Annotated in this window: 58 protein-coding genes and 1 pseudogene (1 of these 59 running past the window's edge); 48 read left to right on the forward strand and 11 right to left on the reverse strand. The window is 70.3% G+C overall.

The features are described from left to right. Together AEQ27_RS17455 and AEQ27_RS17460 are read left to right on the forward strand one after the other, a co-directional pair. Positions 1-618, forward strand: a pseudogene (locus AEQ27_RS17455) (hypothetical protein); the annotation flags it as partial. Then, complete coding sequence (locus AEQ27_RS17460; RefSeq protein ID WP_152970388.1) at positions 618-839, forward strand: hypothetical protein; 222 nt, start codon at positions 618-620, stop codon at positions 837-839. The pseudogene AEQ27_RS17455 and the gene AEQ27_RS17460, both read left to right, overlap by 1 nt. Positions 840-885: 46 nt before the next feature. Here AEQ27_RS17460 and AEQ27_RS13960 read toward each other — a convergent pair whose 3' ends face one another. Genes AEQ27_RS13960 through AEQ27_RS13970 form a run of 3 tightly spaced genes read right to left on the reverse strand, consistent with a single transcriptional unit; the run spans position 886 to position 2911 of the window. Continuing rightward, entirely contained in the window at positions 886-1515 is a 630-nt protein-coding gene (locus AEQ27_RS13960; RefSeq protein WP_054147219.1) for a hypothetical protein, read from the reverse strand. Beyond that, positions 1512-1817: a protealysin inhibitor emfourin gene (locus AEQ27_RS13965; protein ID WP_054147220.1), complete on the reverse strand. Its 306-nt coding sequence runs from the start codon at positions 1815-1817 to the stop codon at positions 1512-1514. Before AEQ27_RS13965 ends, AEQ27_RS13960 begins: the two co-directional genes overlap by 4 nt. Before the next feature lie 56 nt (positions 1818-1873). Further along, complete coding sequence (locus AEQ27_RS13970) at positions 1874-2911, reverse strand: M4 family metallopeptidase (RefSeq protein WP_054147221.1); 1038 nt, start codon at positions 2909-2911, stop codon at positions 1874-1876. 140 nt (positions 2912-3051) lie between these two features. On the opposite strand from AEQ27_RS13970, the gene AEQ27_RS13975 reads away from it, so the two are divergent. After that, on the forward strand, positions 3052-3591 hold the full coding sequence (locus AEQ27_RS13975) for an adenine phosphoribosyltransferase (RefSeq protein WP_054147222.1): 540 nt from the start codon (positions 3052-3054) through the stop codon (positions 3589-3591). A 75-nt stretch (positions 3592-3666) separates the two neighbouring features. Here AEQ27_RS13975 and AEQ27_RS13980 read toward each other — a convergent pair whose 3' ends face one another. Then, a complete protein-coding gene (locus AEQ27_RS13980) occupies positions 3667-4401 on the reverse strand; it encodes a M50 family metallopeptidase (protein ID WP_054147223.1) in 735 nt (244 codons plus the stop codon). Between the two features lie 147 nt (positions 4402-4548). Here AEQ27_RS13980 and AEQ27_RS13985 point away from each other — a divergent pair, with 147 nt between their 5' ends. Together AEQ27_RS13985 and rpsO are read left to right on the forward strand one after the other, a co-directional pair. Further along, positions 4549-5004, forward strand: coding sequence for a VanZ family protein (locus AEQ27_RS13985; protein WP_054147224.1), 456 nt, complete (start codon positions 4549-4551; stop codon positions 5002-5004). A 93-nt stretch (positions 5005-5097) separates the two neighbouring features. After that, positions 5098-5367 (forward strand): 30S ribosomal protein S15, encoded by a 270-nt coding sequence (gene rpsO / locus AEQ27_RS13990; protein ID WP_043596660.1) that lies wholly within the window; start codon positions 5098-5100, stop codon positions 5365-5367. 124 nt (positions 5368-5491) lie between these two features. Here rpsO and AEQ27_RS17890 read toward each other — a convergent pair whose 3' ends face one another. Beyond that, positions 5492-6742 carry a hypothetical protein gene (locus AEQ27_RS17890; protein WP_161805558.1) on the reverse strand — a complete coding sequence of 417 codons (1251 nt, stop codon included), beginning with the start codon at positions 6740-6742 and terminating at the stop codon, positions 5492-5494. Positions 6743-7081: 339 nt separating this feature from the next. Here AEQ27_RS17890 and AEQ27_RS14000 point away from each other — a divergent pair, with 339 nt between their 5' ends. Both AEQ27_RS14000 and AEQ27_RS14005 read left to right on the forward strand, forming a co-directional pair. Next, positions 7082-9355: a polyribonucleotide nucleotidyltransferase gene (locus AEQ27_RS14000; protein WP_043596663.1), complete on the forward strand. Its 2274-nt coding sequence runs from the start codon at positions 7082-7084 to the stop codon at positions 9353-9355. Between the two features lie 249 nt (positions 9356-9604). After that, a complete protein-coding gene (locus AEQ27_RS14005; protein ID WP_082383597.1) occupies positions 9605-10654 on the forward strand; it encodes an aldo/keto reductase in 1050 nt (349 codons plus the stop codon). Positions 10655-10745: 91 nt separating this feature from the next. Here AEQ27_RS14005 and AEQ27_RS14010 read toward each other — a convergent pair whose 3' ends face one another. After that, on the reverse strand, positions 10746-11360 hold the full coding sequence (locus AEQ27_RS14010; protein ID WP_054147226.1) for a TetR/AcrR family transcriptional regulator: 615 nt from the start codon (positions 11358-11360) through the stop codon (positions 10746-10748). A gap of 252 nt (positions 11361-11612) precedes the next feature. Here AEQ27_RS14010 and AEQ27_RS14015 point away from each other — a divergent pair, with 252 nt between their 5' ends. Further along, complete coding sequence (locus tag AEQ27_RS14015) at positions 11613-12971, forward strand: pitrilysin family protein (protein WP_054147227.1); 1359 nt, start codon at positions 11613-11615, stop codon at positions 12969-12971. 14 nt (positions 12972-12985) lie between these two features. Beyond that, on the forward strand, positions 12986-13588 hold the full coding sequence (locus AEQ27_RS14020; protein ID WP_054147267.1) for a histidine phosphatase family protein: 603 nt from the start codon (positions 12986-12988) through the stop codon (positions 13586-13588). A gap of 27 nt (positions 13589-13615) precedes the next feature. Here the strand turns inward: AEQ27_RS14020 and AEQ27_RS14025 are convergent, their stop codons facing one another. Next, entirely contained in the window at positions 13616-14143 is a 528-nt protein-coding gene (locus tag AEQ27_RS14025) for a GNAT family N-acetyltransferase (RefSeq protein WP_054147268.1), read from the reverse strand. A gap of 64 nt (positions 14144-14207) precedes the next feature. On the opposite strand from AEQ27_RS14025, the gene dapB reads away from it, so the two are divergent. Both dapB and AEQ27_RS14035 read left to right on the forward strand, forming a co-directional pair. Further along, entirely contained in the window at positions 14208-14942 is a 735-nt protein-coding gene (gene dapB / locus AEQ27_RS14030; protein WP_054147228.1) for a 4-hydroxy-tetrahydrodipicolinate reductase, read from the forward strand. Then, a complete protein-coding gene (locus AEQ27_RS14035) occupies positions 14939-15385 on the forward strand; it encodes a hypothetical protein (RefSeq protein ID WP_369813664.1) in 447 nt (148 codons plus the stop codon). Before dapB ends, AEQ27_RS14035 begins: the two co-directional genes overlap by 4 nt. A gap of 27 nt (positions 15386-15412) precedes the next feature. Here AEQ27_RS14035 and AEQ27_RS14040 read toward each other — a convergent pair whose 3' ends face one another. Then, positions 15413-16318, reverse strand: coding sequence for a TIGR01777 family oxidoreductase (locus AEQ27_RS14040; protein ID WP_054147230.1), 906 nt, complete (start codon positions 16316-16318; stop codon positions 15413-15415). Positions 16319-16409: 91 nt separating this feature from the next. On the opposite strand from AEQ27_RS14040, the gene thyX reads away from it, so the two are divergent. From thyX to dapF, 16 genes are all read left to right on the forward strand, one after another. Then, positions 16410-17177 carry an FAD-dependent thymidylate synthase gene (gene thyX / locus AEQ27_RS14045; protein WP_235451103.1) on the forward strand — a complete coding sequence of 256 codons (768 nt, stop codon included), beginning with the start codon at positions 16410-16412 and terminating at the stop codon, positions 17175-17177. A 95-nt stretch (positions 17178-17272) separates the two neighbouring features. After that, complete coding sequence (dapA, locus tag AEQ27_RS14050) at positions 17273-18250, forward strand: 4-hydroxy-tetrahydrodipicolinate synthase (RefSeq protein WP_054147231.1); 978 nt, start codon at positions 17273-17275, stop codon at positions 18248-18250. A gap of 83 nt (positions 18251-18333) precedes the next feature. Further along, the gene (locus AEQ27_RS14055; protein ID WP_054147232.1) at positions 18334-20010 is read left to right on the forward strand and encodes a ribonuclease J; all 1677 of its coding nucleotides are present in this window, start codon (positions 18334-18336) and stop codon (positions 20008-20010) included. Positions 20011-20201: 191 nt separating this feature from the next. Beyond that, complete coding sequence (locus tag AEQ27_RS14060) at positions 20202-21224, forward strand: hypothetical protein (protein WP_054147233.1); 1023 nt, start codon at positions 20202-20204, stop codon at positions 21222-21224. Continuing rightward, entirely contained in the window at positions 21224-21985 is a 762-nt protein-coding gene (locus tag AEQ27_RS14065) for an ABC transporter ATP-binding protein (RefSeq protein WP_054147234.1), read from the forward strand. The genes AEQ27_RS14060 and AEQ27_RS14065 overlap by 1 nt, the downstream gene beginning before the upstream one ends. Continuing rightward, positions 21982-23199, forward strand: a complete 1218-nt coding sequence (locus tag AEQ27_RS14070) for an ABC transporter permease (protein ID WP_054147235.1) — start codon at positions 21982-21984, stop codon at positions 23197-23199. The genes AEQ27_RS14065 and AEQ27_RS14070 overlap by 4 nt, the downstream gene beginning before the upstream one ends. A gap of 54 nt (positions 23200-23253) precedes the next feature. Further along, positions 23254-26109: a DNA translocase FtsK gene (locus tag AEQ27_RS14075; RefSeq protein ID WP_054147236.1), complete on the forward strand. Its 2856-nt coding sequence runs from the start codon at positions 23254-23256 to the stop codon at positions 26107-26109. A 3-nt stretch (positions 26110-26112) separates the two neighbouring features. Then, positions 26113-26760, forward strand: coding sequence for a CDP-diacylglycerol--glycerol-3-phosphate 3-phosphatidyltransferase (gene pgsA / locus AEQ27_RS14080; RefSeq protein ID WP_054147237.1), 648 nt, complete (start codon positions 26113-26115; stop codon positions 26758-26760). Continuing rightward, positions 26757-27248 carry a CinA family protein gene (locus AEQ27_RS14085; protein ID WP_054147238.1) on the forward strand — a complete coding sequence of 164 codons (492 nt, stop codon included), beginning with the start codon at positions 26757-26759 and terminating at the stop codon, positions 27246-27248. Before pgsA ends, AEQ27_RS14085 begins: the two co-directional genes overlap by 4 nt. A 150-nt stretch (positions 27249-27398) precedes the next feature. After that, positions 27399-27707 carry a helix-turn-helix domain-containing protein gene (locus AEQ27_RS14090; RefSeq protein WP_043596680.1) on the forward strand — a complete coding sequence of 103 codons (309 nt, stop codon included), beginning with the start codon at positions 27399-27401 and terminating at the stop codon, positions 27705-27707. A 70-nt stretch (positions 27708-27777) separates the two neighbouring features. Then, a complete protein-coding gene (locus tag AEQ27_RS14095) occupies positions 27778-28002 on the forward strand; it encodes a DUF3046 domain-containing protein (protein ID WP_054147239.1) in 225 nt (74 codons plus the stop codon). Positions 28003-28296: 294 nt separating this feature from the next. Further along, complete coding sequence (gene recA / locus AEQ27_RS14100; RefSeq protein WP_043596683.1) at positions 28297-29358, forward strand: recombinase RecA; 1062 nt, start codon at positions 28297-28299, stop codon at positions 29356-29358. Continuing rightward, a complete protein-coding gene (locus AEQ27_RS14105) occupies positions 29355-30176 on the forward strand; it encodes a regulatory protein RecX (RefSeq protein WP_054147240.1) in 822 nt (273 codons plus the stop codon). The genes recA and AEQ27_RS14105 overlap by 4 nt, the downstream gene beginning before the upstream one ends. 37 nt (positions 30177-30213) lie before the next feature. Next, positions 30214-31791 (forward strand): tRNA (N6-isopentenyl adenosine(37)-C2)-methylthiotransferase MiaB, encoded by a 1578-nt coding sequence (miaB, locus tag AEQ27_RS14110; protein WP_054147241.1) that lies wholly within the window; start codon positions 30214-30216, stop codon positions 31789-31791. A gap of 1 nt (position 31792) precedes the next feature. Further along, positions 31793-32704 (forward strand): tRNA (adenosine(37)-N6)-dimethylallyltransferase MiaA, encoded by a 912-nt coding sequence (gene miaA, locus AEQ27_RS14115; protein WP_054147242.1) that lies wholly within the window; start codon positions 31793-31795, stop codon positions 32702-32704. Further along, a complete protein-coding gene (gene dapF / locus AEQ27_RS14120; protein ID WP_054147243.1) occupies positions 32701-33579 on the forward strand; it encodes a diaminopimelate epimerase in 879 nt (292 codons plus the stop codon). Before miaA ends, dapF begins: the two co-directional genes overlap by 4 nt. 41 nt (positions 33580-33620) lie before the next feature. Here dapF and AEQ27_RS14125 read toward each other — a convergent pair whose 3' ends face one another. Continuing rightward, positions 33621-34241 (reverse strand): class I SAM-dependent methyltransferase, encoded by a 621-nt coding sequence (locus AEQ27_RS14125; RefSeq protein ID WP_054147244.1) that lies wholly within the window; start codon positions 34239-34241, stop codon positions 33621-33623. A 76-nt stretch (positions 34242-34317) separates the two neighbouring features. Here AEQ27_RS14125 and hflX point away from each other — a divergent pair, with 76 nt between their 5' ends. Beyond that, a complete protein-coding gene (gene hflX / locus AEQ27_RS14130; protein ID WP_054147245.1) occupies positions 34318-35865 on the forward strand; it encodes a GTPase HflX in 1548 nt (515 codons plus the stop codon). Between the two features lie 99 nt (positions 35866-35964). Here the strand turns inward: hflX and lexA are convergent, their stop codons facing one another. Then, the gene (gene lexA / locus AEQ27_RS14135) at positions 35965-36678 is read right to left on the reverse strand and encodes a transcriptional repressor LexA (protein WP_054147246.1); all 714 of its coding nucleotides are present in this window, start codon (positions 36676-36678) and stop codon (positions 35965-35967) included. A gap of 272 nt (positions 36679-36950) precedes the next feature. Between lexA and AEQ27_RS14140 the strand changes: the two genes are divergently transcribed. The 6 genes from AEQ27_RS14140 to AEQ27_RS14165 all read left to right on the forward strand — a co-directional run bounded on the left by AEQ27_RS14140 (position 36951) and on the right by AEQ27_RS14165 (position 41384). Beyond that, positions 36951-37319, forward strand: coding sequence for a LysM peptidoglycan-binding domain-containing protein (locus AEQ27_RS14140; RefSeq protein ID WP_054147247.1), 369 nt, complete (start codon positions 36951-36953; stop codon positions 37317-37319). A gap of 104 nt (positions 37320-37423) precedes the next feature. After that, a complete protein-coding gene (locus AEQ27_RS14145) occupies positions 37424-38509 on the forward strand; it encodes a histidinol-phosphate transaminase (protein WP_054147248.1) in 1086 nt (361 codons plus the stop codon). Positions 38510-38514: 5 nt separating this feature from the next. Beyond that, on the forward strand, positions 38515-39132 hold the full coding sequence (gene hisB, locus AEQ27_RS14150) for an imidazoleglycerol-phosphate dehydratase HisB (protein ID WP_054147270.1): 618 nt from the start codon (positions 38515-38517) through the stop codon (positions 39130-39132). Then, positions 39129-39767, forward strand: coding sequence for an imidazole glycerol phosphate synthase subunit HisH (gene hisH, locus AEQ27_RS14155; RefSeq protein WP_054147249.1), 639 nt, complete (start codon positions 39129-39131; stop codon positions 39765-39767). Before hisB ends, hisH begins: the two co-directional genes overlap by 4 nt. Before the next feature lie 67 nt (positions 39768-39834). Beyond that, entirely contained in the window at positions 39835-40581 is a 747-nt protein-coding gene (gene priA / locus AEQ27_RS14160) for a bifunctional 1-(5-phosphoribosyl)-5-((5-phosphoribosylamino)methylideneamino)imidazole-4-carboxamide isomerase/phosphoribosylanthranilate isomerase PriA (protein ID WP_054147250.1), read from the forward strand. After that, on the forward strand, positions 40581-41384 hold the full coding sequence (locus AEQ27_RS14165) for an SseB family protein (RefSeq protein ID WP_054147251.1): 804 nt from the start codon (positions 40581-40583) through the stop codon (positions 41382-41384). The genes priA and AEQ27_RS14165 overlap by 1 nt, the downstream gene beginning before the upstream one ends. Before the next feature lie 96 nt (positions 41385-41480). Here AEQ27_RS14165 and AEQ27_RS14170 read toward each other — a convergent pair whose 3' ends face one another. Continuing rightward, positions 41481-41813 carry a DUF1844 domain-containing protein gene (locus AEQ27_RS14170; RefSeq protein WP_054147271.1) on the reverse strand — a complete coding sequence of 111 codons (333 nt, stop codon included), beginning with the start codon at positions 41811-41813 and terminating at the stop codon, positions 41481-41483. A 399-nt stretch (positions 41814-42212) separates the two neighbouring features. Here AEQ27_RS14170 and infC point away from each other — a divergent pair, with 399 nt between their 5' ends. The 14 genes from infC to AEQ27_RS14240 form a co-directional block, all read left to right on the forward strand. Further along, positions 42213-42842 (forward strand): translation initiation factor IF-3, encoded by a 630-nt coding sequence (infC, locus tag AEQ27_RS14175; protein WP_082383600.1) that lies wholly within the window; start codon positions 42213-42215, stop codon positions 42840-42842. Positions 42843-42845: 3 nt separating this feature from the next. Next, positions 42846-43040 carry a 50S ribosomal protein L35 gene (rpmI, locus tag AEQ27_RS14180; protein ID WP_043596704.1) on the forward strand — a complete coding sequence of 65 codons (195 nt, stop codon included), beginning with the start codon at positions 42846-42848 and terminating at the stop codon, positions 43038-43040. A 30-nt stretch (positions 43041-43070) separates the two neighbouring features. Beyond that, entirely contained in the window at positions 43071-43457 is a 387-nt protein-coding gene (gene rplT / locus AEQ27_RS14185) for a 50S ribosomal protein L20 (protein ID WP_043596706.1), read from the forward strand. A gap of 125 nt (positions 43458-43582) precedes the next feature. Beyond that, on the forward strand, positions 43583-44383 hold the full coding sequence (locus AEQ27_RS14190; RefSeq protein ID WP_054147272.1) for an RNA methyltransferase: 801 nt from the start codon (positions 43583-43585) through the stop codon (positions 44381-44383). A gap of 129 nt (positions 44384-44512) precedes the next feature. Next, a complete protein-coding gene (locus AEQ27_RS14195; RefSeq protein ID WP_054147253.1) occupies positions 44513-45250 on the forward strand; it encodes an amino acid ABC transporter ATP-binding protein in 738 nt (245 codons plus the stop codon). 102 nt (positions 45251-45352) lie between these two features. Further along, positions 45353-46216: a glutamate ABC transporter substrate-binding protein gene (locus AEQ27_RS14200; RefSeq protein ID WP_054147254.1), complete on the forward strand. Its 864-nt coding sequence runs from the start codon at positions 45353-45355 to the stop codon at positions 46214-46216. A gap of 75 nt (positions 46217-46291) precedes the next feature. Next, on the forward strand, positions 46292-46960 hold the full coding sequence (locus AEQ27_RS14205; protein WP_054147255.1) for an amino acid ABC transporter permease: 669 nt from the start codon (positions 46292-46294) through the stop codon (positions 46958-46960). Then, a complete protein-coding gene (locus AEQ27_RS14210; protein WP_054147256.1) occupies positions 46957-47874 on the forward strand; it encodes an amino acid ABC transporter permease in 918 nt (305 codons plus the stop codon). The genes AEQ27_RS14205 and AEQ27_RS14210 overlap by 4 nt, the downstream gene beginning before the upstream one ends. 94 nt (positions 47875-47968) lie before the next feature. Further along, complete coding sequence (gene pheS, locus AEQ27_RS14215) at positions 47969-49009, forward strand: phenylalanine--tRNA ligase subunit alpha (protein WP_054147257.1); 1041 nt, start codon at positions 47969-47971, stop codon at positions 49007-49009. Next, complete coding sequence (pheT, locus tag AEQ27_RS14220) at positions 49009-51519, forward strand: phenylalanine--tRNA ligase subunit beta (protein WP_054147258.1); 2511 nt, start codon at positions 49009-49011, stop codon at positions 51517-51519. Before pheS ends, pheT begins: the two co-directional genes overlap by 1 nt. Positions 51520-51578: 59 nt before the next feature. Further along, positions 51579-52628: an N-acetyl-gamma-glutamyl-phosphate reductase gene (argC, locus tag AEQ27_RS14225; protein ID WP_054147259.1), complete on the forward strand. Its 1050-nt coding sequence runs from the start codon at positions 51579-51581 to the stop codon at positions 52626-52628. Continuing rightward, complete coding sequence (argJ, locus tag AEQ27_RS14230; RefSeq protein WP_054147260.1) at positions 52625-53782, forward strand: bifunctional glutamate N-acetyltransferase/amino-acid acetyltransferase ArgJ; 1158 nt, start codon at positions 52625-52627, stop codon at positions 53780-53782. The genes argC and argJ overlap by 4 nt, the downstream gene beginning before the upstream one ends. Beyond that, the gene (gene argB / locus AEQ27_RS14235) at positions 53782-54828 is read left to right on the forward strand and encodes an acetylglutamate kinase (protein WP_082383599.1); all 1047 of its coding nucleotides are present in this window, start codon (positions 53782-53784) and stop codon (positions 54826-54828) included. Before argJ ends, argB begins: the two co-directional genes overlap by 1 nt. Before the next feature lie 2 nt (positions 54829-54830). Further along, a protein-coding gene (locus AEQ27_RS14240) for an acetylornithine transaminase (protein ID WP_054147261.1) crosses the window boundary here: on the forward strand, positions 54831-56006 show its 5' portion. Its footprint extends 21 nt past the window's final position; only the first 1176 of its 1197 coding nucleotides appear in the window; it begins with the start codon at positions 54831-54833; its stop codon lies beyond the right edge, outside the window.

Consider the following 56006-nt stretch of genomic DNA (forward strand, 5'->3'; position numbering starts at 1 on the left):
GCTGGCGGCGGGAAGGTGGGCTTCGTGCCCAACCGTGCGGCTCGCCCGTTGGGCCGTGGGCGGCGGGGGGCCGTGGGCCCCGTGGTGCCGCCCCTCGACAACGCGTTCTTCACGCCGATCATCGCCGGGGCCCAGGCCGCGGCGGGCGAGGCCGACCTGCAGCTGACGGTCGCGGTCCACCCGTTGGCCGAGGCGGGCGAGCTGGCCGCGTTCGAGCGGCTGTCACACCAGGTCGACGGGTTCATCGTCGTGGCCCCGCGCGGTGCCGACGACGTCGTGCGGGCCGCGACGGGCCACAAGCCGACCGTGCTCGTCGACCGCGAGGTGGCCGGGGCGTCGTCGGTCGTGGCCGACACGGCGGCCGCGTTCGGTTCGCTCGTGGCGCGCTTCGTCGCCGAAGGGCACGAGCGCGTCGCCTACCTGGGCGGGCCCGGCGGCTCGTGGCGGACGTCCAGCGCGCGGCGGCGGTGGTCGAGGCCGCCGCCGGCCGGGCCGAACTCACCGTGCTGGGGCCCTACCCGTCCACCTTCGAGGCCGGGGTCCGGGCGAGCGACGACGTCCTCGCCTCCGGGGCGACGGCCGTCGTTCCCTACGCCACGGCGATCGGGCTCGGCCTGATGTTCGTCCTCCGGGCCGACGAGCACCGCGACCGTTCCGTCACGGTCAGCTCGGAACGCATGGTCGTCGACGCCCTCGGGCTGGTGGGGGTCCCGGCGATCGACGTCGACGGCGAGCACCTGGGGCGGGTCGCGGCCGGTCGACTGCTCGAGCTGTTGGCACCGGGCGGGCCGTCCGAGCCGACGACCACGCGCCTCCCGGTCCCGGTCCGCTGGCCCTGACCTCGTCGGCGGGCTCCGACGACCTGCGCTAGGCGTCCGGCGCGGCTCAGCGGTAGTCGGCAGGCCAGGCGAAGGCCGGAGGCGCGGTGACCGTCTCGCCGATCGGCGCGAGCACGAGGTCGATGCGCTCGAAGTCCCGCAGCGGGATGCCGGCCGGATCGGCCGTGTAGGGGCTGCCCCCGACGAAGGTGTGCAGCTCGAGTCCGTCGTCGTGCCCGAGCGACCCCACGCCCTGTCCGTCGAGTGCGACGTCCCACTCGCTGAAGAGCTGCCCCAGGACGAAGGTCTCGCGCGTGGGCGACTCGACGTGCACGATGCCGCTCGTGTCGTGCGTGTGGATCTCGGCGGCGAACTTGGCGTCGGAGTCGTGTCCGATGTCACCGGGCACGGTGACCGCCTGCCCGTCGACGGTGATCGAGAGGTGCGTGTGCACGTGCATGGCGAGGTCCTGGCCCCAGACGTTCTCGAGGCCGGCGGCGGCCGCCCGGGTCTCGAGCTGGTCGGTCGCCGGGCGACCCCACGGAGGCGCGGCCACGGCCCCGCGGACGTTCAGCGGGTTGCCGCTCTGCACCACGGCCACACCGACCCCGCCCGTCACGAGGACGACGAGTGCGAGCAGCCCGGCCAGCACCTCGCCCGAGAGTCGTCGGCGAGGTCGGCGCGCGCGGTCGCTCATCGCGTCGGACCGGCCTTCGCATCGGCCTCGGAGGTGCTGCGGACGCGGTCCACGAGCTCGCGCCACGGCCCCGTGACCTGCTGCTCGGGCAGCTTGGCCTTGCGGGTCGGGCGGGTCTCGGCCGTGATGACCCACATGAAGCGGTCGGGTTGCACCGCCTGGGCGGACGCCGGGGCCTGCGACCACGGCACCTGGTCGATGAGGACGAGCCACGACTCGGTGTCGGGCTCGGCGTCGACGTCCACCGACCAGCTGCGGGTGAGGCCGGCGAAACCACCGGAGCGCGACACGGTGACCTTCATGGGCGCGATGTTACCCCGGCGGTGTCCGCGGCCGCGGGGTCCGGCGCCGACCGGTCTCAGGCCGCAGGGGTGACCCCGACGCCCTCCCACCCGGCCGAGGTCGCCCGGGTCTCGTCGGAGTCCGCTCCGTACCGTGCCGTGGCGGCCTCGACCGTCGCCGCCGCGAACTGGGCGAAGGTGGCCTCGGTCGACAGGGTGCCGCCGGTGAGCGTGTCGTACCAGACCTGACCGGCGCGCAACCAGGCCTCGCCCCCGAGGGCCTCGGCGACCAGGTAGAAGGCGCGGTTGGGGATGCCCGAGTTGAGGTGGACCCCGCCGTTGTCGTCGGTGGTCTCGACGTAGTCGTCCAGGTGGCCGGGTTGGGGGTCCTTGCCGAGGACGTCGTCGTCGTAGGCGGTGCCCGGAGCCTTCATCGACCGCAGCGCCCGACCCTGCACCTCGGGGGTGAAGAGTCCCTCGCCGATCAGCCAGGTCGCCTCGTCGGCGGTCTGGCCGAACAGGTGCTGTTCGACGAGCGCCCCGAACACGTCGCTGACCGACTCGTTGAGCGCACCCGACTGCCCCTGGTAGGTGAGGTTCGCGGTGTACTGCGTGACGCCGTGGGTGAGTTCGTGCCCGATGACGCTGACCGATGCCGTGAAGCGCTCGAACACCTCTCCGTCTCCGTCGCCGAACACCATGCGCTCGCCGTTCCAGAAGGCGTTGTCGTAGTCCTGGCCGTAGTGGACGGTCGCATCGAGGGGCAGGCCCGCGCCGTCGATCGACGACCGCCCGTACACCTCGCGGAACAGGGCGTAGGTGGCGCCGAGGGCGTCGTACGCCTCGGTGGCGGCGACGTCGTCGGTGGCCGGTTCCCCTTCACCGCGCACGCGCACGCCGGGCAACTCTTCGGTGCCCTGCGCGTCGAAGACCGTGCGCTCGAGCACGGCCTCGCCACCGAGTGCCCCCTGCACCACCGGGGGAGTCGCGTTGCGGTCGACGGCTTCCATCGCGAGCAGGCCGTTGCGCGCGGCCTGCGGCGCCCGGTGCAGGCGGGGCGAGTCGGCCTCGGCGAGGTGAGCGAGCAGGTACGGGGGGACGATGAACCGCGACATGCGTGCACTCTCGCACGGGCCCCCGACATCGGGCCGGACTGTTCACATGATCGTGACGTACCGGTCGGTCGCCCGTCGCCGGACGGACGACCGCGGCCGCGAGGGCGGAGGCGTCCGTCCTTCCGGCTACCGTTGACGGCATGACCGTCACCGATGCCTCCTCGTTCGTCGACAGCAAGATCGCCGTCGTCCCCGACTTCCCGAAGCCCGGCATCCTCTTCCGCGACGTCACGCCGCTCTTCTCCGACGCCGACGCGTTCGCCACGGTGACCACGGCGCTCTCCGAGCCCTTCGACGGCGGGTTCGTCGCCGTCGCCGGCATCGAGGCGAGGGGCTTCGCGCTCGCCGGCGCCATCGCGATCGAGCAGGGCGTCGGGGTGCTCACCGTGCGCAAGGCGGGCAAGCTGCCCGGCGAGGTCCTCAGCGAGAGCTACGCCCTCGAGTACGGCGAGGCCACGCTCGAACTGCGTCCGAACCAGATCCCCGCGGGGTCGAGCGTCCTGATCGTCGACGACGTGCTCGCGACCGGCGGCACGGTCGAGGCGACCGTCACCCTGCTCGAGCGCGCGGGCTACGTCGTGGCCGGCGTCGCCGTGCTGCTCGAGCTCGACGGTCTCGGCGGCCGGGCCCGGCTCGAGGGCCACGTCCCCGTGCACGCCCTCTCGTCCGCCCCCGCCTGACACCTCACGCCTGACACCTCGCGCCTGACGTCTCGCGCCTGACGCCTCGCATCAGGCGACGGGCGCCGACCGGCCTCAGGCGAACGAGCGCGCGGCCTCGAGCGCCCCGGGGAAGAGCAGCCCCGCCCCGCCGAGCAGGCAGGCGAGGGCGACGAGCACGAACACGCCGACCCACACGACGCCCGGCACCCGGGTCAACCCGGCGAGCTGGTCGGCGTCCGACGCGGTCGAGCGTGAGCGACGCCGGCTGCGCTGCAGCTCGAGCGACGCGCGCAGCGCTCCGAAGCCCAGCACCGACGTCACGACGAGGCCGAACACGGCCTGCCAGGTCGGTGAGGCGAAGAACGTCACGACGACGACGAGGGCGGCGCCCAGCACCACCACCCAGAGCCCGAACCAGTTGCGGATCTGCACGAGCATCAGCGCGAGCAGCAGCAGCAGCGCCCAGAGCAACCCGGCCGCGTAGCCCGCCGACAGCAGCCAGGCGGCGCCCAGGGCGGCGATCGCGGGTGCGGTGTAGCCGGCGAGGAGCGTGATGATCATGCCCGGCCCGGTCCGCGGCCCCTTCGACACGGTGAGGCCCGAGGTGTCCGAGTGCAGCCGGATGCCCGTCAGTCGCCGCCCGGTCAGCACCGCGGCGAGCCCGTGCCCGCCCTCGTGCACGACGGTGACGGCGTGCCGGACCGTGTGCCAGGTGCCCGGCAGCAACACCAGCAGCAGGCCGGCGGCCACGCTGCCGAGCAGCCACGAGCCGGGCAGGGGAGCGGCGAGCTGGCTGATCCGGGCCCAGAGGTCGGTGAGTGCGTCCACCCGACGAGCCTAGGAGGCGCGGTGCGCGCGGTCGGACACCGCGCCTCCTCGGCCCTGCCGCGGTCGCCCCCGGGGCGGGTCGTCCTCCAGGCTGATCTTCCGCCGTTCCGGGCGTCCTCCCACCCACCGGTGCCGCACGATGGACGGATGCGTCGCGCCGTCCTCCTCCTGCTCACCCTCGTCTACCTCGCCGGGGTCGCCTGGATGACCCTGCGCCCGAGCGTCTACGACGCGAACACCGGGGCGCTCCTCTGGCGGGCGCTCGACGTCTTCGCCCGGCACGACGAGACCTCGTGGATCACCTTCGCCCGGGTCGAGGCCGCCGCGAACGTGGCGATGTTCGTCCCGATGGGCATGTTCCCGGCGCTGCTGCTGCCCAAGCGGTTCTGGTGGGTCGGCATCGTGGTGGGCTTCGCCGCGACGGTGGGCATCGAGACCCTCCAGGCGACGTACCTGTCGGCGACGCGGTTCTCCGACCCGCAGGACCTCGTGATGAACACCCTCGGGGCGGCGATCGGCGCGGCGTTCGTCGGACTCGTCCTGCCCCGGCGGCGTCGCGGTCGGAGCCGACCGCGACAGGGAGCGGCGTCGCCCGTCTGGTAAGCTCCTCAGGTTGCCGTCTGAACGGCCGCGGAGAAAGAGAGCTCGCACATCCGGTGACGAGCACCGCGCAACGAACTGAAAGGGGATCCATCAATGGCACTCGCACCTGACGTCAAGACCCGGATCATCGAAGAATACGCGACCCACCCCGGCGACACCGGATCCCCCGAGGTCCAGGTCGCCGTGATGACGCAGCGCATCCTCGACCTGACCGAGCACCTCAAAGAGCACAAGCACGACCACCACTCGCGTCGTGGTCTGCTGCTGCTCGTCGGCCAGCGCCGTCGCCTCCTGGGCTACCTGTCCAAGGTCGACATCGAGCGCTACCGTACGCTCATCGGTCGTCTCGGCCTGCGCCGCTAGTCTTCGCGCTCCGAACGTCTCGACGACGGCCCCCTCGGCACGCAGCTCCTGCTGCACGCCGAGGGGGCCGTTCTCTCGTCCCCCGGCCAGATGGACGTCGCCCCCTGCGGCCGGATCCGACGCCTCAGTACCAGTTGTTCGCGACCGAGTGCGCCCACGCGGAGCACATGGTGCCGTAGCTGCTCTGGATGTACGAGATGCCCCAATCGACCTGGGTGCGGTAGTTCGTCTGCCAGTCCAGCCCGAACGAGGCCATCTTGTTGCCTGGCAGCGACTGGGGGATGCCGTAGGCCCCGCTGGACGGGTTGGACGCGTTGGTGCGCCAGCCGGACTCCTTGTTCCACAGCTGCACGAGGCAGGTGTACTCGGCCCCGCCGCCGACCTTCGTGGCGGCGTAGGCCTTCGCGCCGGCCGGATCGTTGACGGCACCGACCGGGGGAGCCGTGCCGCCGCCGCCCGAACCGCCGCCGCCCGTTCCGGGTGCCGAGCCTCCGGACGAGGCGCCGCCTCCCGACGATGTGCCGCCGCCTCCCGACGAGCCCGCCGGCGCCTTCGGTGCCGACGCGGCTTGGGCCTTCGCCGCCGCCTGCTGCGCCGCGAACGCCTGCTGCGCCGCCACCCCGCTCCGGTACTGCTGTTCGAGCTCGGCCGTCGAGTCCTTGAGCGCGGCGAGCTGGGCATAGAGGTCGGCGGACCGCTGGGTGGCGTCGGCGACCTCGGTGTCCGCGGTCGGCTGCGCCGCAGTGGCCTGGTCGGCCGCGGCCTGCGCGTCGCGGGCGAGGGCGTCGCGCCGATCGGCCGCGGTGGACGCCTGCTCGCTGAGCGAGGACACCGTGTTGCTCGCCCTGGTCGCATCGGCCAGCACCGTCTGCCACCGTGCGCCGAGTTGCGTCAACGAGCCCAGCTGGTAGAGGGCGGCCCCGGGGTCGGGCGACGTGAAGAGGTCGGTGCCCATGGTCTGCGTGCCGCCGGTGCGGAACAGGCTGCCGGCCAGCTGGCCGGCCTCCTGCTTCGCGGTGTCGGCGGTCGCCCGCGCACGCTCGGCGTCCGCGGCGAGTTCGTCCGCCCGTCGCGAGGCGGCCGCGAGGTCCGCCCGCGCCGTCGCGTTCGCCTGGTCGGCGAGGACGGCCTCGTCGCTGCGGTCGGACGCGGCCTTCTCGAGGCTGTCCAGCGACGCGTCGATCAGGTCGACCTGCGCCTGGGTCGCCGCGGCGTTCCCCTTCGCGGCCTCCACCTGAGCCCAGGTCGGGTACCCCGCGGCGGACGCGGCGGACGGCGCCACGAGCATCGCCAGGACGAGAGCCGAGGAGGCGCCGGTCGCCACCGCGAGACGGCTCGCGCGACGATCCCGGCCGGACCTGTCGTGAGCACGCATGATCTCGACCCTAACGCCGTCCCCCCGGCCCCGCGCCTCCCCGTCCGGGCGACACCCGCCGTGCGCACCCCGGCCTGGCGGGCGCGAGTGCTAGAGTCGCGCTCGGAGCAGGCCGGTACGGCTGCTGGTCACCGGTGGTGACAGGCGGAATGCCCCGACCGGCGCCGAGCGTCCGGGTCGGGTGCGGGGTCCGACCGTTTCTACTGTTGGCCAGACGTGCCACCGCCTCCGTCGCGTTGTCGCACGTGCATGTCGCCATGCCGTCCACGCCGCCCGCTCCCGGTACACATCGATGCCCACACGGGGCCTCGATGCAAAACAAAGAGGAGTAGCCCCCACATGGAGGGTCCAGAGATCAAGTTCGGCGAAGCCGTCCTCGACAACGGCAAGTTCGGCAAGCGCACCATCCGATTCGAGACCGGTCGTCTCGCGCAGCAGGCTCAGGGAGCCGTCGCTGCCTACCTCGACGAAGACACCATGCTTCTGTCGGCCACGAGCGCCAGCAAGAAGCCGAAGGACAACTTCGACTTCTTCCCGCTCACCATCGACGTCGAAGAGCGTTCGTACGCCGCGGGCAAGATCCCCGGCTCGTTCTTCCGTCGCGAGGGTCGCCCCTCGACCGAGGCCATCCTGGTCTGCCGCCTCATCGACCGGCCGCTGCGTCCTTCGTTCGTCGAGGGTCTGCGCAACGAGGTCCAGGTCGTCATCACGGTGCTGAGCATCGCTCCCGACGAGTTCTACGACGCGCTCGCGATCAACGCGGCCAGCGCCTCCACCCAGATCTCGGGTCTGCCGTTCTCCGGGCCGATCGCCGGTGTGCGTCTCGCCCTCATCGGCGACCAGTGGGTCGCCTTCCCCAAGGCCAGCCAGCTCGCCGACGCGGTCTTCGACCTGACCGTCGCGGGCCGTGTCGTCACCGACGCCGCCGGCAACGAGGACGTCGCGATCATGATGGTCGAGGCCGAGGCCACCGAGCACGCCTGGGGTCTCATCCAGGGCGGCGCCACGAAGCCCGACGAGGCGATCGTGGCCCAGGGCCTCGAGGCCGCCAAGCCCTTCCTCAAGCAGCTCGTCGACGCCCAGGCGACGATGGCCGCCCAGGCCGCGAAAGAGATCGCCGACTACCCGGTCTTCCTCCCCTACACCGACGAGGTGCTCGAGGCCGTCACGGCCGCCGCCGGCACCGAACTCGCCGAGGTCTACAAGATCGCCGGCAAGATCGAGCGACAGGACGCCGACGACGCCCTCAAGTCGCGCGTGAAGGACGTCATCGCCGCCAAGGTCGACGCGGGCGAGCTGCCCGACACGGCCCTCGGTCAGGTCGGTGCCGCCTACAAGTCGGCCACGAAGAAGGTCGTCCGCGACCGCATCCTCACCGAGCAGATCCGCATGGACGGCCGCGGCCTCGCCGACATCCGTCCGCTCGACGCCGAGGTCCAGGTCATCCCGCGCGTCCACGGCTCCGCCATCTTCCAGCGCGGCGAGACCCAGATCATGGGCGTCACCACGCTGAACATGCTCAAGATGGAGCAGCAGATCGACTCGCTGAGCCCGGTCACCAAGAAGCGCTACCTGCACCACTACAACTTCCCGCCCTACTCGACCGGTGAGACCGGCCGCGTGGGTTCGCCGAAGCGTCGCGAGATCGGGCACGGCTTCCTGGCCGAGCGCGCCCTCGTCCCGGTGCTGCCCAGCCGCGAAGAGTTCCCCTACGCCATCCGTCAGGTGTCCGAGGCCCTCGGCTCCAACGGCTCGACGTCGATGGGCTCGGTCTGCGCGTCGACCCTGTCGCTGCTCAACGCCGGTGTGCCCCTCAAAGCCCCGGTCGCCGGCATCGCCATGGGCCTCGTCTCCGACACGGTCGACGGTCAGACCCGCTACGCGGCCCTGACCGACATCCTCGGAGCCGAAGACGCCCTGGGCGACATGGACTTCAAGGTGGCCGGCACGAGCGAGTTCGTCACGGCGATCCAGCTCGACACCAAGCTCGACGGTCTGCCGACCGCCGTGCTCGACGCCGCCCTCAAGCAGGCGAAAGAGGCGCGTACCGCGATCCTCGGTGTGCTCAACTCGGCGATCGACGCCCCCGACGAGATGGCCCCGACCGCGCCCCGCGTGATCTCGGTCCAGATCCCTCAGGACAAGATCGGCGAGCTGATCGGCCCCAAGGGCAAGACGATCAACGCCATCCAGGACGAGACCGGCGCCGACATCAGCATCGAAGAAGACGGCACCGTCTACATCGGTGCCGTCGACGGTCCGTCGGCCGAGGCCGCCCGTGCCCAGGTCAACGCGATCGCGAACCCGACCAACCCCGAGATCGGCGAGCAGTTCCTCGGAACGGTCGTCAAGATCGCGTCGTTCGGTGCGTTCGTCTCGCTCCTCCCCGGCAAGGACGGCCTGCTGCACATCAGCGAGGTCCGCAAGCTCGCCGGCGGCAAGCGCGTCGAGAACGTCGAGGACGTCCTCGGCGTCGGCCAGAAGATCCTCGTCGAGATCACCAAGATCGACGACCGCGGCAAGCTCTCGCTGGCCCCGGTCGTGGCCGACGAGGCCGACACCGACTCGAGCGGAGCGACCGAGCAGTCGACCGACGAGTCCGTCGACGCGTAGTCAGCACGCCACGAAGGGCCCGTTCCGACCTCGGTCGGGGCGGGCCCTTCGCCGTCGGCGCCCCGCTCTCGGGTCGCGATCGGACCAGGAGGCGCGTCCCCCGGATCGGGGCGGCGACACGGCGTAACGATTGGGTGCGGTGGCGGCGGAAACCGGGCGCGTGGTCGTATTCTTGACGACGGAGGGCGAACCATACCCCATGCGATCGCACAGAGTCGCATCGGGGGTTCGCGACGAGAAGGGGGCGGCGTGACCGAGACGACGGCCGAGCTCGCCCGTTCCGCCACGTCCGACTTCGCTGCCGCTGCCGCCGTCGCGGCCGCCGCGGCCCGGGCCTCGTCCGCCCAACCCACCGTTCCGGTCGACCTCGGCATCATCCAACCGCGCCGGCGCCTCGGACTCTCCGACCTCAAGGTCTTCCCCCTGGCCCTCGGCGGCAACGTCTTCGGCTGGACGGCCGACCAGGCCGAGACGACCTCCGTGCTCGACTCCTACTTCGACCTCGGCGGCAACTTCGTCGACACGGCCGACTCCTACGCAGGCGGCCGCAGCGAGATCATGATCGGGTCGTGGATGCGCTCTCGCCGATCCCGAGACGACATGGTCGTCTCCACCAAGGTGGGCAAGAGCGCCGACAACCCCGGGTTGACTCCGCGGGCGATCGAGCGAGCCGTCGAGGCCTCCCTCGAGCGGCTCGGCACCGATCGCATCGACCTCCTCTACCTGCACGTGGACGACACCGAGGTGGCGTTCGAGCGCACGTTGTTGGCCGTCGACCACCTCATCCGGGTGGGCAAGGTCCGATGGTTCGGGGGCTCCCACCACTCGGGCAATCGCCTCTACGAGGCCCGCATCGCGGCGGGGATGCTCGGCATCGCCCCGATGGTGGCCCTGCAGAACCAGTACAACCTCCTCGACCGGGCCGAGTACGAGAAGGGCCTGGCTCACGTCGCCACACAGCAGCGTCTCGCCGTGATGCCGCGCTTCGCCCTCGCGAGCGGCTTCCTCGCGGGCAAGTACCGCTCCCGCTCCGACGTCGCGCACAGCCCCCGTCGTCGCGTCCTGGCGAAGTACCTCTCCAAGAGAGGGCTCAAGGTCGTGCACGAGCTCGACCGCATCGCGTCCGTCCACGAGGTCTCGAGTGCCGCCATCGCGCTCGCCTGGCTGCTCGCCAAGCCGAACGTCGTGGCGCCGGTCGCGAGTGCGACGAACGCCAAACAGGTCTACGAACTCGCACAGGCCGCGCGGGTCCAGCTCACGCGCAACCAGGTGCTCGACCTCGACCGCGCCTCCGCTTGACCGTCAGGTGACGTGGTCGACCGGTGCCCCGCGGGGTGCCTGACGACAACGCCCCCGGCCACGCGGGCGTCCGATGTGGTCGGCCGGTGACCTAGGCGGCGAGGAGTCGTTCCGCCGTGCGGCGGAGCGACGCTGCCGCCGCGATAGCGTCGCCGGCATAGGCGCCCACCTGGGCACCGTCCAGGGCGAGGACGAGATCGTCGGCAGCGTCGCCCGGCAAAGGGTGGTCGGCCGCCTTGAAGAGCGAGACCATCTCGCCCGTCAGCCACTCGCGGTGCTCGGCGATGGCGACGCGCACGGGGTGGGTCGGGTCGCTGAACTCGGACGCCGCGTTCGCGAAGGCCGAGCCTCGGAACGACACGGTCTGGACCCGGGCGACGACGACGTCGAGGTAGGCCTCGAGGGTCGCGCGACCACCGTCGTGGGCCTCGACGAGGGCCGCCAGCTCGGCGGCCTCGAGGTCGTGCCGGCCGGCGAGGTACTCGAGCACGAGCGTGTCCTTCGCGCCGAAGTGCTTGTAGAACGTGGCCTTGGTCACCGAGGACTCGGCGATGAGGCGGTCGACGCCCACGACGCGGACGCCCTCGTCGTAGAAGAGGCGGTCTGCGGTCGTGAGGACCCGGACCCGAGCGCCGGGGACGGGGGAGTCGGCGCGAGGGCGACCAGGGAGACGCTGGACGGCCGGTTGGGGGGAATCGACCGTCACAGCGTGGCTCCTTGGGACGTCTCGGCTTGAAGCCGCGTGGGGGACGCGCGCTCCGGACCTTCTGACGACGTCCGACCAGCCGCCGACGGCGACCATCAGGGGGGATGGGGTCGACGTCGGTGTATCGACTCTAACACTGATGAGGACAAACAGAGTTGTCTGTTTGTCCCCAAGATCGTCCCCCAATCCGGGTGCCAGCCGTACCGAGCCGCTCACGGACGACTGCAGGGGAGGTCGCCTAGGCTCGACCTGATGAACGGCCCTGTCTCCTTCCCACTCGACGAGGTCGAGATATCCTTCCGCGCCACGGGCGACGCGCTCGTGAGGCGTACCGTGCTGCCCTCCGGCGTCCGCGTGCTCAGCGAGCGCATGCCGGGTGCTCGCAGCACGACCATCGGCCTGTGGGTGGCGGTCGGTTCCCGCGACGAGTCCGATGCCGAACGGGGGTCGACGCACTTCCTCGAGCACCTCCTCTTCAAGGGCACGCCGACCCGCTCGGCCCTCGACATCGCGGTGTCGTTCGAGTCGGTCGGCGGTGAGCACAACGCCGCGACCGCCAAGGAGTACACCTGCTACTACGCCCGGGTGCGCGACGTCGACCTCGACGACGCGATCGACGTGCTGAGCGACATGGTGACCTCCTCGACCCTCGACCCGGCCGAGTTCGAGACCGAGCGCGGGGTGATCCTCGAAGAGCTCGCGATGGCGGACGACGATCCCGCCGACATGGCCGGTGAACGGCTCTTCGAGTCGGTCTTCGGCGACCATCCGCTCGGGCGTCCGATCGGAGGCTCACCCGAGAGCATCCGTGCCGCGGCACGCGACGACGTCGACCGGCACTACCGCGAGAACTACCGTCCCCGAGACCTCGTCGTGTCCATCGCCGGTGCTGTCGACCACGACCGCGCCCTCGACCGGTTGACGGCGGCGCTCAACCGGGCAGGGTGGCCCACCGACGCGGCGTCGCCCGTACCGCGTCGCGACGATGCGCCCGTCGGACTCGTCGCCGGCGAACCGCTGCAGGTGATCCGTCGTCCCCTCGAGCAGGCCACCGTCCTGCTGGGCCTGCCGGGCATCTCCGTCGGGGACGACCGCCGACCCACGTTGGCCGTGGTGAATTCGGTGCTGGGCGGGGGCATGTCGTCCCGCCTGTTCCAAGAGATCCGTGAGCGCCGTGGACTCGCCTACTCGGTCTACTCGTTCGCCCCGAGCTATTCGGACGCCGGTCTCTTCGGGCTCTACGCCGGGTGCACCCCCGCCAACGCCGGAGACGTCGCCCGCCTCATGCTCGACGAGCTCGCCGGACTCGCCGTCGACGGCATCACCGACGACGAGCGTCGTCGGGCCCTCGGCCAGTTGGGAGGGGCTGCAGCCCTCGCCCTCGAGGACAGCGACACCCGCATGAACCGCCTCGGTCGAGCCGAGATCTCGACGGGTGAGTTCGTCGACCTCGACACGTCCCTCGCCCGCGTCGAGGCCGTGACCTCCGACGACGTCCGGTCGCTGGCGGCCCAGCTCCTCTCGGGCCCCTTGTCGACGGTCGTGGTCGGCGAGGTGGACGAGACGTCCTTCCCCGTCCCGACGACGACGTCGGGATCGACCCCTCGATGAACCAGGAGACGACGGTGTCCCACTACCTCTACCTCGTCCGGCACGGCGAACAGCAGGACGCCGAGCACGGGCTGCCCGACGGGCCCCTCAGTGAACGGGGCAAGCGCCAGGTGCGCCTGCTCGCCGAACGGCTCGGCGGCGTTCCCTTCGACGCGGCGTGGCACTCGCCGCTCGAGCGCGCCGAAGAGACGGCCGCCATCATGACCGAGCGCATGCCCGCGCTCGAATCGCAGCCCTCGACCCTCCTCTTCGACTGCGTGCCGTCCGGCCCGACGTCCGACATGCCGTCGTCCTACAAGCCGTTCTTCGGCGGGGTCACGGACGAGCAGATCGAGGCCGGGCAGGCCCAGATGGCCGACGCCGTCGCCGAGTGGCTCACCCCGGCCCGAGAGGACCGCCACGACCTGCTCATCACGCACAACTTCGTGATCGGATGGTTCGTCCGCGAGGTGTTCGGGGCGCCCGACTGGCGGTGGATGGGCGTCAACCAGGCCAACGCGGGGTTGACGATCATCCGGGTGCGGTCGGCGAAGCCGCCCGAGCTCGTGACGCACAACGACCTCGGCCACCTTCCGGTGGAGCTGCGCACCGGTCTGCCGGTCGAACAGCCTTTCTGACCCGTCGTCCGCCGGGGCCGCCCTTCGTCAGGCGGTGCCGTGCGGGGTCTCTGCCCGGACGGTCTTGCCGTACCAGGTCGTCGCGTTCGGGTTCGCGTTGTAGGGCTCGATCGTCACGTACCCCGCGCTGCGGTACAACCCTCCGGCAGCTGCCAGGCTGTCGTTGGTGTCGAGGACGATCTCGTCGGCACCGAACGCGGAGGCCCGACGTTCGAGCTCGTCGAGCAGCGCCCGACCGAGGCCCTGCCCCCGACCGGCGGGACGCACGTAGAGGTGCTTGACCTCGTACCGCACGGCCCCCGAGGCCGAGGGCGCGATGAGTCGGATGCCGCCGCACGCGGCCGGCTCGGCGGCCCGGCCGGGGTCCGAGCCCGCCGGTTCGCCGTCGAGGACGACGAACGCGCCGCCCGGGGGCACGAAGGCCGTGGCGTCGGGCAGGGTCGTCGTGTAGCTGCCCTGTGCCGAGGGGAACGTGGTCTCGCGCTCGGTGAAGTACTCGGTCAGGAGGGCGGCGGCATCGGGGGAGGAGACGCTCGTCTCGCGGAACCGGGGCATGCCCTCCATGTTAGGTCGGGGTACCGCCCTCGTCGGTCCGGGTGCCCCCGGTAGATTGGACGGCATGACTTCGCGCATCGCCGTGGTGGGAGCCACCGGCACCCTCGGCTCGTTCATCGTCGACCTCGTCGAGCGCACCCCGGGCCTCGAGCTCCACGCCGGTCTCTCGTCCCGTGACGACCTCGACGACGTCCTCGGCGCCGACCTCGTCGTCGACGTCACGCACCCGGCCGTCAGCCCGGGGATCGTCGAGCACGTCGTCCGGGCGGGCATCCCGGTGCTCGTCGGCACCTCGGGCTACAACGCCGAACGGTTGGCCCGTCTCACGACGGTCGTCGCCGACGCGGGTGGTCCTGGCGTCCTGGTGGTGCCGAACTTCTCGATCGGTTCGGTCCTCGCGACACGGTTCGCCACCCTCGCGGCGCGTTTCTACGAGTCCGTCGAGATCGTCGAGGCGCACCACCAGGGCAAGGTCGACTCGCCCTCGGGCACGGCCGTCCGTACGGCCGAACTCATCGCCGAGGCCCGTCGTGACCTCGGCCCGGTGTCGGCGCCGCACGCCGACCAGCGGGCCAGGGGGCAGCAGGTGGCGAGCGTGCCGGTGCACAGCATGCGCCTGCGCGGCATCGTCGCGAAGCAGGAGGTCGTCTTCGGCGGAGAGGGCGAGACCCTCACGCTCACGCACGACACGCTCTCGCAACGCGCCTACGAGCAGGGGCTCCGCGTCGCCATCGAGGCCGCCCCCGGCGTCACCGGAGTCGTGGTGGGCCTGGACGCCGTCCTGCCCCTCGAGTCGTGAAGGGGCGTACCGCAGCGCTCCTCATGGCGCTGCTCCTGCTGCTCTACGTCGTGCTGGTCGGTCAACGAGCCGTGCTGTTCCTGTCGACCGGCGAGCCGGTGGCGATCGCGCTCGGCGTCGCCCTGCTCGTCCTTCCCCTCCTGGGGCTCTTCGCCCTCGTGGTCGAACTGCGCTTCGGTCTCCGCACGCAGCAGATCGTCCGACAACTCGCGGACGAGGGCGAGCTGCCGGTCGACGACCTGCCGCGCCGCACCTCCGGGCGGTCCGAGCGGGAGGCGGCGGCCGCCGCGTTCCCGGCCTACAAGGCAGCCGCCGAGGCGGCCCCCGACGACGGGCGGTCGTGGTTCCGGCTCGGCCGGGCCTACGACGCCTGCGGCGCCCGCCGACGGGCACGCCAAGCCCTGCGCTGGGCCATCAAGCTCCGGCGCGAGACGGCCGGCTGATCTCGCCGGTCCGGGTCGAGCGAATGGTCAGAGCGCGTCGACGAACGCCGACAGTGCGTCCTCGACCGTGCGGTGCTCGAACACGAATCCGTCGCGCTCGAGCGCTTCGGGGACGACCTGCTGGCTGGGCAGCAGCATCTCGCGCCCGGCCTCCTGCATGGCGGTCGAGATGACGACCTCGGGCACGCCCAGCAGGTAGGGACGGTGCAGGTCGGACGCCAGGGTCCGCGTGATCAGGTCACTCGTCGCCGGCGTGGGCCCGACCAGGTTCACGGGACCCGACACGGCCGACGTGAGCAGGTGCACGATCGCGGCGGCCTCGTCGTGCAGGCTGATCCACGGCCAGAACTGGTCGCCGGTGCCCAGTCGCGAGCCGAGGCCCAGCTTGGTGAGCGGCAGCAGGGGCTTGAGCGCGCCTCCTCCGGGTCCGATCACGATGCCGGTCCGCAACGTCACGACGCGTGTGGCCTCGGGGGCCTTCTCGGCGGCGGCCTCCCAGGCGACGACGACGTCGCTGAGGAATCCCTCACCCCGGCCGCTCGACTCGGTCAATCGTTCGCCCGGACGGTCGCCGTAGACGCCGACGGCCGAGCCGCTGAGGAACGTCGCGGGTGGTGTCGAGGCCGCCGCCATGCCGTCGACGAGCGTCGACGTCGCGGCCAGGCGCGACTCGAGGATGTCGCGCTTGTAGCCGGCAGTCCAGGGCAGACGACCCAAGGAGGCGCCGGCCAGGTTCACGACGGCGTCCGCGCGGGCGATCAGGTCGTGGTCGACGATGCCGGCACTCGGCACCCAGGTGTACTCGTCCTCCGCTCGGGGTTCGTGACGCACCAACGAGAGCGGACGGTGGCCTGCCTCGCGCAGCTGGCGGGTCAGTTCGGTGCCGATCATGCCGCTGGCGCCGGAGATCAGGACGGTGAGTGCGTCGGTCATGGGGCCACCGTAATCCGGCCCGCTGGGGGAGCGTCCGCCGGTGCCCGAGGTGCTTCCCGTCGGGAGGGTCCTGCGAGGTAGAGTCGACGCCGTGCCCGAGACCGAAGCCACCCCCGCCGTGCCCTCCGCCAAGACCCCCGAGTTCCGCTCCGACGTCACCGTCGAGCTGGTCCGCTCGAGCGCCCACGACTCCGACGTGCTGTTCGCCGCCCGGGTCTCCACCATGGGCGAGTTGACCCTCGACGGCGCCCAGGCGTCGGTCGACGGTGCCCAGGCGACCAAGGGCGCCGGTCTCATCAACTACCTGATGCGCGACCGCCACGGCTCGCCGTTCGAGCACAACTCGATGACCTTCTACGTGCAGGCGCCGATCTTCGTCTTCCGCGAGTTCATGCGTCACCGCATGGCGAGCTACAACGAAGAGAGCGGTCGTTACCGCGAGCTCAACCCCGTCTTCTACGTGCCCGCCCCCACCCGCAACCTGCAGCAGGTGGGCAAGCCCGGCGCCTACGACTTCCTGCCCGGCACGCCCGAGCAGTCCGCCCTGGTCGACGAGGCCACCCGCGCCGCGTCGGTGCAGGCGTTCGAGGCCTACCAGCGCATGCTCGACGCCGGCATCGCCCGCGAGGTCGCGCGCATCGTGCTGCCGTTGAACATCTACTCGTCGATGTACGTGACCGTGAACGCCCGGTCCCTGATGAACTTCCTCAGCCTCCGGACCAAGCGCGAGGGCACCCATTTCCCGTCCTTCCCGCAGCGTGAGATCGAGATGTGCGCCGAGAAGATGGAAGACCTCTGGGCCGAGCTCATGCCCCTCACCTACGCGGCGTTCGGGGCGAACGGGCGCGTCGCCCCCTGACGGCCGTCCTCGCCGACGCGACCCGCGCCTCCTGACCGGGGCGTCGGACGCGGCGCGGGAGGTCGGTCCCGACGCGAGACAGTACGCTGGAGGGCGTGTCGAACATCAGCAACCCCTTCGGTCAGGTCCTCGTCGCCCTCGTGACGCCGTTCACCGCTGACGGCGAGGTCGACTGGCCGGCCGTCGAGAAGCACATCGACGACTGCATCACCGCCGGCGCCGACGGCATCGTCGTCACCGGCACCACGGGCGAGACCAGCACCCTGACCGACCCCGAGAAGCTCCGTCTCGTCGAGGTGGGCAAGTCGGTGGCCGCCGGGCGGGCCAAGATCATCACGGGTGGCGGGTCCAACGAGACCGCGCACGCCATCCAGCTCTACAAGGCCAGCGAGAAGGCCGGCGCCGACGGCGTCATGATCGTCACCCCTTACTACAACAAGCCGACGCAGGCCGGTGTGCTGACGCATTTCCGCATGATCGCCGACGCGACCGACCTGCCGGTCATCCTGTACGACATCCCCGGGCGCACCGGCATCCCGATCAAGTACGAGACCCTGCTCCGGGCCGCCAAGCACCCCAACATCGTCGCGGTGAAGGACGCCAAGGGCGACTTCGCCGAGGTCAGCCGTGTCCTGAACCAGACCGACCTGCTGTACTTCTCGGGCGATGACGCGAACGTCCTGCCGCACCTCGCCATCGGCGCCTCGGGCCTCATCGGCGTCACCGCGAACATCGCCGCAACCCCGTACCGCACCATCGTCGACGCCGTGAACGCCGGCGACCTGCACACGGCGACCGAGGCGCACCAGATGCTCGAGCCCCTCGTCCGCGCCGTCATGACCCACGTGCCGGGCACCGTCGCCGCGAAGTACATCCTGCACGGCCTCGGTCGCATCTCGAGCCCCCGGGTGCGCCTGCCCCTGGTCGGCCCGGAAGACAGCGAGGCCGCTCTCATCGAAGACGAGCTGTCGCACGTCGGGTCCATCCCCGGCCCCGACCTCAGCCGTTTCCGGCCCGACCGCAACGCGGCCGCCGGCGGTGCGCTGCCCAAGGTGCACGGCCCCACACGCTGACCTCCTGATCCCCGCCGACGACGACGTCGGACCCAGACCTCCCGCACACCGGGGCACGAGCCCCACACCAACCGAAGGAACAGATGCCCACGACAATCCACGCTCCCCGAGACCTCGCCCCGGGGACGCTCCGCGTGATCCCCGTCGGCGGTCTCGGCGAGATCGGCCGCAACATGACGGTCTACGAGATCGACGGCAAGCTGCTGATCGTCGACTGCGGCGTGCTCTTCCCCGAAGAGCACCAGCCCGGGGTCGACCTGATCCTGCCCGACTTCTCGCCCATCCGCGATCGCCTCGACGACATCCTGGCCGTCGTGCTCACGCACGGGCACGAGGACCACATCGGTGCCGTGCCCTACCTGCTGCGCCTCCGCAAGGACATCCCGCTCATCGGCTCGCAGCTGACGCTCGCGCTGATCGAGGCGAAGCTCAAAGAGCACCGCATCACGCCCTACACCCTCGCCGTCAAAGAGGGCGGGCGTGAGTCGCTCGGGCCTTACGACCTCGAGTTCATCGCGGTCAACCACTCGATCCCGGACGCCCTCGCCGTCGCCATCCGCACCTCGGCGGGCACCGTGCTCCACACCGGCGACTTCAAGATGGACCAGCTGCCGCTCGACGACCGCATCACCGACCTGCGGGCGTTCGCCCGCCTCGGTGAAGAGGGCGTCGACCTGTTCCTGCCCGACTCGACGAACGCCGACGTGCCCGGGTTCACCGCGCTCGAGCGGGACATCGGGCCCGTGCTCGACGACGTGATCCGCCGGGCTCCCCGCCGCGTGGTCGTCGCGAGCTTCTCGAGCCACGTGCACCGCGTCCAGCAGGTGCTCGACGCGGCCCACGCCAACGGCCGCCGCGTCGCCTTCATGGGGCGCTCGATGGTGCGCAACATGGGCATCGCGGCCGACCTGGGGTACCTGAAGGTGCCGGACGGCGTCCTGATCGACGCCAAGAAGGCCAAAGACCTCCCCGACGACCGCATCGTCTACATGAGCACCGGGTCGCAGGGCGAGCCGATGGCCGTCCTCGCCCGCATGGCGAACCTCGAGCACCAGATCGAGATCGGCGCGGACGACACGATCATCCTCGCGTCGAGCCTAATCCCGGGCAACGAGAACGCGGTCTACCGCGTCATCGACGGCCTCACGAAGCTCGGGGCCAAGGTCGTCCACAAGGGAAACGCCAAGGTGCACGTCTCGGGGCACGCCTCGGCCGGCGAGTTGCTGTACTGCTACAACATCCTGCGGCCGAAGAACGTGATGCCGGTCCACGGCGAGCACCGCCACCTCTACGCCAACGCGGCGTTGGCGGTGCGGACCGGTGTGCCGCAGAAGAACACCATCCTCGGCGAGGACGGCATCGTCGTCGACCTGCGCGACGGCGTCGCCGAGGTCGTCGGCCAGCTCGACATCGGCTACGTCTACGTCGACGGCTCGACCGTCGGCGAGATCACCGACGCCGATCTGAAAGACCGCCGCATCCTCAGCGAAGAAGGCTTCATCTCGGTCTTCATCGCCATGGACGCGTCGACGGGCCGGGTCGTGGTCGGTCCCGAGATCCAGTCGCGCGGCTTCGCCGAAGACGAGCGGGTGTTCGACGACGTCAAGCCGAAGATCATCGCGGCCCTCACCGAGGCCGCCGAGAACGGCACGCGCGACACGCACGCCTTCAGCCAGGTCGTGCGTCGCACGGTCGGCCGGTGGGTGAACACGCAGCACCGTCGTCGCCCGATGATCGTGCCGGTGGTCATCAGCGCCTGAGCCACGAGTTCACGACGACGGCCCGCGGGGGAGACCCCGCGGGCCGTCGTCGTCCCGCGGGCCGGTCGCGGGCCTCCTGATCCCCGGGGAGGAGATCTCATGCTCCCGATCATCCTCCGGGGTGAGGCGGTGACGCCCTGGGCCTCGCTACGGTGACGTCTGACACGTCAGTACATCGACCGGGGGTAACCGTGCGCATCGCCAAAGTCTGGGTCTTCCCGATCCTGCGCATCTTGATCTTCGTCGCCATCGCGGTGGCACTCGTCAAACTCGCGTTCTTCGCGGCCCCGGCAGCCGGTGACGACACCGTCGCCTTCCCCACCGGAGAGCTCGTCGAACCGCAGATCGCGGTGGCCGTCGGTACCATCACCAACGACGTGGTGGTCGACGCGACCGTGGTCGCCGACCCGGCGGCTCCGGTGCCCGCGACGCTCGCGGGTACGGTCACCGGTGTCGACGTCGTCAAGGGGCAGGCGGTCGCCGCGGGCGACCGGCTCGCGACGCTCCGGTCCGAGACGCCGCAGGAGCCCCTCGTGGCCGACGACGGCACGGTGACCGAGCGCAAGCCGATCGTGAAGACGGCCGTCATCACGGCCCCCGTGGCCGGAACGATCACCGCGGTCGCCGTGATCAAGGACCAGACGGTCGTCGTGGGTGACGCGGTCGCGCAGGTCGCGCCTCCCACGTTCCACGTGACGGGGTCCCTCGCTGCGGACCAGCTGTACCGTCTCGTCAGTCGGCCGGCCGAGGGGTCCGTCGCCATCACCGGGGGGCCGGCGCCGTTCCCGTGCACGGCGCTCACCGTCGGGGGGACCACCTCGTCGTCCACCGGGCCGGACGCCGGCGGTGACGCCTCCACGTCGACGGGGGACTCGTCGGGCCAGAGCGTCTCCTGCGTCGTCCCGGGCGACGTCACCGTCTTCAGCGGACTCGCTGCCGAGCTGACCATCCCGGCCGGCGTCGCCACCGACGTCCTCACCGTGCCCCTCACCGCCGTCGAGGGCGCGGCCGGGAAGGGCGTCGTCTCGGTCGTCGGGGCGGACGGCTCCACCGAGAAACGCGACGTCACGCTCGGCATCAACGACGGCACGATCGTCGAGGTCACCGGCGGCCTGGTAGAGGGCGACCTGGTGCTCGAGTTCGTCCCGGGCGCCGCCGCGGCGCCGCAGGGTGACTGCGTCGACCCCGCCACGGGCGCGGACCTCTGCAGCTGATGGCCCTGATCAGGCTCGAGGCGGTCACCAAGACGGTGCCCCTCGCCGACGATCAGACCCTCGACATCCTCACGGGCGTCGACCTCGAGGTGGATGCGGGCGAGCACGTCAGCATCGTGGGGCGCTCGGGGTCGGGCAAGTCGACGTTGCTCAACATCCTCGGGCTCCTCGACGAGCCCACGACGGGGACGCACTGGTTCGACGACGTCGACGTGCGCTCGATCCGGCGCGGTCGGCGCGATCGGCTGAGGGGAGCCCAGGTCGGATTCATCTTCCAGCAGTTCAACCTGCTGCAGGGGCGCTCGGCTCTCGAGAACGTCATGACCCCGCTGCTCTACTCGTCGGGTGCCGAGTTCTGGCGTCGCCGGTCCATCGCAGGCGAGATGCTGGAGCGCGTGGGTCTCGGTCACCGGGCCGACTCCATGCCCCACCGCCTGTCGGGCGGCGAACAGCAGCGCGTGGCGATCGCCCGGTCGCTCGTCCGCCGGCCGCGCGTCATCCTCGCCGACGAACCCACCGGTGCGCTCGACGTCGAGACCGGGGCCGGGGTGATGATGCTGCTCGACGGCATCGCGACCGAGAACGAGGCCGCCCTGGTGACGATCACCCACGATCTCGCGGTCGCCGCCCGCGCCTCGAGGCACTACCAGCTCGACGCCGGCGTCCTCTCGGCGTCCGTCGACGCGGCCCTCGGGGCGCCGACACCGAGGTCGTCACCTGCCGCGTCGACGTCTCCCCTCCGGGACGAGGTCGACGCGTGAAGCGCGCGGTTGCCGACGTGGTGGGGGCCTTCGCCGAGGCCTGGGCCGAACTCCGCGTCAACAAGCTGCGCGTGCTGCTCAGTCTGATCGGGGTGGCCGTCGCCGTCGCGGCCCTGACCGGCGTGGTCGCCCTCGGTGGGCTCGCCGAGCAGTCGTCACGCGAGAGCGCCGAGCGGTTCGGCGGGCGCCCCGCGAACTACTACGTCAACGCCTATTCGAACGGCACCACCTCTCCGAGCACCGAGGCGATCGAGGACGCGTTCGCCACGACGACGGCACGCTACGGGATCGAGCAGACCAGTCGCGTCGTCTACGGCAACCGCGCCGTCCAGTTGCCGGAGGGGGTCACGGAGGTGGCGGCCGTCACGGTCGACGTCCCCTACGGCGAGATGCACCGGGTCGTCATGACCGACGGTTCGTGGTTCACCGACGCCGACGCGTCCCGTCTCGCGCCGCCCGTCATCGTCAACGAGGTGCTCTGGCGGCAGCTGGGCTCCCCGCCGTTGTCGTCCCATCCGACCCTGCTCGTCCGAGGGGCCGACTCCGTCACGCTCGTCGTGACGGGCGTCTCGGCCTCGTCCGAGTTCGACGGCCCGCAGATGTACCTGCTGCCGATACCCGACTACGACCTCGCCCTGGCGAGCTACGGCGTCGAGACCCCGCAGTACGAGATGTGGCTGCCGCCCGAGACCAGCGACGCGCTGAGCGCCCAGGTGGCGTCCGACATGGGGGCCACCCTCGGCGACGACGTGCAGGTCGACGTCTCGCGGCAGGACTACGCCGCGGGCGGGGACGCCGACCCGTTCGGTCCGATCAAGTTGATCATCACGGGGGTCGGCGTGCTGGTGTTGCTGCTCGGCGGTCTCGGCCTCGTCAACATCGCGCTCGTGACCGTCCGCCAGCGCATCCGCGAGATCGGCGTGCGTCGGTCCTTCGGGGCCACGGCTCCCCGGGTCTTCTTCTCGGTCATGCTCGAGAGCGTCGTCGGCACGGTCGTGGCGGGAGCCGTGGGCGTGATGGTGGCCGTCCTCGTCGTCGAGAACCCGACGGTGCAGGGCTTCATCGCCCAGGGCGCCGTCAGCGACCTCCCCCCGTTCCCCGTCGAGGCAGCTCTGGTCGGTCTGGCGTCGGCCACGGCGATCGGGGCGGTGGCCGGCCTGCTCCCGGCTCTCGTGGCGATCCGTGTGAAGGTGATCGACGCCATCCGCTACTGACACACACCGGAGCACCTCCGGCCGCTGTCGGTGCTGAGAGGTACCTTGGAGCCCATGGCCACGCCCACCAAGTCGACTGCGCGCGCGCGTTCGTCGTCGCGAGCGTCGCAGACCTCCGGCGCCACGAAGGCGACCAAGAAGCTGCCCGCACCCCGCCAACCCGACCCGGTCCGCGAGGGGCCCGGGCCGCTCGTGGCGGCGTGGACGGGGCTCGCACACCTGACCGGCGGCGCGTTCCGGCTCCTCGGCAAGGAGTCCTTGGCGAAAGACGAGCGACGAGACGGCGTGCCGTTCCTGCTCGTCCTGCTCGCGATCGCCGGGGCGGTCGTCGAGTGGCTGAACCCGACCAGTCCCGTCGCGATCGGATTCGACGCGTACACGTTCGGCGGGCTCGTGGGACGCGTCGCTTACGCCCTTCCGGTCATCATGATCCTCTTCGCGGGCTGGCTCTTCCGGCACCCGGCGTCCGTACACGACAACACCCGCATCGGCATCGGGCTCGGCCTCTCGATCGTCTCGATCAGCGCCCTGTGTCACATCTTCGGCGGGCAACCCGAAGCCGCAGCAGGGCTCCGTGCCCTCGCCACGGGTGGCGGCGTGCTGGGCTGGGTCGTCGCGTCCTGGCTCGTCGCCCTCGCCACCGAATGGGTCGCGGTTCCTCTGGTCGTCATCCTGCTGGCGTTCTCGCTGCTCATCATCACCAAGACCCCGCCGAACCGCATCCACCGACGGCTCGGCGAGCTGTACTCCTACCTCTTCGGCGAGACGACCTCGGGGGCGGCCGGGGCCGACGGTGATGCCGACCTCGTCGACCTGGCCGAGTCCGAGTCGCTGCCCTGGTGGCGGCGCAACAAAGACCAACGCGAAGACGACCCGGCGTACGACACCCCGCTCGTGAAAGCGGAAGAGACCTCCGCCACCGAGACGCTCGGGCGGCGTCGTCGCAAGAAGCCGGCGTTCGAACCGAGCCCCGACGAGGCGGGTGGTGCTGCGGCGGCCGGAGCTGCGGCGGCCGGTGCCGCCGGGGCCGCCGTCCCACCCACGGCTCCGACCGACGTCTTCTCGGCTGACCTCCTCGGTGACCTCGATCGAGCCGAGGACGCCGTCCGCGCCCAGGGGTTCGACGTCCCGCCCGTCCAGGCGACCGCGTCGACGACGGTCCTCCCGGTGGTGCCGACCGAACCCGTCGGCGAGAGCGACGCCGCCGCCGACTTCCTCGCGGTCGATCCCGACGAGGCAGCCCCGCCCTCGCTCGACGAGGTGGACGACGGTGCCGAGAGCGCCCCCTACCGTCTCCCCGCCGCCTCGAGCCTGTCGGTCGGTGAGCCCGCCAAGGCGCGCAGCGAGGCCAACGACGCGATCGTGGCCGCCATCAGCCAGGTGCTCGACCAGTTCAACGTCGACGCCAAGGTGACCGGCCTCAAGCGCGGTCCGACCGTCACGCGCTACGAGATCGAACTCGGCCCCGGCGTCAAGGTCGAGCGGGTCACCGCCCTGACCAAGAACCTGGCCTACGCGGTGGCCTCCAACGAGGTCCGCATCCTGTCGCCGATCCCCGGCAAGAGCGCCATCGGTGTCGAGATCCCCAACACCGACAAAGAGATCGTCGCCCTCGGCGACGTCCTGCGGTCCTCGGCGGCGAGCAAGAGCGTGCACCCGCTCACCATCGGCGTCGGCAAGGACGTCGAGGGCGGCTACGTCGTGGCCAACCTGGCCAAGATGCCCCACCTCCTCGTCGCCGGGGCCACAGGTTCGGGCAAGTCGAGCTTCATCAACTCGATGATCACCTCGTTGCTGATGCGGGCCAAGCCGACCGACGTGCGCATGGTGCTGATCGACCCGAAGCGGGTCGAACTCTCGATCTACGCGGGCGTACCGCATCTGATCACGCCCATCATCACGAACCCCAAGAAGGCCGCCGAGGCCCTGCAGTGGGTGGTCAAAGAGATGGACATGAGGTACGACGACCTCGCCAGCTTCGGCTTCCGTCACATCGACGACTTCAACCGTGCCGTCGTCGGCGGCGAGATCGTCCTCCCGGCCGGTAGCCAACGCAAGCTCAAGCCCTATCCCTACCTCCTCGTGGTGGTCGACGAGTTGGCCGACCTCATGATGGTCGCTCCGCGCGACGTCGAGGACAGCATCGTCCGCATCACCCAGCTCGCGCGTGCCTCGGGAATCCACCTGGTCCTCGCGACACAACGTCCTTCGGTCGACGTCGTGACCGGTCTGATCAAGGCCAACGTCCCCTCGCGGTTCGCCTTCGCCGTCTCGAGCGTCACCGACTCCCGGGTCATCCTCGACCAGCCCGGGGCCGACAAGCTCATCGGACAGGGCGACGGGCTGTTCCTGCCCATGGGTGCCTCCAAGGCCATGCGCGTGCAGGGGGCCTGGGTGCAGGAGAACGAGATCGCCCAGGTCGTCGCCCACGTCACCCGCCAGGCTCGTCCCGACTACCGCCCCGACGTCGCCGCGGTGGTCGAGAAGCGCGACATCGACGGCGACATCGGTGACGACCTCGAGTTGCTCCTCGCGGCCGCCGAACTCGTCGTCAGCACGCAGTTCGGTTCGACTTCGATGCTCCAGCGCAAGCTCCGGGTCGGCTTCGCCAAAGCCGGCCGCCTCATGGACCTCATGGAATCGCGCGACATCGTCGGGCCGTCCGAAGGGTCGAAGGCTCGCGACGTGCTCGTCACGACCGAGCAGCTCCCGGGCGTGCTCGCGAAGCTGCGCGGCGGTGACGCTGCCACCGAGACCGGCGTCGGTCGCACCTCCTCGGGTTCTGCCTCCGCCACGCGGGCCGACGCCGGCGACTACGACGGCGACCCCGTCGAGGCCATGACCCGCGGGTACGCGGAAGACGACGACGCCGGAAGCGAAGACGCCTGGCACCTGACGGGCAGGGAGTAGACCATGAGCCACGACGACGCCTCCGCCTCGACCTCCCCGCGCTCGGCCTTCTCGTTCCGCGGACGCGTGGCGTCGAAGGGGCCCGGGCCGGCCAGCACCGGCAACATCGCGAACGTCATCACGGTCGTCCGCATCCTCATGGCCCCGTTGTTCATCGCATGGTTGCTGATCGACGACGGGGCGGACGGTTCGCTCCGTGTCTGGGCCGCTGCGTTGTTCGTCGTGGCGATCCTGACCGACAGCCTCGACGGCATGCTGGCCCGTGGCCTCGACCTCGTGACCGACTTCGGCAAGATCGTCGATCCGATCGCCGACAAGGTGTTGATCGGCGGAGCGCTCGTCTCGCTCACCATCCTCGGCGAGCTGCCATGGTGGGTCACCGCGCTCATCCTCGTCCGTGAGATCGGCATCACCGTCTACCGCTTCGCCGTCCTGCGTGATCGGGTGATCCCGGCGTCCCGCGGCGGCAAGATCAAGACGGTGCTGCAAGCGGTCGCGGTGACCCTGGCACTCTTTCCCCTCTGGAACGTCGTCGGCGAGGGGATGCACTGGGTCAACGGTGTGCTCATGACCGCGGCCACGGTCGCCACCCTCGTCTCCGGGGCCGACTACATGCGCGTGGCGCTGAAGCACGGCAAGGCCGGCGCGTGACGCTGGCCTTCGACCTCGTCGCCGCGCTGACGCGCAGGCGTCTGACGGTCGCCGTCGCCGAGTCCCTCACCGGCGGTGCCCTGGTCTCCGAACTCGTGTCCGTGCCCGGTGCCTCGGCCGTCGTCCGTGGTGGGGTGGTCGCCTATCAGACCGAGCTCAAGCACACGCTGCTGGGCGTCGATGCAGGGCTGTTGGCGCGCCACGGGCCGGTCCACCCGGATGTGGCAGCGTCGATGGCCACCGGAGTCCGTGACCGGCTGGCGATCGACGGGGGGTCGGCCGACATCGGCCTCGCGACGACCGGCGTCGCCGGCCCCGACCCGCAGGGGGGACACGAACCCGGTACGGTCTTCGTCGGTCTGGCCGTACCCGGCGACGTCCTCGTCGTCTCGCTCTCGCTCACGGGCGACCGACAGGCCATCCGAAACGCCACGGTCTCCGAATCCCTGGCAGTACTCGACCGATGGCTGGTCGAGACGAGGGAATAGCGGGCGTTTCGGTCTCGTTACATCTCCAGAGTTCACAACAGGTGCACAGTCCCCGATGGCTACAGTCGTGGTCAGTCGGTCCGAGCACCACAAGTCGTCCCCCATCTGCAACCTTCCCGTCAGATGGGTCGTCCCCGAAGGAGGGTCCCCATGGTCCTGGTACGTCAAGAAATCGGCGACGTCCTTCGTGACTTCCGCCTGCAGAAGGGCCGCACGCTCCGCCAGGTCGCGAGCAAGGCCAGCGTCGCCCTCGGGTACCTCAGCGAGGTGGAGCGGGGTCAGAAAGAGGCGAGCTCAGAGATCCTTGCGTCCGTCGCCGACGCCCTCGAGACCCCCATCTCGGTGATCATGCGCGAGGTCGGCGACCGCATGGCCGTCATCGAGGGGCTCAACCCGATCCCCGACACCCTGCCGGACGACCTCGTCGCCGAGTTCGACTCCGACCTCGCGGTCCGCTGACCGTCCGACGTCCTTCCGAACGCCCCCGGCTCACGCCGGGGGCGTTCGTCGTCCGGGGTACGCTCGTCTGATGCGCAAGAGCGAGTTCGCCCGAGCCGTCGAGGACGAGTTCGGTGACGCCTACGGCCGAGTGATCACCCGGGATCTCGTCATCCAGTCCCTCGGTGACCGGACCGCCGACCAGGCGATCGCCCAGGGAGAACCGCCCCGCGACGTGTGGCTCGCTCTCTGCGAGGCCGAGGGCGTCCCGTTGTCCCGTCGCTACGGTGTCGGGTTGCCCGAACCGACGAGCTGAGGTGCCGCTCGCTCGCGCGTGTGTTCGACACGCCGGGAGCGATGGGTCGAACACGTGTTCGGACGGGTGGTAGCGTCCTCCACAAGGACGTCGACGAACGAGTTCTGCACGTCGGGCCGTCACCGCCACCGCGATGTCGGGGGTGGCCCGTAGCGTTTCTCGCATCGACGTCCCGCGTCACCGGCACATGCCGGCGACACCAGCCTTGTCGTAGCGACGACGACCTTGCACCACCGGTCGACGTCGACGCGACAGCCTACAGGCGCACGGACGACCACCACGAAGGAGAACGACATGCCCTCAGCCGAAAACCGCGAGAAGGCCCTCGAGACGGCTCTCGCCCAGATCGACCGACAGTTCGGCAAGGGCGCCGTCATGCGCCTCGGCAGCGACGAGCGTGCTCCCGTGGCGGTGATCCCGACCGGCTCGATCGCCCTCGACGTCGCTCTCGGCATCGGTGGCATCCCCCGCGGCCGCATCGTCGAGATCTACGGTCCCGAGTCGTCGGGTAAGACGACCCTGACCCTGCACGCCATCGCCAACGCGCAGCGCAACGGCGGCATCGCCGCCTTCATCGACGCCGAGCACGCTCTCGACCCCGAGTACGCCAAGAAGCTCGGCGTCGACATCGACGCCCTGCTGGTGTCGCAGCCCGACACCGGTGAGCAGGCGCTCGAGATCGCCGACATGCTCGTCCGCTCGGGGTCGATCGACCTCGTCGTCATCGACTCGGTCGCCGCCCTCGTGCCGCGTGCCGAGATCGAGGGCGAGATGGGTGACTCGCACGTCGGCCTGCAGGCCCGACTCATGTCTCAGGCGTTGCGCAAGTTGACCGGTGGGCTCAGCCAGACCGGCACGACCATGATCTTCATCAACCAGCTGCGGGAGAAGATCGGTGTCTTCTTCGGTAGCCCCGAGACGACGGCCGGTGGTAAGGCGCTCAAGTTCTACGCGTCCGTCCGCCTCGACATCCGGCGCATCGAGACGCTGAAAGACGGTACCGACGCGGTCGGCAACCGCACCCGCGTCAAGGTCGTCAAGAACAAGATGGCGCCGCCCTTCAAGCAGGCCGAGTTCGACATCCTCTACGGTGTGGGCATCTCGCGCGAGGGCAGCCTGATCGACTTCGGTGTCGAGCACGGCATCGTCCGCAAGTCGGGTGCCTGGTACACCTACGACGGCGACCAACTCGGCCAGGGCAAAGAGAACTCGCGCAACTTCCTCATCAAGAACGCCGCCATCGCGCAAGAGATCGAGCAGAAGATCCTCGCCAAGCTCGGAGTCGGCGGTGCCAAGCCCGTCGAGGCACCCGTCGAATCGATCGAGGCGAAGATCGCCGCTCGAAAGGGCGCATGACCTCGCGCGACGACGACGCCCCGGTGTCGGGTCCGTCTGACGACGGTGTCGACACCGGGCGGCTCGCCCCCGTCACGCCTCTCTTCGGCGCGATGAGCGGTGCATCGGTTCCCGAGGCGACGACCGATCGCGAGGCCACCGATCAGACGACGAGCGGTTCCGAGGCCGTCCTGACGGCCATCAGTTCTCATTGGGCCGGCGGTGTGACATCCGTGGCCTCGGAGGGCGACCATCCGTCCGCCCGAGGTTCTCGGGCGGGGGCTGCCGGCCGGCCCAAGGCGACCGGCTTCGACGACCAATCCGCCGACGGGCCCGAAGACCTCGAAGCGCAGCAGCGACGCGCCGAGAACGTCAGCCTGCACGCCCTTTCGCGCCGGGGAGTGTCGTCTCACGAGATGGAGAAGCTGCTCCTCTCCCGTGACCTCGACGAATCGGTCGTGGCGGACGAGATCGCCCGTCTCGAGCGGGTCGGTCTCCTCGACGACACCGAACTGGCCGCCACCCTGATCAGGTCCAAGCAAGAGCGCAAGGGTCTCGGCCGGGGCGCTGTCACGTCCGAACTCCGCGCCCGGGGCATCGACCCGTCCATCATCGACGAGGCGCTGTCCGACACGGACGACGACGAAGAGCAAGAGCGTGCCGACGAGTGGGCCCGCAAACGTGCAGGGTCGTTGCGCGGCCTCGACCGCGAGACGGCCGAACGTCGTCTCAACGGCTACCTGATGCGCCGGGGGTACCGCTCCGAGATCGTCCGTCGTGCGATCGAGAAGGCCCTGCCCCGTGGTGGCAGCGGCCGCGGCGGTGTCCGCTTCGAGTGACCGTCCCGGGGGTGGCGGCGATCTACACTGAGTCACCATGACGACGGTCGCCACCACCCCCATCCCCTCGCCCGTCGACGGCCCGGCCCGTACGTACGAGGTCCGCACCTTCGGGTGCCAGATGAACGTCCACGACTCCGAGCGTCTCAGCGGCTCGCTCGAGGCGGCCGGTTACGTACCGGCCGACGGAATCGAGGCCGACATCGTCGTCATCAACACCTGTGCGGTGCGCGAGAACGCCGACAAGAAGCTCTACGGGACGTTGGGGACGCTCGCCGGCCAGAAGAAGAAGCACGAGGGCATGCAGATCGCCGTCGGCGGGTGTCTCGCCCAGAAAGACAAGGACGTCATCCTCGACAAGGCGCCGTGGGTCGACGTGGTCTTCGGTACGCACAACATGGGCGCCCTGCCCACGCTCCTCGAGCGCGCGCGTCACAACGACGAGGCCCAGCTCGAGATCCTCGAGGCACTCGACGTGTTCCCCTCGACGCTACCGACCAAGCGCGACTCCACCCACAGCGGCTGGGTCTCGATCTCGGTGGGTTGCAACAACACCTGCACCTTCTGCATCGTGCCGTCGCTCCGCGGCAAGGAGAAAGACCGCCGCCCTGGTGACGTCCTCGCCGAGGTGCAGGCGCTGGTCGACGACGGTGCCGTCGAGGTGACGCTGCTCGGGCAGAACGTCAACTCGTACGGTGTCGAATTCGGCGATCGGCTCGCCTTCGGCAAGCTGTTGCGTGCCGTCGGTGCGATCCCCGGGCTCGAGCGTGTGCGGTTCACCAGCCCGCACCCGGCGTCCTTCACCGACGACGTGATCGCTGCGATGGCCGAGACGCCTGCCGTCATGCCCCAGCTGCACATGCCCCTCCAGTCGGGTTCCGACCGGGTGCTGAGGGCCATGCGGCGCAGCTACCGCAGCGAGAAGTTCCTCGGCATCATCGACCGTGTGCGCGTGGCCATGCCCGACGCCGCGATCAGCACCGACATCATCGTCGGATTCCCGGGTGAGACCGAGGAGGACTTCGCCGAGACCCTCCGGGTCGTCGAGCGGTCCCGGTTCGCGTCGGCGTTCACCTTCCAGTACTCCGTGCGCCCCGGGACTCCGGCGGGCGAGATGGCCGACCAGATCCCGAAGGCCGTCGTGCAAGAACGGTTCGAGCGGCTGACCGCCCTGCAGGACCGCATCTCGGCCGAAGAGAACCGTCGACAGGTCGGAAGGGCCGTCGACGTCCTCGTGGCCACCGACGAGGGGCGAAAAGACGCCTCCACCCACCGTCTCTCGGGGCGTGCGGAAGACAGCCGTCTCGTCCACTTCGAAGTGCCGCCGGGTGGCGCCGTTCCGCGCCCCGGCGACGTCGTCAGCGTGCGCGTCACCGACGCCGCACCGTTCTACCTGTTGGCCGATGCCGTCCACGGGCCCGGGTCTCTCTACGAGGTCCGTCGCACCCGCGCGGGCGATGCCTGGGACGCCGCGCAGGCCGCCTCGTGCGGGGTGCCGTCCGCCGGTGACGCGACCCGCGCCTCCTCGGCTCGGCCTGCGAGGGTCAGCCTCGGGCTGCCCACGCTGCGGGTGGCGACCACACCGATCTACAGCACGACCGACGACCTCCGCTGACGTGTTGGTCGCGATCGTCGGGGCGACCGGCACGGGCAAGTCGGCGTTCTCGCTCGACCTCGCCGAGGCCCTGGCCGCTCGGGGCGAAGCCGTCGAGATCGTCAACGCGGACGCCATGCAGCTCTACCGCGGAATGGACGTCGGCACGGCGAAACTGCCGGCCGCCGAACGACGAGGCATCCCGCACCACCTCCTCGACGTCCTCGACGTCACCGACGAGGCGAGCGTCGAGTGGTACCAGCGCGAGGCTCGGGCTCTGATCGACGGCATCGTGGCCCGCGGGGCGGTGGCCGTCCTCGTCGGCGGGTCCGGGCTCTACATCTCGAGCGTGTTGTTCGACTTCCGGTTCCCCGGCACCGACCCCGTGATCCGTCGACGGTACGAGGTGATCGCCGACGAGCGGGGACCCGGGGCCCTGTACGACCTGTTGAACGAGCGCGATCCGGCGTCGGCCGCCTCGATCGGTCGTTCCAACTCTCGGCGTCTCGTCCGGGCGCTCGAGGTCGGCGACCTCACCGGGCGCCCGCTCTCGGGAACCCTGCCCGAGAAGTCGTCGCCGTGGCGCCCGTCGAGCGTCTTCGGTGTCGCGGAAGAACGCCCCGTGCTCGTCGAACGTCTCGACCGACGCGTCGACCAGATGTGGCGAGACGGTCTCGTCGACGAGGTGCGGGGTCTGCTTCCTCTCGGGCTCGAGCGGGGGGTCACCGCGGGCCGGGCGATCGGCTACGCGCAGGCCGTCGCCCAGATCCGGGGGGAACTCGCCGAGGCCGAGGCGATCGAGGCCACGGCGGCCCTCACCCGTCGGTACGCCCGCCGTCAGGCGAGCTGGTTCCGGCGGTACGACGACGTCGAGTGGTCTCGCTCGGGCGACGCCCAGGCCGTCGACCGGGCCGTGGCTAGACTCCTCGGGTGACCACCACGCTGCAGTTCACCAAGGGGCAGGGCACCGGAAACGACTTCGTCTTGTTCACCGATCCCGACGCAGGCACCGACCTGACGCCCGCCATGATCCGGGCCCTGGCCGACCGGCGGTTCGGGGGGGGCGGCGCCGGGGGCCTCCCTGCCGGCCGTACGGCGGCGCTCCCCACCGCGGCGGACCTGCGCGAGGCCGAGCCACGCGCCGAATGGTTCATGGACTACCACAACGCCGACGGCAGTCCGGCCGAGATGTGTGGCAACGGCATCCGCGTCTTCGCGCGCTACCTCCTCGAGCGGGGGCTGGTCCAGCTGGGCGAGGACGACGTGCTCGTCGTCGGTACGCGGGCCGGCGCACGTGAGGTCCGTCGCGACGGCACGGGTTTCCGCGTCGACCTGGGCCCCTGGCGACTCGGCGACGACGACCCGGTCGTGCGGGCGCGCGAGCTGCACGCCGCCCGTCCGGGCCTTCCGATCTCGGTCGGCAACCCCCACGTGGTGGTGGCCCTCGCCGGTGACGACGAACTGGACGGCCTCGACCTGACGTACGTGCCGATCATCGACCCGGCCCCGGTCGGCGGGGCGAACGTCGAGTTCGTGGTTCCCGCCGATCCGCTCGTGGTCGACGGGCTGGGGCGCATCCGCATGCGGGTCCACGAACGCGGTAGCGGCGAGACGCTCTCCTGTGGCACCGGTGCGGCAGCGGCGGCCCTGGCCACGCGGTACTGGGCAGGCGCCTCGGCGCCCGAGGGCTGGTTGGTCGAGGTTCCCGGCGGGGGCGTGGGCGTCTCGATCAGCCACCACGACGACGGCGAGCACGTCTCGCTCAGCGGGCCGGCCGAACTCGTCTTCACCGGCGCACTCGCCCTCTGAGGCCGACCGGGCCGACATCGAGGCCTGCGGAGGGCGTCCGCTCAGTCGGCGTCGGCGAGGCGCGCGGCGCGCAAGATCCGGTATCCCTTGCTGGTGGAGGCGCGGGTCACGTCCACGACGTCGGCCATGGTCTCGTTCATCCAGCGCTGCAGGGAGTCGGCCCCCAGGTTCTTCTGCACGACCAGCCAGGCGTCCGATCCCACGGCGAGTCGGGGGAGCCACCGTTCGAGCAAGGAGTGCAGCTCGGCTTTGCCGACCCGGATCGGCGGATTCGACCAGATGGTCGCGAAGCGCAGGTCGGCGGGGACATCGTCGGGGGTCACGGCGTTGACGTTCTCGAGGCCGATCGACCGTGCGTTCGCGCGCACGAGGTCGAGCACTCTCTCGTTCACGTCGACGGCCCAGACCGTCGCGTCGGGTGACGACAACGCGAGGCTCAGTGTGATGGGCCCCCATCCGCACCCTACGTCCAGCAGATGGCCCGCCCTCGGCGGCGTCGGCGTGCCCGCCAGCAGGACCGAGGTGCCCGGGTCGACGCGGCCCGGGCTGAACACTCCCGCGGCCGTGGTCACCGTCAACTCACGGCCCGCCAGGACGACGTCGATCGTCCTGGGCTTGGCCGCGCTGCCGGGCTGGGGTGAGAAGTAGTGCTCGCTGGCCATGCTCGCCAACCTACCGAACATCCGCAGGGGCATCGTTCCCTGCTCTCCGGACACCGAAAGGGTTAGTATCACCCCGATGACAGACCACACCACGACACCGTTCGACTCCGAGCGGAACGACCAGCCCGACGACGTCGTCGCGCGCGTCCTCGATCGTGCGGCCCAGAGGGCCTCCGGCTACACCGTCTTCTCGCCGGCCCAGGCCATCCAGACCCGCTCGCTCCACGACGACGGTGGCTCCGACGGTGACCAGTCGGAGCGCGACGACCGGCAGGCCCTCCGCCGCGTCGCGGGCCTCTCGACCGAACTGCAGGACGTCACCGAGGTCGAGTACCGCCAACTGCGCCTCGAGAACGTGGTCCTCATCGGCGTGTACTCGCAGGGGTCGATGTCCGACGCAGAGAACTCCCTGCGTGAGCTCGCCGCCCTGGCCGAGACGGCGGGCGCCGTCGTCCTCGACGGGCTGCTGCAGCGACGATCGAATCCCGACCCGAGCACCTACCTGGGCAAGGGCAAAGCCGAAGAGCTGCGGGGAACGGTCGCAGCGCTCGGTGCCGACACCGTCATCGCCGACACCGAACTGGCCCCCAGCCAGCGGCGCGCCCTCGAAGACGTGGTCAAGGTGAAGGTCATCGACCGCACCGCCGTGATCCTCGACATCTTCAGTCAGCACGCCAAGAGCCGCGAGGGCAAGGCGCAGGTCGAACTGGCCCAGCTCGAGTACCTCCTGCCGCGCCTCCGCGGATGGGGCGAGTCGATGTCGCGCCAGGCCGGTGGTCAAGTCGGAGGCGCGGGTGCCGGGATGGGCAGCCGCGGGCCCGGTGAGACCAAGATCGAGCTCGACCGGCGTCGCATCCACACCCGCATGGCCCGGCTTCGCAAGCAGATCAAAGAGATGAAGCCCGCACGCGATGCCAAGCGGGCCAACCGCGACCGCAACGAAGTACCCACGGTCGCCATCGCGGGCTACACCAACGCGGGCAAGTCCAGCCTGCTCAACCGGCTCACCAGCGCGGGCGTCCTCGTCGAGAACGCGCTGTTCGCCACCCTCGACGCGACGGTCCGCAAGAGCGTGACGGCGGATGGTCGTCCCTTCACGTACGCGGACACCGTCGGTTTCGTGCGCAACCTGCCTCACCAGCTGGTCGAGGCGTTCCGGTCGACGCTCGAAGAGGTCGAGGCGTCCGACGTGATCGTGCACGTCGTCGACGGATCGCACCCCGACCCTGCCGCCCAGCTCGCCACCGTACGTGACGTCATCGCCGAGGTCGACGGTCGTGACATCGCCGAGATCGTCGTCTTCAACAAGAGCGACCTCGTCGACGACGACCAGCGTCTCGTCCTGCTCGGGCTCGAACCGACGGCGGTCTTCGTCTCGGCTCGGACGGGTGAAGGCATCGACGAACTGCTCGACCGCATCGCGGCCGTGTTGCCCGAACCCGAGATCGAACTCGACCTGCTGGTGCCGTACGACCGTGGCGACGTGGTCTCGCATCTGCACGATTCCGGGCGCATCGTCAGCACCGACTACGAAGAAGAGGGAACCCGGGTCCACGCCCGGGTCTACCCGAGTGACGTTGCCGGCCTCACACCCTATGTCGCACCCGTGGGTGTCGGCCGCTGACGCCGAGCCCCGGATCGACACACGGCGAAGCGCCGACCACCTCGAGGTGATCGGCGCTTCGTCGTGTGCCGGGAGGCGCGGGAGCCGCTGGCGCGCCCGTCAGACCGACCGCAGGACGGCGACGACCTTGCCGACGATCTGTGCGTGGTCGCCGACGATGGGCTCGAATGCGCTGTTGCGGGGGAGCAGCCAGGTGTGGCCGTCTCGCTGGCGGAACACCTTGACGGTCGCCTCGTCGTCGAGCATCGCCGCGACGATGTCACCGTTCTCGGCGTCCTGCTGCTGCCGTACGACGACCCAGTCCCCGTCGCAGATGGCCGCGTCGATCATCGAGTCGCCGACCACCCGCAACATGAACAGTTCGCCCTTGCCGACGAGTTGACGCGGCAGGGGCATCACGTCCTCGATCTGCTGCTCGGCCGTGATGGGGATGCCGGCGGCGATCCGCCCGACCATGGGGACGTGAGCCGTGTCGCCGTCGTCACTCGTCGTGAAGACGGTGGCCGGGGGAGCCGCCGGCGCCGTCGCGTCCACGAGGACCTCGAGGGCTCGGGGTCGGTTCGGGTCACGGCGGATCTTGCCGGCGAGTTCGAGCTGGTTGAGCTGGTGCGTGACGCTCGACAGGGACTTGAGGCCGACGGCGTCGCCGATCTCGCGCATGCTCGGCGGGTACCCGCGGTGACCGATGCTCTCGGTGATCGCGGCGAGGATCGACGCTTGCTTCGCGGTCAACTCCTTGCGGGGGAGGACGCCGGGATCGAGCTGACGGGGGGCGTCGGGGGCCGCCTGCGGGGTGCGCTTCGGGTCGCTCATGGGTCTCCTGCCGTCGATGTCGGTGGTCCCTGTTTGACTCCTACCACCGATCGAAACCGTATCCGATCAGGCGGTGTCGACAAAACACATGTTCGAGTGTGTCGCGTTTTCGCTGTCCGATCCGGAACGATTCCGACCTGGATTACCCACCACAGGGGTTGAAAGCGTCAGTGATCGAATGTATGTTCGGAACACGTCTTCGTGTCCGGCATTCCCGGCCGAGTGCCGGGCACGAACTCGTCCCCTGTCTTCCACGGTGAAAGGACCACCTCATGAGCGTCACCTCAGCATCAGCAGTTGCGTCCCCCGTCGACCCGACCCGAGTCGTGCGCACGCGTCTGCGCATCACCCGGCGGGGCCGCGCGGTCGTCGCCGCGCTCGTGGCGGTGCCGCTCGTCGTCGTGGCAGGCGCGCTCGTCCTCAACGGAGGCGGCGCGGTGGCGTCTGACACGACTGGTCGCACCGAGTTCCAGCACGTGACCGTCGACGGTGGCGAGACGCTCTGGCAGGTCGCGTCAGAGATCGACCCCGACGCCGATCCCCGCGACGTCATCGCCGAGCTCGTCTCGCTCAACAACCTCCCGAGCGCCGAGGTCTCCGCCGGCCAGAGCCTCGCGGTTCCCGCTCAGTACGCTCGCTGAAGCGTCGTCGTCGCCGACGAGGTGGGCGGTCCGGCCCTCAGGCATCGTGTCTCCACGATGGCGACCGAGCCGACACCCGGTCGGCCCACCCGTACGATGGTGGGGTGTCCTTCAGTCTCGACGACCTGCCCATCCGTGACGATCTCCGGGGACTGACGCCGTACGGTGCTCCCCAGAAGAAGGTCCCGGTCGCTCTCAACGTCAACGAGAACACGCATCCCATTCCCGAAGACGTCGCTCGCGACATCGTGGAGTCGGTGGCTCGGGCGGTCCTCGACGTCAACCGGTACCCCGACCGCGAGTTCACGACGTTGCGTGACTCGCTGGCGGCTTACCTCGGTCACGGTCTCACCCGAGACAACATCTGGGCGGCCAACGGCTCCAACGAGGTCATCCAGCAGCTCCTCCAGGCCTTCGGCGGCCCGGGCCGCTCCGTCCTGGGGTTTCCTCCCACCTACTCGATGCACTCGATCATCGCCACGGGCACCGGCAGTCGATGGGTCGAGGGTCGCCGTGACGAGGGGTTCCGCATCTCACCCGAGACCGCGGTCTCCGAGATCGAACGCACCCGTCCCGACATCGTCTTCTTCTGCGGACCGAACAACCCCACGGGCACCCCCCTCGATCTCGCCACGATCGAGGCTGCCTATGACGCCACGGACGGCATCGTCTTCGTCGACGAGGCCTACGCCGAGTTCATGCCCGCCGATCAGCCGACGGCACTGACCCTGCTGGCGGGCCGTGAACGGCTGGTCGTGTCCCGCACGATGAGCAAGGCGTTCGCGTTCGCCGGTGCCCGGGTCGGCTCCCTGGCCGCGCACCCGGCCGCGGCCGACGCACTGCGTCTCGTGCGCCTCCCGTACCACCTCTCGTCCCTGACGCAGGCGGCGGCCGTCGCAGCGCTCTCGCACGCGAGCGAGATGCTCGCCATGGTCGACGACATCAAGGCCCAGCGTGACCGCATCGTGCACGAGCTGACCGAGCTCGGGTATGAGCCGTGGCCCACCTGGTCGAACTTCGTCCTCTTCGGCGGGGTCGACGACCCGACCGACGTCTTCGAGCGCCTGCTCGAGCGGGGTGTCATCGTCCGCAACCTCGGCATCCCCAACCACTTGAGGGTCAGCGCGGGCACCGAGGCCGAGACCACCGCGTTCCTCGAGGCGCTCCGCGACATTAGGCTCTCTTCGTGACCGACGTGACCGAGACGACCAGTGCCGCCCGTACCGCCTCCCTGTCGCGTGAGACGAGCGAGTCGAGCATCACGCTCGCCCTCGACCTCGACGGTTCGGGCCGATCGACGATCAACTCGTCGGTGCCGTTCTTCGACCACCTGCTGACGGCGCTCTCGAAGCACTCGTTGATCGACCTCGACGTCGCGGCGACGGGCGACACCCACATCGACGTGCACCACACGGTCGAAGACATCGGCATCACCTTCGGCACCGCGCTCAAGCAGGCGCTGGGCGACAAGTCCGGCATCTCGCGCTACGGCGACGCGCTCGTCCCGCTCGACGAGGCCCTCGTGCAGGCGGTCGTCGACGTGTCGGGGCGTCCGTACCTCGTGCACACGGGTGAGCCCGAGGGCTTCGAGTACCACCTCATCGGCGGGCACTTCACCGGCTCCATGGTCCGTCACGTCTTCGAGGCCATCACCTTCCACGCCGGCATCACCGTGCACGTCCGCGTGCTGGGCGGGCGCGATCCGCACCACATCGCCGAGGCCGAGTTCAAGGCGTTCGCCCGGGCGCTCCGTCAGGCCGTCCAGCCCGACCCGCGTGTCAGTGGCATCCCGTCGACGAAGGGTGCCCTGTGACGGGCGCCCGTCCCTCCGTCGTCGTCCTCGACTACGGCAGCGGCAACGTCCACTCGGCTGTCAAGGCACTCGAGCTCGCCGGCGCCGACGTCGAGCTGACCGCCGACCGTGCCCGGGTGCAGGCGGCCGACGGCCTCTTCGTCCCCGGTGTCGGCGCGTTCGCGGCCGTCATGAGCCAGCTCGAGTCCGTGCGTGGTGGCGAGCTCATCGACCGGCGGCTGGCCGGTGGGCGTCCGGTCATGGGCATCTGCGTCGGCATGCAGGTCTTCTTCGAGGGCGGCGTCGAACGCGGCAACAGCACCGGTGGCCTCGGGGCGTGGCCCGGCGTGGTCGACGAGCTGAAGGCCGACGTCCTGCCGCACATGGGCTGGAACACCGTCGACGTGCCCGAAGGCAGCGTGCTGTTCGACGGCGTGGCCGACGAGCGGTTCTACTTCGTCCACTCGTACGCCGCGCAAGAGTGGTCGCTCGACGTGATCCGTCCCTTCACCGAGCCGCACGTGACCTGGGCCGAACACGGTGGCCGCTTCGTGGCCGCCGTCGAGAACGGCCCGCTCTGGGCGACGCAGTTCCACCCCGAGAAGTCGGGGCAGCCGGGCATCCGGTTGCTCTCGAACTGGCTCGGCACCCTCTGACCCCGACGCGACCGACCCGATCGCGCCTCCTGACCCTGCGGCGCCCCGGCGCCGCGAGAGAGACGACATGAGCGAGTTCTGCCCCCCCCCCGCCTTGACCCTGTTCCCCGCCGTCGACGTGGCGGGCGGTCAGGCCGTGCGCCTGACCCAGGGTGAGGCCGGCAGCGAGACGAACTACGGCGACCCGGTCTCGGCTGCCGACGACTGGGCGAGCCAGGGCGCCGAATGGCTGCACCTGGTCGACCTCGACGCCGCCTTCGGGCGAGGTGACAACCGTGCCGTGATCAAGAAGGTCATCAAGCAGGTCAAGGGCGTCAACGTCGAGCTCAGCGGTGGCATCCGCGACGACAAGTCCCTCGAGGACGCGCTGAGCACCGGCGTGAAGCGCATCAACTTGGGCACGGCGGCCCTCGAGAACCCCGAGTGGGCTGCCCACGTCATCGCCGAGTACGGCGAGGCGGTGGCCGTCGGGCTCGACGTCCGCGGGACGACGCTGGCGGCGCGCGGCTGGACCGAAGAGGGCGGCGACCTCTGGACGGTCCTCGCGCGGCTCGAAGAGGCCGGCTGCGCGCGGTACGTCGTCACCGACGTGACGAAGGACGGCACGCTCCAGGGGCCCAACGTCGACCTGCTGCGTCAGGTGATGGAACACACCGACCGTCCGGTGATCGCGTCGGGCGGCATCTCGAGCCTCGACGACCTCGCGGCCCTGCGCGAGCTCGTGCCCCAGGGGCTCGAGGGCGCCATCGTCGGCAAGGCGCTCTACTCGGGGGCGTTCACGCTCGCGGCTGCCCTCGACGTCGCGTCGAACTGATGACGACCGCGCCGGACGGACCGGGGCGCGCACCCGACGATCCCGGTCACGGCGCCGACAGTGCCGGACGGCCCTGGGCGGGGCGCACCTTCGACCATCACGACACGGCGCACGCGGGCGACGACGGGTCCGCCGACCCGAGGCTGCTCGACGCCCTCCTCGGATTCCGCGAGGGGCGGCTCGGCGAGAGCGAGGTCGTCGACGCCCTGCGACCGGCCCGCCTGCTCGTGCCGCTGGTCGCGGTGGCGGGTGACGAGGGTCTCGACGACCGCGGCCGCCGCGTCGACAAGACGCAGGAGCTCTCGATCGTCACGGTCTCGGGTCCGGACGGCCGCGACGTGTTGCCGGCCTTCACCTCGGTCGAGACCCTGACGCGCTGGCGGCCTGCGGCCCGACCGGTGCCGGTGGAGGCCCGGCGCGTGGCCCTCGCGGCCGCCTCGGAGTCGACCGACCGCATCGTGATCGACCCCGGATCGATCACCGAGTTCGGTCTGCGTCGTCCGGCCGTCTGGGCAGTCGCACAAGACCTCCCGTGGGTGCCCAGCCACCACGACGACGGCGTCCTGCGTGCGTTCCTCGACGCGTCACGCGACGAGGAGGCGCTGGTCAGCCTGGTCGTCGCGCCCGGTTATCGAGACGCCCGGCTCGGTGCCCCCGAGATCGTCGTCCAGCTGGGCGTGGTGCCCGGCCTCGACCGGGACGCCCTGCAGTCTCTGCTGCAGCGACTACAGGCCGCCTGGGCGGCCGACCCGGTGATCGTCGACCGGGTCGACAGCATGTCGGTCAAGGTCGTCCCGGGCTGAGGTGCCCGCCGCTCGAGAGGCCACGTCCTGCTCGAGGTGCCGCCGGCACTCGACACGCTGATGGGTCGACGGGGCCGGTGGAAGGCGACGTACCCGTCAGTTGACGGGGCCGGTGTACTTCTCGCCGGGGCCCTGACCGATGGCGTCGGGGATGGCCGACGCCTCGCGGAAGGCGAGTTGCAGCGACCGCAGACCGTCGCGCAGCGCGCGGGCGTGCTGGTCGCCGATCTCGGGTGCACTGGCGGTCACGAGCCCGGCGAGCGAGGTGATGAGCTTGCGGGCCTCGTCGAGGTCGGTCTGTCGCTGCGGGTCGTCGGCCAGGCCCACCTTCACCGCGGCTGCGCTCATCAGGTGGACGCAGACCGTGTTGATCACCTCGACCGCGTTGACGTCGGCGATGTCGCGCGCGGCGTCGTCACCGAACCGCAGGTCGTCCTCGAACCGCGCCGTCGCGGGGGAGGTGTCGGGCGACGTGGCCGGTGCCGGATCGCCGAAGCGGGCGTCGGGAATGGGTGCGTCGTCGGGGGAGTGGCTCACGAACTGATCCTCTGCTAAACTCGTCCAGGCTCGGAGCGTCTGCTCCGTGCGAAAGTGGAGATTCTCCCACCCGCGCTTGACCGTTAGACAAGGTTACCGGGTTGTTGGCACCCCGTTCGATCAGCACCACCGTTCCGCCTCGCTCCTCGTCAGAGGAGCTCAGCAGACAGCGATCGAGCAGCCAGGGTGCAGTGTGACGTGTTCCTAGAGGGCGCCCACACGGAACTCCTCTTTCTCTGGCGAGGCCGTCCGGTCCCGCCAGATGCAGAAGAAACGACAGAGGAGTTCCGCATCAGCGATCCCCGTACGAACGACCGTATCCGCGTCCCCGAGGTCCGCCTCGTCGGGCCCGCAGGTGAGCAGATCGGCGTCGTTCCCATCGCCATGGCCCTGCGTCTCGCCGCAGAGGCCGAGCTCGACCTGGTCGAGGTGGCCCCCAACTCGAAGCCTCCCGTGGCCAAGATCATGGATCACGGAAAGTTCAAGTACGAGGCTGCGCAGAAGGCGAAAGAAGCCCGTCGCAACCAGGCGAACACGATCCTCAAAGAGGTCCGTTTCCGCCTGAAGATCGACAAGCACGACTACGAGACCAAGCGCAAGCGCGCCGAGGGCTTCCTCCAGGGCGGCGACAAGGTCAAGGCCATGATCCTGTTCCGTGGCCGCGAGCAGTCGCGTCCCGACCAGGGTGTCCGCCTCCTCCAGCGCTTCGCCGAAGACGTCTCCGAATGGGGCAGCGTCGAGTCGACGCCCACCATCGACGGCCGCAACATGGTCATGGTCATCGGCCCGCACAAGAACAAGTCCGAGGCCAAGGCCGAGGCAGAAGCTCGCAAGGCGGCCAACAAGCCGCCGAAGCACCCGACGTCCGACGAGGTCCCGGCCGATGCACCGGCCGACCGACCGACAGAAGAAAGTAAGTAAGACATGCCCAAGCAGAAGACCCACTCCGGCGCCAAGAAGCGCTTCAAGGTCACCGGTTCCGGCAAGATCATGAAGCAGCAGGCCGGCATGCGCCACAACCTCGAGGTGAAGAGCGCCAAGCGCAAGGCTCGCCTGAACCAGGACCAGGTGCTCGCGCCCGCTGACGCCAAGGTCGCCAAGAAGCTTCTCGGTCACTGACCGCTGACACGAACGTAGAGGAACAAGAAAATGGCAAGAGTCAAGAGAGCGGTCAACGCCGCCAAGAAGCGTCGCGTCATCCTCGAGCGCGCCGAGGGTTACCGCGGTCAGCGTTCGCGCCTGTACCGCAAGGCCAAAGAGCAGGTCACGCACTCGCTCGTCTACTCGTACCGTGACCGTCGTGCCCGCAAGGGCGAGTTCCGCCGCCTGTGGATCCAGCGCATCAACGCCGCGTCGCGTGCGAACGGCCTGACCTACAACCGCCTCATCCAGGGTCTGTCCCTGGCCGGCGTCGAGGTCGACCGTCGCATCCTGGCCGAGCTGGCCGTCAACGAGCCCGCCACGTTCGCGTCGCTCGTCGCCACCGCCAAGGCCGCGCTGCCCGCCGACACCTCGGCCCCCAAGGTCGCCGCGTAGTCGCATCCGCACCACCCTCGAGGCCCGACGGCCCGACATCCACACCGGTGTCGCCGTCGGGTCTCCTGCGTCTGCGGCAGGCGTCCGTCCTCGTGCGGCATCATGGACGGGTGCCCCACGACTCCCTGCTCGACAACCCCCGTTCACCCCGAGTCCGGGCGGTGGCCAAGCTCTCCAAGCGCGACGCCCGCACCGAGACCCGCACGTTCCTGCTCGAGGGGCCGCAGTCGGTCGGTGAGGCGCTGGCCTTCCGGCCCGAGCTGATCGTCGAACTCTTCGGCACCCCGACCGCGCTCGAGCGCTACCCCGAGGTGGCGGCCGCCGCCGACGCGGAGGGCATCGACGTCCAGTTCGTCACCGAACCGGTGCTCGAGGCCATGGCCGACACGGTGACGCCGCAGGGCATCGTCGCCGTCTGCCGGCAGTTCCCCACGTCGGTGAAGGACGTCTTCGCTGCCGAGCCGAAGCTCATCGTGATCCTCGAAGAGGTCCGCGACCCCGGCAACGCGGGCACCATCATCCGGGCCGCGGACGCCGCGGGCGCCGACGCGGTCATCATGACCGGCCGCAGCGTGGACCTCTACAACCCCAAGGTCGTGCGGTCCACGACGGGTTCGCTGTTCCACGTGCCGGTCGCCGTGGGCGTCGAGTTGCCGGCGATCGTCGACCGGTGCCGTGAGGTCGGCCTGCAGGTGCTCGCCGCAGACGTCAAGGGCGACGACCTGCTCGCCGCCCGCACCGAGGGCCTGCTCGCCGAGCCGACGGCCTGGCTGTTCGGCAACGAGGCCCGAGGCCTCACCGACGTGGACCTCGCGCGTGCCGACCGCGCTCTGGTGGTGCCCATCTACGGTCACGCCGAATCGATGAACCTCGCGACGGCGGCCTCGGTGTGCCTCTACGAGAGTGCCTTCGCCCACCGCAGCTAGCGCCTCCTCGCCCACCAGGAGGCGCGGGTCGGGTCCCACGGGTATGTCGCGTTCGAACACGTCGTTTCGTTTTCATTAAGAATCGACTGTGAATTTGACCCCGACCTGGGGGTCTGTTTGTGTGGGCGCATGGAACCCCTCGTCGTGGTCGACCACGTCAACAAGCACTTCGGTGACCTGCACGTCCTCAAGGACATCACGACGACGGTGGGCAAGGGCGAGGTGGTCGTCGTGATCGGCCCGAGCGGTTCGGGCAAGTCGACCCTCTGCCGGGCGATCAACCGCCTCGAGACCATCGACGACGGCGTCATCACGATCGACGGCACGCGTCTGCCCGAAGAGGGTGCGGCGCTCGCCCGTCTGCGTGCCGACGTCGGCATGGTGTTCCAGAGCTTCAACCTGTTCTCGCACAAGACGATCCTCGAGAACGTCATGCTGGGTCAGCTCAAGGTGCGCAAGCGCAGCAAGGCCGAGGCGCGGGAGCGGGCGATGCAGCTGCTCGAGCGCGTCGGCGTCGCGAACCAGGCCGACAAGATGCCGTCGCAGCTCTCGGGTGGGCAGCAGCAGCGCGTCGCGATCGCCCGGGCGCTGGCGATGGACCCCAAGGTGATGCTCCTCGACGAGCCCACCAGCGCGCTCGACCCCGAGATGATCACCGAGGTCCTCGACGTCATGGTGCAGCTCGCGAAGGACGGCATGACGATGATCGTCGTCACCCACGAGATGGGGTTCGCCCGCAAGGCCGCCGACCGTGTCGTCTTCATGGCCGACGGTCAGATCGTCGAAGAAGCGACGCCCGAGCAGTTCTTCACGAACCCGCAGTCGACCCGCGCCCAGGACTTCCTCGCCAAGATCCTGACGCACTGAGCGGGCGCGGCCGAGTCCGCGACCCGCGCCCGGCACCCTGACCGCCGGCCCACGACACCCGATCGCCGCCCGGCGTCCGGGTCACCCAGCAAGGAGATCAGAATGCGACTCAGCAAGGGATTCGTCGCCGTAGCCGCAGCAGCCGCCGTGGTCCTCGGCCTCTCGGCCTGCACCGACTCGTCGGCCCCGGCCGTCGACGTCGAGACGCCGGCCGACTTCGCCGAAGGCAGCACCATGGCCCGCCTCGCCGACGCCGGTGAGATCACCATCGGCACCAAGTTCGACCAGCCGTTGTTCGGCCTGGCCAACCCCGACGGCGTGCCCGAGGGCTTCGACGCCGAGATCGGCAAGCTCGTCGCCGCGAAGCTCGGCATCGAGGCCGACAAGATCACGTGGGTCGAGACCGTCTCGGCCAACCGCGAGCCGTTCATCCAGAACGGCCAGGTCGACCTCGTCATCGCGACCTACACGATCAACGACGATCGCAAGAAGGTCGTCTCGTTCGCCGGTCCGTACTACACGGCAGGTCAAGACCTGCTCGTGCTCGACGGCAACCCCGAGGGCATCGAGTCCGCCGACGACCTGGCCGGCAAGAAGGTCTGCACCGTCAGCGGCTCGACCAGCGAGAAGAACGTGGCCGAGTACACGACCGACATCCTCGCCACCGACACGTACTCGAACTGCCTCGAGCCCCTCCGCACCGGTGCGGTCTCGGCCGTGACGACCGACAACGTCATCCTGGCCGGCCTCGCCGACCAGAACGAGGGCGAGTTCGAGGTCGTGGGCGAGCCCTTCACCGAAGAGCCCTACGGCATCGGCCTGGCCCTCGACGACACCGACTTCCGCATGTTCGTCAACGACACGTTGCAGGACGCCGAGGACGACGGCACCTGGGACGAGCTGTGGGAGAAGACCGCGGGCAAGGTGCTCGACACCCCGACGCCGCCCACGATCGACCGCTACTGACACCGCGCGGGCACCCGGGGCGACCAGCCCCGGGTGCCCGTGTCCTGCCCCGACCGAAGGACCCCGTTGAACCCCTTGGACGTCATCCCCGGCTTCGACGCCGTGACCGACAACTGGCCCCGCTTCTGGGGCGGCTTCGTCACGACGCTGCAGCTGCTCGTTCTGTCAAGCCTCGGGGCCCTCGTGATCGGCTTCTTCGTGGCCGCCCTGCGCATCTCGCCTGTGGCCTCGTTCCGCACGTTCGCGACGGTGTACACCGAGGCGCTGCGCAACATCCCGCTCACACTCGTGCTCTTCTTCTGCGCCTTCGTCCTGCCGTACCTCGGCGTCGACTTCGGCACGTACTTCCCGTTGGCCGTCATCGGGCTGACGGCCTACACCTCGCCGTTCGTGGCCGAGGCCATCCGGTCGGGCATCAACGGCGTCCCGGTCGGGCAGGCCGAGGCGGCACGGAGCATCGGGCTCGGCTTCGGCCAGACGCTCGGCCACGTGATCCTCCCTCAGGCCATGCGCATGGTCGTCCCGCCGCTGATCAACGTCTTCATCGCCCTCACCAAGAACACCTCGGTGGCGGGTGGGTTCTTCGTCGCCGAGCTCTTCGCCGCCGGGCGCTACATCGCCAACGACCGCGGTGACGCCGTCATCACGACGCTGCTCGCCGTCGCGTTCTTCTACCTGGTCGTCACCATCACGCTCGGCCGTCTCGCGGCCGTGGTCGAGAAGAAGGTCGCAGTCCTCCGATGAGCACCTCCGTCCTCTACGACGCCCCGGGGCCGAAGGCCCGCCGCACGTCGCGGATCATCTCGGTGGTCGGCGTCGTGCTCGTCCTGGCCCTGATCGCCTACCTCGTGTACCTCCTCGGTCGGCCTCGCATCAGCGCGAACGGTGCCGAGACACCTGGCGTCTTCGACTCTTCCCGCTGGGACATCCTGCAAGACCTCGCCCTGTGGCGCGCCATCGGCCGCGGCTGGCTCGGGACGGTCCAGGCCGCAGCCCTCGCGTCGGTCCTCGCCGTCGTGATCGGCATCCTGTTCTCGTTCCTCCGCACGGCTCGCTCGGCGTTCGTCCGCGTGCCCACGACGATCGTCCTCGAGTTCTTCCGGGGCATGCCCGTCCTGCTGATGATGCTGTTCATCCTGCTGGTCTTCTCGACCGGCGCGTTCTGGGCCGTCGTCGCCGCCCTGGCGGTCTACAACGGTGCGCTCATCGGCGAGGCCCTGAGGGCGGGCATCGCCTCGTTGCCCAAAGGACAGCGCGAGGCAGGGCTGGCGATCGGGCTCACGCCGATCCGCACGCGGTTCGCGATCGAGTTCCCCCAGGCGTTCCGTCAGATGCTGCCGATCATCCTGGCGCAGCTCGTCGTCCTGCTGAAGGACACGTCACTCGGCTACATCGTGGGCTACCTCGAACTCACCCGAGTCGGTCTCAACCAGCTCGGGTCGTACTACGGAAGCCGCTACACCTTCACCCTCTTCGCCGTCGTGCTCGTCGTCTACCTCGCGACGAACCTCCTGCTCTCGTGGGTCGTCCGCGTCGTCGACCGACGCACGGGTCGGCGAGCGGTCGTCGCCAAGCGCCGTGGTACCCCGAAGGACCCGGGCATGGCCGGTCGCGGCGGTCGCTTCGAGTCCGACCACGTGTCGGGCCGCGCGACCTGACCCGGTCCGTCCTCTCGTCCCCGGCCCGCGCCTCCTCGTCGACCTCGACCAGGAGGCGCGGGTCGCCTCCCAACGATCGCTAAGCTTGGTTCTCGTGTCAGACTCCGTCCCCCTCTCCGAAGACGCCGTCGCGTCGGCGGTCGACGCCGCTCTCGCGGCGATCGCCACGGCCGCCACCGTCGCCGAGCTCAAGACCGCCCGTGCGCAGCACGTCGGCGAGGCGTCGGTGCTGGCCCGCCTGAACGCCGGTCTGCGCGACCTGCCGAACGACCAGAAGGCCGCGGCGGGCAAGCTCGTCGGCCAGGCCCGGGGTCGCGTCGGCCAAGCCGTCGCCACGCGCGAGGCAGAGCTGGCCGTGATCGAAGAGGCCGCCCGGCTCGAGGCCGAGACCGTCGACGTCACGGCCCTGCCGTCGCGTCGTCGCGCCGGGGCCCGCCACCCCCTGACGCTGCTGCAAGAGCGGATGGCCGACCTGTTCGTCGGCATGGGGTGGGAGGTCAACGAGGGCCCCGAGCTCGAGCACGAGTGGTTCAACTTCGACGCCCTGAACTTCGACGCCGACCACCCGGCGCGCGCCATGCAGGACACGTTCTTCGTCGACCCCGTCGACCGCCACCTGGTTCTGCGCACGCACACGTCGCCGGTGCAGATCCGCACGCTGCTGTCGAAAGAGCTCCCGGTCTACAACGTCGCTGTCGGCCGCGTGTTCCGCACGGACGAGCTCGACGCCACGCACACGCCCGTGTTCACCCAGCTCGAGGGCATCGCCGTCGACGAGGGCCTGACGATGGCGCACCTGCGCGGCACGCTCGAGCACCTCGCGCGCTCGATGTTCGGCGCCGAGGCGCAGATCCGCCTGCGTCCCAACTACTTCCCCTTCACCGAGCCCAGTGCCGAGATGGACGTCTGGCAGCCGAACGCCAAGGGAGGCGCGCGGTGGGTCGAGTGGGGCGGCTGCGGCATGGTCAACCCGAACGTGCTGCGCGCGGCGGGCATCGACCCCGACCGCTACCAGGGCTTCGCCTTCGGCATGGGCATCGAGCGCACGCTGCAGTTCCGCAACGACCTCAACGACATGCGCGACATGGTCGAGGGCGACGTCAGGTTCAGCGAGCAGTTCGGGATGGTGGTCTGATGCGGGTTCCGCTGAGTTGGCTCGGTGAGTTCGTCGAGCTGCCGGGCGACGTGTCGCTCGAGAGCGTCCACGCCGCCCTCGTGTCGGTCGGTTTCGAAGAAGAAGACGTGCATGTCGGTGACGTGACCGGGCCCCTCGTGGTCGGTCAGGTGCTCGACTTCACGCCCGAGCCGCAGAAGAACGGCAAGACGATCAACTGGTGCCAGGTCGCCGTGGGTCCGAACGCGGCCACCGACCCGGACGACGTCCGCGGCATCGTCTGCGGCGCCCACAACTTCGTCGTCGGCGACAAGGTCGTCGTGTCCCTACCCGGTGCCGTGCTGCCCGGGCCGTTCCCGATCGCTGCTCGCAAGACCTACGGGCACGTCTCGGACGGCATGATCGCCTCGACCCGCGAGCTCGGCCTCGGTGACGAGCACGACGGCATCCTCGTCCTCTCGTCGCTGGGTCTCGACCCCGAGGTCGGCACCGACGCGATCGCGCTGTTGGGTCTCGACGAGGCGGCGGTCGAGATCAACGTCACGCCCGACCGGGGCTATGCCTTCAGCATCCGGGGGGTGGCCCGCGAGTACTCGCACGCCACCGGGGCGACCTTCCGCGACCCCGCGTCGCTCGTCTCGCCGACCCCGTGCTCGGGCTTCTCGGTCGTCGTGGACGACCAGGCGCCCGTGCGCGACCGTGTCGGCGTCCAGACCTTCACTACCAAGGTGGTCCGCGGCATCGACGCGACCCGTCCCACCCCTCCGTGGCTCGCGTCGCGCTTGAGGCTGGCAGGGGTCCGCAGCATCTCGCTGCCGGTCGACGTCACCAACTACGTCATGTTCGAGCTCGGCCAACCGATCCACGGCTACGACCTCGACAAGGTGAGCGGCGGCCTCTCGGTCCGCCGGGCGGCTCCGGGTGAGCGCCTCGAGACCCTCGACGGCCAGGTCCGCGACCTGCACGCCGAGGACCTCGTGATCGCCGACGAGTCGGGTGCCGTCGGCCTGGCGGGCGTCATGGGCGGCGCCTCGACCGAGATCGGTGCGACCACGACCGACGTCCTCGTCGAGGCCGCGACCTTCGACCCCATCTCGATCGCGCGGACCGCCCGCCGTCACAAGCTGCCGAGCGAGGCGTCCAAGCGCTTCGAGCGCGGTGTCGACCCGCAGGTGGCCGAAGCGGCCGCCCAGCGCGTGGTCGACCTGCTCGTCGAGCTCGCCGGTGGCACGGCCGACACGTTCGGGTCACGGTGGGACGCATCCACCCCTCCCGACACGATCACCTTGCCGGCGGACCGCGCTGCGCGCCTCATGGGCGTCGACTACACCGACGACGAGGTCTCCGGTGCTCTCACGGCCATCGGGGCGAGCGTCGAGCGGTCCGGTCACGACTGGCTCGTGACCCCGCCGACCTGGCGCAGCGATCTGGTCGACTCCGCGTCGCTCGTCGAAGAGGTCGCCCGCATCACGGGTTACGACCGCATCCCCTCGGTGCTGCCCGTCGCCCCGGCCGGTCGCGGGCTGTCGCGTGAGCAGCAGCTGCGCCGGCAGGTGTCGAACGGGCTCGCCGCGGCCGGCTCCACCGAGGTCGCCGCGTATCCGTTCGTCTCGTCGGCCCAGAACGCCGCCTTCGGCTCGGCCGACGGCACCTCGTTGCCCGCCGTCCGACTCGCGAACCCCCTCGACTCGGCAGCGCCCGAGTTGCGCCGGTCATTGGTGCCGGGCCTGCTCGAGGTCGCCCGCCGCAACCTCGGTCGTGGTCTCGTCGACCTCTCGGTCTTCGAGGTGGGCACGGTCTTCCTGCCTGCCGAAGGCGTCACCTACGGCAGTGACGACGTCCCCTTCGGGGCCGCCCGCCCCGACGACGCGACGCTGGTCGCCCTCGCCGAGGCCCTGCCGCCCCAGCCACGACACCTGGGTCTGCTCTCGGTCGGCACGATCGTCGACCGCGCCCCGGGGCAATCCGCCGTGCCGGCGTCCCTCGCCGACGTGCTCGACGCCGTGCGCGTCGCCGCGTCCGCCGTCGCCGCCGAAGTCACCTTCCGTCAGGCCCGTCACGTGTCGCTGCACCCCGGCCGCACGGCCGAGGTGCTCGTCGGTGACGAGGTCGTGGGCGTCGCGGGCGAACTGCTGCCGAGCGTGGCAGCCGAGCTCGACCTGCCCCGGGTGGTCGCCGTGGCCGAACTCGATCTCGACCGTCTGATCGCCCTCGCCGTCGTCGAACCGGGCACCTCGGCCCTGTCGTCCTACCCCGCGGCCACGCAAGACCTCTCCCTCGTGGTGGGCGTCGACGTCCCTGCGGGTGACGTCCTCGCCACCGTGCGCGAGGGCGCGGGCGCCCTGCTCGAGACCGTCCGGCTGGTCGACGACTACCGAGGTGCCGGGTTGCCCGACGCGTCGAAGTCGCTCACCTTCGCCCTTCGTTTCCGGGCCGCCGACCGCACCCTCACCGCGGCCGAGGCCTCCGAGGCCAAGTCCGGCTCCGTCCGCCTGGCCGGCGAGCGATTCGGGGCGGCGCTCCGCGACTGACACTCGCCCGGCGCCGCCGCCCCTGATCCCAGGCCGCATTCGAACATTAGGGTGGACGCATGCCTTTCTCCGTTGCCGTTGCCGGCGCGAGTGGTTACGCCGGTGGTGAGCTCCTGCGCTTGCTGGCCGAGCATCCCGACTTCGAGGGGCAGACCGTCACCGCGTTCCAGAACGCCGGTCCGCCACCCCTCTCGGTGCAGCCGCACCTGCGCTCCCTGGCGCACCTGACCCTGGTCGAGACCACGCCCGAGGCCCTCGCGGGCCACGACGTCGTGTTCCTCGCGCTGCCCCACGGCAAGTCGGGGGCGATCACCGCCCAGCTGCCCGACGACACGCTCGTCGTCGACTGCGGTGCCGACCACCGATTGACCGACGAGTCCGCCTGGCAGGCGTTCTACGGTGGCGAGTTCTACGGAGCGTGGTCCTACGGACTGCCCGAGCTCGTCCTCGGCGACACCCCGGGCCGCCAGCGCGACGTCCTGGCAGGTGCCAAGCGCATCGCGGTTCCCGGCTGCAACGTCACCGCGGTCACCCTGGGCCTGGCACCCGGCGTGCAGGCGGGTGTCGTCGAGACCGCCGACATCGTGACCGTCCTGGCCGTGGGCCCGTCCGGGGCGGGCAAGGCGCTGAAGACGCATCTGCTGGCGAGCGAGCTCATGGGGTCGGCGTCGGCCTACGGCGTGGGCGGCAGTCACCGACACATCCCCGAGATCCGGCAGAACCTCCGCGTGGCCGGTGCCACCGAGGTGAACGTCTCGCTCACCCCGGTGCTCGTCCCGATGGCGCGCGGCATCCTCGCCACGACGACCGCTCGTCTCGCGCCGGGCGTCACCGCCCACGACGTGCGATCGGCCTGGCAGCAGGCCTATGCTAACGAGCCTTTCGTGCACCTCCTGCCCGACGGCGAGTTCCCCCGCACGGCCGACACGATCGGGGCCAACACCGCCCTGATCGGACTCGCCGTCGACGAGGCCGCAGACCGCGTCGTCGTGGTCACGGCCCTCGACAACCTCGTCAAGGGCACGGCCGGGGCCGCCGTCCAGTCCGCCAACATCGCCCTCGGCCTGCCCGAGACCACCGGCCTCGGCCAGAACGGAGTCGCCCCGTGAGCGTCACCGCAGCAGCCGGTTTCGAGGCCTCCGGCGTCGTCGCCGGCCTCAAGAGCTCGGGTGCGCCCGACGTCGCCCTGGTCGTCAACCGGGGTCGCAGCACGGCCGCGGCCGCCGTCTTCACCAGCAACCGGGCCAAGGCGAACCCCGTCCTGTGGTCGCAGCAGGTGGTCGCCGACGGTCGCGTGGACGCCGTCGTCCTCAATTCCGGAGGCGCGAACTGCTTCACAGGAGCCTTCGGCTTCCAGACGACCCACTCCACGGCCGAGACCGTGGCCGCCGCCCTCGAGCTGTCGGCGACGGACGTCCTCGTGTGCTCCACGGGCCTCATCGGAGTCGGCGACCAGATCTTCCGTGACAAGGTGCTCAGTGGCTCCACCGCGGCGGCCTCTGCCCTGTCGGCCGACGGCGGCCTCGACGCCGCCACGGCCATCATGACGACCGACACCAGACCCAAGCAGGCCGTGGTGGCGGTTGACGGCTGGGTGGTCGGCGGCATGGCGAAGGGCGCCGGCATGCTCGCTCCCGGCCTCGCCACGATGCTCGTGGTGCTCACGACGGACGCCGACGTCGACGCGTCGGGTCTCGACTCCGCGCTCCGCGAGGCGACCAGGGTCACCTTCGACCGTCTCGACTCGGACGGCTGCATGTCGACCAACGACACCGTCGTGTTGCTGGCCAGCGCCGAGTCCGGTGTCGCGCCTCCTGCCGACGTCTTCGCGGCGGCGGTCACGGCGCTCTGCGCCGACCTCGCCGAGCAGCTGCAGGCCGATGCCGAGGGCGCCTCGCACGACATCCGCATCGAGATCGTGGGGGCGGCGTCCGACGGCGACGCCGTCGAGGTGGGTCGTTCGATCGCGCGCAACAACCTGTTCAAAGCGGCCGTCTTCGGCAACGATCCCAACTGGGGTCGCGTGCTCGCGGCCATCGGCACCACGTCGGCCGAGTTCGACCCGTACGACGTCGACGTGACCATGAACGGGGTCCGCGTCTGCCACGCCGGGGCACCCGATCGGCCGAGCGACGAGGTCGACCTGACCCCGCGAGCGGTCCACGTGCTCGTCGACCTGAAGACGGGCCCGGCCGAGGCGACCATCCTGACGAACGACCTCACGCACGACTACGTGCACGAGAACAGCGCGTACTCCAGCTGATGGGCGTCCACACGAGCACCGGCGCCACGGCGGCCGACGAGCAAGAGCTGGCTGCGGTCAAGGCTTCGACGCTGATCGAGTCGCTGCCCTGGCTCAAGCGCTTCTCGGGCAAGGTCGTCGTCGTCAAGTTCGGCGGCAACGCCATGGTCGACGACGCCCTCAAACAGGCGTTCGCCGAGGACATGGTCTACCTGCGCTACGCCGGACTGCACCCGGTGGTCGTCCACGGTGGCGGCCCCCAGATCTCGGCCGCCCTCGACGCGGCCGGCATCGAGAGCGAGTTCCGGGGCGGCTACCGCTACACGTCGACCGAGGCGATCTCGGTCGTGCGTGACGTCCTGGCCGGCGAGGTCAACCGCGAGATCGTCGAGCTGATCAACGAGCACGGCGACCTGGCCCGCGGTGTCTCGGGCGAGGGCTCGACCTTGTTCGAGGGTCGCAAGCGCGGTGTGGTGGTCGACGGCGAGACCTTCGACCTGGGCCACGTGGGCGACGTGACCGGCGTCGACCCGTCGTCGGTGCTGGCCGAGATCGAGGCGGGGCGCATCCCCGTGGTGTCGTCCATCGCGACGAACACCATCGACCCCGAGCACGCCCTCAACGTCAACGCCGACGCCGCCGCGGGTGCGCTGGCGATCGCCCTCGGGGCGGCCAAGCTCGTCGTCCTGACCGACGTGGCGGGGCTTTACGCCGACTGGCCGAACCGCGACTCGCTCGTCGAGGCCATCACGGTCTCGGCCCTCACCGACATGCTCCCGACCCTCGAGTCGGGCATGATCCCCAAGATGCGCGCCTGCCTCGACTCGGTCGTGGGCGGCGTGGGCGGGGCGACCATCATCGACGGTCGCATCCCGCACTCGATCCTCCTCGAGGTGTTCACCCAGCGCGGGTCGGGCACCGAGGTGGTCCCCGACGACCGGGCGGCGTCGACCGGCGCCCCCGTCGTCACCTCGTTCGGCACCCCCGCCGGCGAGATCGTCACCACCGGGGGCACCGCCCCGGGTGGCCCTGCCGCGAGCGGCACCGACACGAAAGGACAGTCGTGACCATGATCCAGATCCAAGGCGGTACCTGGCAGCGCCGATTCGGCGACTCGATGATGCGCTCGCTGTCCACTCCGAAGGTGATGCTCGACCGCGGCGAGGGCTGCCAGGTCTGGGACGTCGACGGCAAGCGCTACCTCGACTTCCTGGCGGGCATCGCCGTGAACGCCCTCGGGCACGCCCACCCGGTGCTCGTCGAGGCGCTCACCGAGCAGGCGAGCAAGCTGATCCACGTCTCCAACTACTTCGCGACGGCCCCGCAGGTCGAGCTCGCCGAAAGGCTGACCCGCATCAGCGGCGCCGGCGAGCGTGGGCGCGTCTACTTCGGCAACAGCGGAGCCGAGGCCAACGAGGCCGCGGTCAAACTGGCTCGACTCAACCGGGGTGACGGCTCACGCACCCGCATCCTCGCCCTGCAGAACTCGTTCCACGGCCGCACCATGGGCTCGCTCGCGCTGACCGGCAAGCCGGCGCTGCGTGAGCCGTTCGAGCCGATGATGCCCGGGGTCGAGCACATCGACACGACCGTCGAGGCCCTCGAGGCGGCCCTCGACGGTACGGTGGCCGCCCTGTTCGTCGAGCCGATCAAGGGTGAGGCCGGCGTCGTCGACCTGCCCGACGGCTACCTCGAGCGCGCCCGCGAACTCACCACGAAGCACGGGGCCCTTCTGATCCTCGACGAGATCCAGACCGGCATCGGTCGGACCGGCTCGTGGTTCGCCTTCCAGCAGCACGACATCGTCCCCGACGCCATCACCGTCGCCAAGGGCATCGCCGGGGGAGTCCCGATCGGTGCGCTCATCACCTTCGGCGACACGTCCGACCTGTTCGAGGCCGGGCAGCACGGCAGCACCTTCGGCGGCAACCCGCTCGCCACCGCCGCGGCCAACGCCGTGCTCGGCGAGATCGAGGCCAGCCAGCTCGTGCTCAACGCGATCGTCCGCGGCGACCAGCTGCGTGCGGCTATCGCATCCATCGGTTCGCCCCTCGTCCGCGAGGTCCGGGGCAACGGCCTCCTCATCGGCCTGGGGCTGGCGCAGCCCGTCGCGGCCCGGGTCGCCGCCGACGCCCTCGAAGCCGGCCTCATCGTCAACGCGCCGAACGACTCGAGCATCCGCCTCGCGCCTCCTCTGATCGTCGGCGACGACGAGATCGCCGAGTTCACCCAGATCATGACCACC

The sequence above is a fragment of the Frigoribacterium sp. RIT-PI-h genome (assembly GCF_001297205.1).
GTDB lineage: Bacteria > Actinomycetota > Actinomycetes > Actinomycetales > Microbacteriaceae > Frigoribacterium.

Excerpts from the sequence above, each read along its gene's own strand:
- AEQ27_RS17460 (WP_152970388.1), top strand. The coding sequence starts at position 618 with ATGTTCGTCCTCCGGGCCGACGAGCACCGCGACCGTTCCGTCACGGTC.
- AEQ27_RS13960 (WP_054147219.1), bottom strand. The coding sequence starts at position 1,515 with ATGAGCGACCGCGCGCGCCGACCTCGCCGACGACTCTCGGGCGAGGTG.
- AEQ27_RS13965 (WP_054147220.1), bottom strand. The coding sequence starts at position 1,817 with ATGAAGGTCACCGTGTCGCGCTCCGGTGGTTTCGCCGGCCTCACCCGC.
- AEQ27_RS13970 (WP_054147221.1), bottom strand. The coding sequence starts at position 2,911 with ATGTCGCGGTTCATCGTCCCCCCGTACCTGCTCGCTCACCTCGCCGAG.
- AEQ27_RS13975 (WP_054147222.1), top strand. The coding sequence starts at position 3,052 with ATGACCGTCACCGATGCCTCCTCGTTCGTCGACAGCAAGATCGCCGTC.
- AEQ27_RS13985 (WP_054147224.1), top strand. The coding sequence starts at position 4,549 with ATGCGTCGCGCCGTCCTCCTCCTGCTCACCCTCGTCTACCTCGCCGGG.
- rpsO (WP_043596660.1), top strand. The coding sequence starts at position 5,098 with ATGGCACTCGCACCTGACGTCAAGACCCGGATCATCGAAGAATACGCG.
- AEQ27_RS17890 (WP_161805558.1), bottom strand. The coding sequence starts at position 6,742 with ATGCGTGCTCACGACAGGTCCGGCCGGGATCGTCGCGCGAGCCGTCTC.
- AEQ27_RS14000 (WP_043596663.1), top strand. The coding sequence starts at position 7,082 with ATGGAGGGTCCAGAGATCAAGTTCGGCGAAGCCGTCCTCGACAACGGC.
- AEQ27_RS14015 (WP_054147227.1), top strand. The coding sequence starts at position 11,613 with ATGAACGGCCCTGTCTCCTTCCCACTCGACGAGGTCGAGATATCCTTC.
- AEQ27_RS14025 (WP_054147268.1), bottom strand. The coding sequence starts at position 14,143 with ATGCCCCGGTTCCGCGAGACGAGCGTCTCCTCCCCCGATGCCGCCGCC.
- dapB (WP_054147228.1), top strand. The coding sequence starts at position 14,208 with ATGACTTCGCGCATCGCCGTGGTGGGAGCCACCGGCACCCTCGGCTCG.
- AEQ27_RS14040 (WP_054147230.1), bottom strand. The coding sequence starts at position 16,318 with ATGACCGACGCACTCACCGTCCTGATCTCCGGCGCCAGCGGCATGATC.
- AEQ27_RS14055 (WP_054147232.1), top strand. The coding sequence starts at position 18,334 with ATGCCCACGACAATCCACGCTCCCCGAGACCTCGCCCCGGGGACGCTC.
- AEQ27_RS14065 (WP_054147234.1), top strand. The coding sequence starts at position 21,224 with ATGGCCCTGATCAGGCTCGAGGCGGTCACCAAGACGGTGCCCCTCGCC.
- AEQ27_RS14075 (WP_054147236.1), top strand. The coding sequence starts at position 23,254 with ATGGCCACGCCCACCAAGTCGACTGCGCGCGCGCGTTCGTCGTCGCGA.
- pgsA (WP_054147237.1), top strand. The coding sequence starts at position 26,113 with ATGAGCCACGACGACGCCTCCGCCTCGACCTCCCCGCGCTCGGCCTTC.
- AEQ27_RS14090 (WP_043596680.1), top strand. The coding sequence starts at position 27,399 with ATGGTCCTGGTACGTCAAGAAATCGGCGACGTCCTTCGTGACTTCCGC.
- AEQ27_RS14095 (WP_054147239.1), top strand. The coding sequence starts at position 27,778 with ATGCGCAAGAGCGAGTTCGCCCGAGCCGTCGAGGACGAGTTCGGTGAC.
- recA (WP_043596683.1), top strand. The coding sequence starts at position 28,297 with ATGCCCTCAGCCGAAAACCGCGAGAAGGCCCTCGAGACGGCTCTCGCC.
- AEQ27_RS14105 (WP_054147240.1), top strand. The coding sequence starts at position 29,355 with ATGACCTCGCGCGACGACGACGCCCCGGTGTCGGGTCCGTCTGACGAC.
- miaB (WP_054147241.1), top strand. The coding sequence starts at position 30,214 with ATGACGACGGTCGCCACCACCCCCATCCCCTCGCCCGTCGACGGCCCG.
- AEQ27_RS14125 (WP_054147244.1), bottom strand. The coding sequence starts at position 34,241 with ATGGCCAGCGAGCACTACTTCTCACCCCAGCCCGGCAGCGCGGCCAAG.
- hflX (WP_054147245.1), top strand. The coding sequence starts at position 34,318 with ATGACAGACCACACCACGACACCGTTCGACTCCGAGCGGAACGACCAG.
- lexA (WP_054147246.1), bottom strand. The coding sequence starts at position 36,678 with ATGAGCGACCCGAAGCGCACCCCGCAGGCGGCCCCCGACGCCCCCCGT.
- AEQ27_RS14140 (WP_054147247.1), top strand. The coding sequence starts at position 36,951 with ATGAGCGTCACCTCAGCATCAGCAGTTGCGTCCCCCGTCGACCCGACC.
- priA (WP_054147250.1), top strand. The coding sequence starts at position 39,835 with ATGAGCGAGTTCTGCCCCCCCCCCGCCTTGACCCTGTTCCCCGCCGTC.
- AEQ27_RS14165 (WP_054147251.1), top strand. The coding sequence starts at position 40,581 with ATGACGACCGCGCCGGACGGACCGGGGCGCGCACCCGACGATCCCGGT.
- rpmI (WP_043596704.1), top strand. The coding sequence starts at position 42,846 with ATGCCCAAGCAGAAGACCCACTCCGGCGCCAAGAAGCGCTTCAAGGTC.
- rplT (WP_043596706.1), top strand. The coding sequence starts at position 43,071 with ATGGCAAGAGTCAAGAGAGCGGTCAACGCCGCCAAGAAGCGTCGCGTC.
- AEQ27_RS14195 (WP_054147253.1), top strand. The coding sequence starts at position 44,513 with ATGGAACCCCTCGTCGTGGTCGACCACGTCAACAAGCACTTCGGTGAC.
- AEQ27_RS14200 (WP_054147254.1), top strand. The coding sequence starts at position 45,353 with ATGCGACTCAGCAAGGGATTCGTCGCCGTAGCCGCAGCAGCCGCCGTG.
- AEQ27_RS14210 (WP_054147256.1), top strand. The coding sequence starts at position 46,957 with ATGAGCACCTCCGTCCTCTACGACGCCCCGGGGCCGAAGGCCCGCCGC.
- pheT (WP_054147258.1), top strand. The coding sequence starts at position 49,009 with ATGCGGGTTCCGCTGAGTTGGCTCGGTGAGTTCGTCGAGCTGCCGGGC.
- argC (WP_054147259.1), top strand. The coding sequence starts at position 51,579 with ATGCCTTTCTCCGTTGCCGTTGCCGGCGCGAGTGGTTACGCCGGTGGT.
- argB (WP_082383599.1), top strand. The coding sequence starts at position 53,782 with ATGGGCGTCCACACGAGCACCGGCGCCACGGCGGCCGACGAGCAAGAG.